We start from the raw sequence: 45,899 nt of genomic DNA on the forward strand, positions 1-45,899 counted from the left end.
GGGGGCGGGCGCGGGGGGGGGGGGCGGGGCGGGGGCGGCCCCCCCGGGGGGGGGGGGGGGGGGGGGGGGGGGGGGGGGGGGGGGGGGGCCCGGCCCCCCCCCCCCCCCCCCCCCGGCCGGAGGGGCCGGCGGACGGTGGGACCGGGCGCGCCCGGCCCCACCGTCCGCTAGCTCGGGATCGGGTACGGGAACGCGCTCGTCACCCCGATCTTGTCGTACTCCATCTTCGAGGCGTCGAAGCCGCTCTGCCAGTTGGCGTTGGTGACCTCGTTGCACTGGTAGCTCTGGTACTTGTCGTCGGTGACCTTGCCCACCTCGATGTTGTCGAAGGCGAAGCCACAGCCGCCGGCGTCCATGTGCACCCCGCGGGTTCCGCTGTCGGGCATGGACGCGTCGGGGATGACGTCCCCGACCACGACCTGGGAGACGTGGTTGGTGATCTCGTGCGGGTCGACGTTGGAGACGCCGTAGGTGTAGAAGGCGCCCATGTCCCCGCTGTCCAGCCCGGCCTCCTCGATTCTCAGGTACTTGAACACGTTGCCGTGCGCGTACCCGTCGCCGTCCTGGACCTCGGGGCGGACCTCGAGGCTGATGCCGTAACGGGCGCTGTGCTTGACGACCGTGTGGCTGACCTCGTTGCCGCCGGTGTTCATGAGCTCGACCCCGGACGCGTCCCCGGGCACCAGCTCGCCGATGTGATGGATGTAGTTGTTGGTGAACACGTTCTGCCCGGCCACGTCGCCCTCGCCCGGGTACGGCCCCTCGACCTTGATGCCGTCGGCCCCGACGTTGGCCAGCAGGCTGTCGGAGACCCGGACGTGGTCGTTGGCGAACAGCAGGTAGATGCCCGTGAATCCGGTGTCGGCGACGTGCAGCCGGGTCAGGTCGATGCCGCTGGTGTTGGTCAGCGTCACGGCGCCGAACCGGTTGCGCGGCATCTCGATCTGCCGGTCGTACTGGGGGTACTTGTGCGGCTCCCCGGCGTCGCCGGCGCTGATCCAGCCGTTGCGGTACCAGCTCACGAAGTCGCTGTACTGCAACGTCAGCCCGTCGAACGTCAGGTTGCGCACCCGCTGGTCAGGCGTGCCGCCCTTGAGCGACAGGATCGTCCTGACCGTGGGCGCCACGACCTTGTCGATCGACTCGCGCGGCCAGTAGTACACCTCGCCCTTGGCGAAGTCGAAGAAGTACTCGCCCGGCTGGTCGAGGAAGTCCAGCGAGTTCTGCAGGAAGTAGCGCGAGCCGCCGCGGCTGTTGACCATGGCGTACCGCGTCCAGTGCGCGAGCGTGATCTGGTTGTCGTCCCACGACGGGTTCTTGATCGGCACGGTGTCGGTGAACCAGCTCCAGGAGCCGCCCGACCACACCACCGCCTGGGCGTTGTCCAGGTTCCAGCTCTTGTCCCAGTCGCCGGGGCTGGAGTACAGCCACTGCTGCACCGCCTCCTTCTCCGGCTCCTTCAGCACCGACGTGAGGTACGGCGCCCACACGTCGTCCGACCTGCGGTTGGGGTAGCGGGCCGTGGTGGCCCGGGCCCCGTCCTCGAACAACGTGTAGAAGGCACGGTCGACCTTGGCCTTGTAGATCTCGCCCCTGAACCGCTCCCACCCGGTCACCGGCCTGGCGCCCAGCAGGCGCGCCTTGCCGGGGCCGTCCGCGCTGCGGTAGGTGACGCGGTGACCGTTCTTCCCGGAGTCGGCCTCGGTGAACTCGATGGTCTTGTCCACCACGTAGTCGCCGGCCTTGATGTTGACGACGACGTCGCAGTTCAGGGAGCGCCTGCGGATCTGGTCGCGGGCGTTCTCGATCGTCTTCCACGGGCGTTGCGCGGTGCCGGCGGCGCTGTCGGAGCCGCCGGGCGCGACGTGGAACTCGCAGGGCGCCTGGGCGGAGGCGGTGGGGGCGACGAGGAGCGCCGCGAGAACCACCGCCGCCGTTATGACGACCTTCACTGGGAGGCCCCGGGGATCGCGTACGGGAACGCGCTGGTCACTCCGATCTTGTCGTACTCCATCTTCGAGGCGTCGAAGCCCGCCACCCAGTTGGCGTTGGTGACCTCGTTGCACTGGTAGCTCTGGTACTTGTCGTCGCTGACCTTGCCCACCTCGATGTTGTCGAAGGTGAAGCCGCAGCCGCCGGCGTCCATGTGCACGCCGCGGGTGCCGCTGTCGGGCATCGCCCCGGTCGGGTCGTTGATCACGTCGGTGATCACCATCTGCTTGACGCTGTTGTCCTTGAGGTGCGGCTCGGTGTTGCTGACGCCGTAGGTGTAGAAGGCGCCCATGTCGCCGCTGTCCAGGCCGGTCTCCTCCAGCTTGATGTAGGAGAAGGAGTTGTTGCGGGCGTAGTTGTCGGCGTCCTTGACCTCGGGACGGACCTCGAGGCTGATGCCGTACCGGGCGCTGTGCTTGACGTTGATGTTGCTGACGGTGTTGTTGCCCGTGCTCATCAGCTCGATGCCGGCGGCGTCGCCCGGGACCAGCTCGCCCACGTGGTAGATGTAGTTGTTCGTGATCGTGTGGTGCCCGGAGATGTCACCCTCGCCGGGATAGCCGCCCTCGACCTTGATGCCGTCGGCGCCGATGTTGGCCAGCAGGCTGTCCGAGACCTTGACCCGCTCGTTCGCGAACAGCATGTAGACGCCCATGTAGCCGCTGTCCGACAGGCTCAGCCTGGTCAGGTCGATGTCGCGGGTGTTGGTCAGCGTGATCATGCCGAACCGGTTGCGGGGCATCTCGATCTGCCGGTCGTACACGGGGTATTTGTGCTCGTAGCCCGAGTCGCCCTCGCTGATCCAGCCGGCGCGGTACCAGTCCACGAAGTCGGAGTACTGCAGTGCCAGGCCGTCGAAGGCCAGGTTCTGGACCCGCTGCTCGGGGGTGCTGCCCTTGAGCGAGAGGATCGTCTTGACCGTGGGGGCCATGACCTTGTCGATCGAGCCCTTCGGCCAGTAGTAGACCTCGCTGTTGGCGAAGTCGAAGTAGTACTCGCCCGGCTGGTCCAGGAAGCGCAGCGTGTTCTGCAGGAAGTAGCGCGAGCCGCTGCGGCTGTTGACGAACGCGTAGCGCGCCCAGTGGTTGAGGGTGAAGAAGTTCTTGCGGAAGTCGGCGCCGCCCAGCGGCACGGTGTCGGTGAACCAGCTCCACGAGCCGCCCGACCAGACCACGATCTGGGAGTTCCTGTCGAAGTCGGCGTCCCATTCCTGGGGCACGTCCTCCGCCTTGAAGTACAGCCAGTTGCGCACGGCCTCCTTCTCCGGCTCGCCGAGCACCGAGAACAGGTACGGCGACCACAGGTCTTCCTTCGACCGGTTCGGGTGGCGGGCGGTCGTGGCGCGCTTGCCGTCCTCGAACAGGGTGTAGAAGTTACGGTCGACCTTGGTCTTGTAGATGTTGTCCTTGTACTTCTGCCAGCCCGTCAGCGGCCTGGCACCCAGCAGGCGGGCCTTGCCGGGGCCGTCCGCGCTGCGGTAGGTGATCTTGTGGCCGTTCTTGCCCGAGTCGGCCTCGGTGAACTCGATGGTCTTGTCCACCACGTAGTCGCCGGCCTTGACGTTGACCACGACGTCGCAGTTCAGGTTCTTCCGTCTGAGCTGGTCGCGGGCCTGCTCGATGGACTGCCACGGCCGGTTCGCGCTGCCGTCGCCGCGGTCGCTTCCCGCGGTCGAGACATGGAAGTCGCAGGCGGGCCGGCCGGCCGCGGCCGGGGTGGGGCTCGTCATGCCGCCCAGGAGTAAGACGATCGCGCCCACAGACCTGAGAATCACTGGCTCTCCTTAACTTCTTCCCGCCACCGCTCGTACTCGGCGCGGGTTTCGGGGGTGAGGGGGTAGTAGTCGGAAAGCGCGCCGCCCTCGTCGATGCGGGCACGGCTGTAGCGCTCCCACTGCTCGTGGTCGGCGGCCGCCTCGAGGACCGCGCCGGCCCGGCGGCGCGGCACCACCACGGCGCCGTCGTCGTCGGCCACGCAGAGGTCGCCGGGCAGCGCGAGCGCCCCGCCGACCGCCACCGGCACGTCGTACGCCCAGGGGAACAGCTCCGCCTGCGAGGCGTAGTGGGGAGTGGCGCCCGTGCACCAGATCGGCACGCCCACGCCGCTCACCCGGGGCAGGTCCCTGATCCGGCCGTCCACCACGATGGCGGCGCCGCCCTTGCGCTTGAAGTAGCGGACCAGCATGTCGCCGAAGCAGCCGGTGTAGGCGCTGCCGTACGCCTGCACGACGAGCACGTCACCGGGCTCGATCTCCTCCAGCACGTGCCACAGCGCGGTGTGCCGCTCGACGTACTCCTGGCCGAGGCCGGAGGCGATGTCCTCGCGCTGCGGCATGAACTGCAGCGTGCGAACCCGTCCGGCGATCTTCAGCCCTGGCGCGATGGGACGCGGTCCCTCGATGAAGGTCCTGCGGATGCCCTGCGCGTGCAGTTTGGCGCAGGCGGTGGCCGAGCTGATCCGGGACAGCCCCTCCACGAGGACGGGATCGGGCTTGGCGGGCAGTTCCCCGCGAACCGGCAGATCCCAGATTGCGTCGTCCATGTAACTCCTCATCAGTGCTGGTGCGAGTCAGTAGTGCTGGTGCGACGGCGGGCGGACGCGCGCGGTCGTGTGCAGGTCGAGCCGGATGCGGCGGCCGGGCGGCAGCTCCACGAGCAGCCGTGGCCCGTCCACCGTCACCTCCTGCTCGGCCTCGGTGATGGAGGGGGCGGTGTAGGCGCGGGCGTCGCCCGGGTAGCCGTCCTCGCCCCGGCTGATCGTCGCGCGGTCGATGTGGTGCTCGCCGAACGCGCCAGCCTGCACCACGACCCGGCGGGTGCGGCTGAGGCTCAGGTTGACCAGTTCGAGGCCGGTCCCGTCGGGGCGTACGGAGTCGACCAGCGCGGCCACGTCGGGCGGCAGGCCCGGCCGGTGGCGGTCGGCGTCGAAGTAGGCCACGCGGGTGGGCAGCAGACCGCCGTTGTAGAGGACCTGCGGGGTGCCGGTGGCCAGTTGCAGCAGCGCCTCGGTGACCACGGGGTTGAGCCGCTGCCAGTGGTGCACGTGGATGGTGGCCAGGTCCGCCTCGTCGGCGTCGACGAGCGCCATGCGGCGCTGCACCTGACCGAGCGCGGTGGTGAGCATGTGCTCGGGGAAGCCGGGGTTGGCACCGCGCAGATACTCCAGCCAGGGCGCCTCGTGCCCGGCCTCCTCCTTGTTGCGGAACGGGCGGACGGTCGTCCAGTCGTAACCGGAGGCCGCGCGTACCCGGTCGAGCCGGTCGGCGTCCCCGGTCCCGAGGGTCGTGTGCCACAGCCAGACCGGCAGGCCGAGCTGCGGCGGCTGGAAGTCGAACCAGCCCTCGTCGTCGTGCCGGTTGGGCACGAGCATGGTGGGCTTGCCGGCCTCGTCGCCGAGCTCGGCCAGCCAGCGGTCGCTGATGCTCATGTCGGTCTCGGTGACGCCGGCCTGGATGGCGCGGTCGTACACGATCTCCAGGGGGTCGCGGCCGATGGCCAGCGCGGCGTCGTCGCCGGTCAGCAGGTGGGCGTTGACGGCGGCGATCACGGCGGCGGCCCCGACGCTGTAGAGGCCGTGGGGCCACTGCCAGCCGTAGTTGCCGCCGTACCAGCGGCCGCCGTGCAGCTCGCCGACCAGGCCCGACGGGCCCACGTTGTCGGGCAGGATCCCGTCGTTGGCCTCCGCCCGGCGCTGCCAAGCGCCGATGTAACGCAGGGCCCAGTCGCGGTAGCGGTCGTCGCCGTCGTACAGCCAGGCGTTGACGGCCAGGCTGGTCGCGGCCAGGTTGACGGCCACGTCGCCCCGGCCGATGCGCTCGCTCATCGCCGCGCCCATGCGGGCGGCGTTGCACGGGTCGCCCAGGTCCTCCCACCGGGTGATGCCCGGCAGGTCGCGCAGGGGCAGGCCGAACGGCCGCATGCTGGTCAGGTCGGTGTGGTAGGAGGCCCACTCCCACTGCAGGCCGTAACGGGGGCCGCCGGCGCCGTTGTGCGGGGCCTTGATGAGGTCGTGCTCGGCGTCGTAGTTGGCCGAGCCCGGCAGGTAGAGGTCGGCGAAGCGGCGGGCCCGCTCGCGGAAGCGCTCGTCGCGCGGGTCGGCGGCGCAGATGCCGTAGAACAGCAGCATCGACTCGCCCTGGTGGAACCAGTCGTAGCCGCGCTCGTACTCGTCGACCAGGTAGCCGAGCTCGGTGAGCTGCGTGGTCACGCCCTCCCAGTGGTGCTTGGCGGCGTCGAGCAGGTCGTCGGCGCCGCCGAGCTGATAGAGGGTGGGCCAGTTGAAGAACGCCTCGTAGAAGTCGTCGGCGCCGTCCCTGTCGGCGGCCGGGCCATGGTAGATGAGCCGCCCGTCGGGGCCGCAGTAGCGGTCGGCGAAGGCCCGCCAGGCCTCGTCGAGGGCGTCGAACAGCCTGCGCTCGAGCACCGCCCACGCCGGCGGCACGCCGAGCGGCACAGTGGCTTGGATCTCCCGCATGTTCACCCTTTCGTAGCTCCTGCCGTAAGGCCGCTGATGATGTGCCGTTGCATGAAGACGAAGAAGACCAGCAGCGGGGCGATGGCCAGCAGCAGTGTCGGGAAGACCACCGTGTAGTCGGTGGCGTACTGGCTGACCGCCGCGTAGACGCCGGTGGTGACGGTGTAGAGGCCGCTGCCGGGACCCAGGATGATCTGCGGGTTCACGAAGTCGTTCCACACCGAGAAGGTGTTGAGGATGACCATCGTGGCGACCGCGGGCCGCATCAGCGGGAAGACGATCTGCCAGAACGTACGCAGCCGCCCCGCCCCGTCCACGGCCGCCGCCTGGTCGAGCACGGCCGGGATGGTGGCGATGTAGCCCGCGTACAGGAAGATCGAGAACGGTAGCGTGAGCGTGGTCTCGAACAGGACGAAGCCGCGGATGGTGCCCATCAGGCCGAGGGTCTTGAGCACGTACACGACGGGGATGACCAGCACCTGACCCGGGATGAACGTCCCGGCCAGGAAGAACAGCATGAGGGCGCGGAAGCTGCGCTTCGGGCTGCGCGCGATGACGTACGCGGCCGGGGCGGCCAGGCCGACCGACAGCACGTTGACCGCCACCACGAACAGCAGCGTGATCGCGTACCCCTTGAAGACGTTGAACTGCGGGTTCGTCAGCGCGGTCGCGAGGGGTTCGAGGGTCAGGCCGCCGAGCCCGAACGGGTTGGCCAGGATGTCCTGCTGGCCCTTGAACGCGTTGACGCACAGCACGTACAGGGGGATGAGCATGAAGGCGACGGTGGCCCAGAGGAAGGTCTTTCTCACTGGTGCACCGCCAGCTCGCCGCGCCTGCGCAGCTTCGTCACCACGAACGCCAGGGCCCCGGTGACCAGCATGAGGATCACCGACTGCGCCGAGCCGAAGCCGAGGCGGGCGTCGTGGAAGGAGTTCCACAGGATGAGGTAGGCGACGGTCTGCGTCTGCCCGGCGGGCCCGCCGGCCGTCAGCGACACCACCAGGTCGTACGTCTTCAGCAGCGTCACCAGCGACAGCACGATGTTGATGGTCACCGACGGCCCCAGCGCGGGCAGCGTCACGTTCCTGAACACCTGCCGGCGCGTGGCCCCGTCGATCCGCGCCGCCTCGATCAGCGAGTGCGGCACCGCCTGCAGCCCGGCCAGGTAGAGCACCACGTTGACACCGAACCCGGCCCACACCAGCACCGCGATCATCGTGACCGTGGCCCACGTGGGGTCGGACAGGAACGGGATGACCTGCCCGCCCCAGGTGGTGACGAGGTTGTTGATCGCGCCGGTGGTGCCGAGGATGGCCGACCAGAGGAAGCCGACCACCAGGGCGCTGAGCACGTGCGGGTAGAACAGCACGATCCGGAAGAACGTGTTGGCCCGCGAGGCGCCGTTCACCAGGAGGGCGAAGCCGAGGCCCAGCAGGTTCAGCCCGGCCGTGCCGGCCGTCGCGATCAGCAGCGTGACCAGCGCGGCGCGCTGCAGTTCGGGGTCGTCGAGCAGGCGGGCGTAGTTGGCGGCGCCGACGAAGGCGGGGTCGGCGCTGAAGCCGTCCCAGTCGGTCAGGCTCAGGTAGAAGGCCAGGCCGACCGGGACGATCAGCATCACGACGTAGAGGATCGTGGCGGGCGCCACCATGATCGCGCTGGCCAGCCCGTCGTAACTCCGTCTGCGGGGGGCGGGCGGTCGCGCCGTGATGGCGGGTGCTTCCCGGGTGAGGGTCATGAGCGTCCGGCCAGCCAGCGGTCGACGCCCTCGGCGACCTCCTTGGGCGACTTGCCCACGTACAGGCCCTGGACCTCGGTGTTCCAGGCGGAGTTGAAGCCCTTCGGCAGGGTGGCGTCGCCGTAGCCCTCACCCTGCGGGACGCCGGAGGGGGCCTTGTCGAGGATCTCCTGCACCTGCTTCTCCAGCGGGGTGAACTCCCGCTCGACGCCGGTGCGGAAGTTGCCGTCCTGGGCGAGCTGGCTCTTGACCGCCGCCGGGTCGGTGACGAGCCACTGGACGAGCTTGAGCGCCGCGTCCTTCTGCGGGGTGGACTTGAGGATCATGTACGGCGCCGCGAGCGTCGCCCCCTGCGGACCCGGGTACGTCTGGCCCTTGTCCACCGGGGCCGGGAAGACGCCCACCTCGAAGTCCTTCTCGGCCTTGGCCTCGGAGGCGGTGAACCAGCTTCCCATGACGTACATGGCCGACTTGCCGGTCAGGAACGCGGTCTCGGCGTCGGCGTACTTCATGCCGAGGGCGTTCTTGTCGACGTAGCCCTTGTCGATCCAGGTGCGGTAGCGCTCCAGGTAGGGCAGCAGCGACTCGCCGGCCTTGACCTTGCCCGCCTTGACGTCCTGCTGCCAGGTGGGGTGGGACTGGGCGCGGCTGGGGTTGGAGAGCTGCAGGAGCTGCAGCCCGGTCAGGAAGTCGCCGCCGGTCTGCAGCGGCAGGTAGCCGGCCTCCTTGAGCTTGCCCATCGCGGCGTCGAGCTCGTCGAACGTGGTCGGCGGCCGCTCGATGCCGGCCTTGTCGAACGCGGCCTGATTGTAGAAGACCAGCGACTGGGCCTGGACGCCGACGCCGACCGAGTAGATCCTGCCGGCCAGCTTGGCCTGCTCGGCCAGCGGGGTGTCCTTGGTCCACGGCTGGTCGGTCAGGTCGAGCATCTGCTTGGCCAGCGTCTCGTCCGCCATGAGCGTCTCGACGACGTCGGGGGCGTTCCCGGCGGCGAGCTGCTGCGGCAGCGTGTCGGCCACGCCCTTGCCGGTCGGCGCCTCGATCTTGACATCGATGCCCGGGTTGGCCTGCTCGAACGGCTTGACCAGGCCGTCCCAGTACGCCTGCGTGAGGTTCGGGCTGATGTTGACCAGCATCCTGACGGTGACCTGGCCACCCTCGCTCTGCTGGGCCTGAGAGTCGCCGGCGAAGCCGCCCCCGCCACAGCCGGTGAGCAGAAGCAGGCAGCCGAGGGCCGGTAGGGCGAGGGATGAACGGGGGGAACGCATCGCACCTCCAAGGGGGCGAGATCTGCGACGCCTTTTAATGGGTCGATACTCGATTAGCGATTATTTAATACGTTGGTCACATGGGTGCGTCAAGGGGAAACGTGACGCTACAAATACGTGTCGAGCGAGTTGCTGAGTCATAAATACGTTAAGGTGGGCGCGTGGCTGGACGTGAAGACGACAAGCGGCTGGTATTAGGGGCCGAGGAGCTGTCCGCGCTGCGGGCGTGGGCGGAGGAGGAGCCGGGCGGGGGCCTGGCGCTACGCAGCCGCATCGTGCTGGCCTGCGCCGAGGGGCTGTCCCGCAAGGAGATCGCGACGCGGCTGGCGGTCAGCCCCGCGACGGTCGCCAAGTGGCGCGCCCGCTTCGTGGAGCGCGGCCTCGACGGCCTGTCCGACGCGCCCCGGCCCGGTCGCCCGCGCAGCGCGGAGCGGCAGGAGGCCGAACGGGTGATCGCGGCCGCGGCCGGGGGCGCCGCCGTGCCCTCGACCCGGACGATGGCCGAGCAGCTCGGGCTGTCGCAGTCCACGGTGGCGCGGATCTGGCAGGAGCAGCAGGTCGCGCCGCCCGCGGCCCGGTTGTTGCCCAGGGAGCTGCTGTCGGACCGGGTCTACGCGCTGCTGCGCGGCTGGATCGTCTCCGGGGAACTGGTGGCGGGGCAGCGGCTCGTGGAAGCCGAGATCGCCCGCCGGGTCGGCACGAGCCAGGCCCCGGCCAGAGAGGCGATCAAGCGGTTGGCGCACGAGGGGCTGGTCATCTCCTATCCCAACCGGGGCAGCTACGTCGCGGAGATCTCGGACGAGCAGGCTCGCGAGGTGCGCGACATCAGGGTGTTGCTGGAGGAGTATGCCGCACGCGGCGCCGCCGTCCGCATCCAGCCCGACACGTTGCGGCAGCTCGCGGCCGATGTGCTGGCCATGCGGCAGGCGGCCCGCGACGGGGACATAGGGGCCTTCCGCGACGCGGACCTGACCTTCCACCGGCGGGTGTGCGCGGCCTGCGGCAACTCGTTCCTGCTGCGGCTGTGGCGGACGATCGAGTCGAACCTGTGGAGCCTGCACGTGGTGGGCAACCCGCTCTACAACGGAGACTGGTCGGCGATGGCGGGTCACCATGACGACCTGGTGGCGGCCCTGGCGTCGGGTGACCCCGACGAGGCGGCCCGCCTGTTCGCCGCCCACGCCCGCGGTGAGGCCTCCCGCACCCGCCCCCGCACCCGCGCCGCTGGCGACCTGGCGCCGGGGCCGGGCCTGGGCGTGATGGCGGACCTCTGGGCGGGCGCCGACACGGCCACGGAAGGCGCGTCGGAACCGGACCCGGCCACCTAGCCCGGCCCGCGCCCGCCCGCCCTCCCAGGGGGCGAGCGGGCGTTCATCGTGCCGGCGGACGGGTCAGGCGGGCGGGGTCACGTGGACGGGGCCACGTCGTAGGTGACGCCGCGGCGGGTGTCCAGGACGACCACGTTCGGCTCCGGGCGCTCCACCTGGACCGGACGGCCGCGCTCCGTGACCGTGACCGGCCCGGCGGTGCGGAGCGTGAGCCTGCGCCCCAGGTCCGACCGGATCCGGCCCTGGCGCAGGGCGCCGCCGGCCCACTCCAGGTCCACCTCGAACGCCCCCCGCGCCCGCAGCCCGCGGAACGACCCGGCGGGCCAGGCGGCGGGCAGGGCGGGCAGCAGGTGCACCTGGTCGCCGTGGCTCTGCAGCAGCATCTCCGTGATCCCCGAGGTGCCGCCGAAGTTGCCGTCGATCTGGAACGGCGGGTGCAGGTCGAACATGTTGGGCGCCGTACGCGCGGGCACCAGCAGGTTCCCCAGCCGCTTGTACGCCTCCTTGGCGTCCAGCAGCCGAGCCCAGAAGTTGATCTTCCAGGCCAGCGACCACCCGGCCCCCGCCTCCCCGCGCAGCTCCAGCGTCCGCCGCGCCGCCTGGGCCAGCTCGGGCGCCAGGCGCGGGTCGATCTGGTGCCCGGGGAACAGCCCCCACAGGTGCGAGATGTGCCGGCTGCGCGACAGCGCCGCGTCTCCTCGGTAGTCCTCCTGCCACTCCTGGATCTGCCCGAGATGCCCGACCTGGTTGGGTACGAACCGCGCCCGCGCCTCCCGCGCCCTGTCCCGCATGCCCTCCTCGACCCCGAGGAGCTCCGAAGCCTCCTCGAAGGCTCCGAACAGGTCCCGCAGGATCTGCATGTCCATGGTCGGGCCCGCGCAGATGCTGACGTTCTCCCCGCCGTCCTCGTGGTGGCCCACCTCCGGCGAGTGCGACGGGTTCGTCACCAGGTAGCCGGACCGGGGGTCTGTCTGCAGCGTGTCGAGGAAGAACTCCACCGAGCCCTTGATCAGCGGGAAGTGCTCGCGCAGCCGCCGCTCGTCGCCCGTGTAGAGGTAGTGCTCCCACAGCGTCAGGCACAGCCAGGCCCCGCCGGTCGGCCACACGCCGTAGAAGGCGAAGTCCACGGGCGCCGTCCCGCGCCAGCCGTCGGTGTTGTGGTGCGCCACCCAGCCGGCCGCGCCGTACTGGGCCCTGGCGGTCCGCGCACCTGTCTCGGCCAGGTCCTTGATCAGGTCGAACAGCGGGTCCATGCACTCGATGAGGTTGCCCGGCCCGGCCGGCCAGTAGTTCATCTCGAGGTTGATGTTGATGGTGTACTTCGACTCCCACGAGGGCGTGAGCGAGTCGTTCCAGACGCCCTGGAGGTTGGCGGCGTGGCCGGGGGCGCGGGAGGAGGAGATCAGCAGGTAGCGGCCGTACTGGAAGTACAGGGCGGCGAGCTGCGGGTCGGTGTCGAGCTGTTTGCGGGCGATGCGCTCGTCGGTCGGCAGCGCGATCGCCTCCGAGGTGCCGAGGTCGATCTCCACCCGCCCGAACATCCGCCGGTAGTCGTCCACGTGCCTGCGCAGCAGCGTCGCGTACGGCCGCCCGATCACCTTCGCCAGGTGCCGCCCGGCCACCTCGCCCGGGTCGCCCCCGACGTCCTTGAAGCTGCGGTAGCCGGACCCCATCGAGATCAGCAGCGTCACCTCGTCGGCGCCCGTCACGGACAGCGTGCCGCCGTCGGTGACGACCGTGCCACCCTTGGCCTGGGCCTTGGCCAGGGCCTGGAAGCGGACCTCGCCCTTGAGCCCCTGGGTGTCGCCGCTGACGCCGTCGAGCGTGATCGTGCCGCGGCCGGCGGAGGACGTGGTCGTGGTCTGCGGGCTGGAGAAGGCGGCCTGGAACGTGATCGAGCCCGGCTTGTCGGCCGTGTGCCGGACGACGATCACCTGGTCGGGGTTGCTGGCGAACACCTCGCGCGTGTGCCGGACGCCGTCGCGGACGAAGGTCACGGTGGTGACGGCCCGGGTCAGGTCGAGCTCACGGCGGTACTCGGTGAACTCGGCCGAACCCGGATAGGTCAGCGTGAGATCGCCGAGCACCTGGTACGGCGCCTGCTCGCTGGGCCTGCCCAGGAACTTCTGGTCGGCCAGGTTCTGCGCCGCCTGCCACTTGTCCTCCCAGACCCACTGCCTGATCTGCGGAAGAGCGGCCAGCGCCGCGGGATTGTCGTAGTCGTGCGGCCCGCCGGCCCAGATGCTGTCCTCGTTGAGTTGCAGGCGCTCGGTGGCCACGCCGCCGAACACCATGGCGCCGAGCCGCCCGCAGCCCACGGGCAGCGCCTCCAGCCAGACCTCGGCCGGACGGTTGTACCAGAGGGTGAGCGGGTTGCCCTGCGTGCCCGCCCGAGCGGGTCCGCCGGTGACGCCGCTCACGAGCAGGGACCCCGCCGCGGCGCCTAACCCGGTCGTGATCACGCCTCGCCGTGTGTAGCCGTCAATGGTCACCGTTACTCCTGTTCCAGAACACAAGGGACGTCGTGGAAGACGATGGGGAGGATCGCGCCGTACGGGCGCGGGATGCCGGGAAGCGAGATCATTCGCCGGCAGATACGTGGGATGTATATCTACGCGACAAGGTCGATATATGTCCAGACCCCTCGCCATCTAGCCCTGAACATGGGATGTCTGCTAGGTTTGCGTGCTGCAAACGATCTCCTGACGGAGAGGGGAACCGAGACGTGAGGCTCGGTCGCAGCGGCGTCACCGTTTCCAGGATCGGCCTCGGCACCGCGCCCCTGGCCGGGCTCTACACCCCCGTCGGCGAGGAGCAGGCCGCGGCCACGCTCGACGCCGCCTGGGCGGCCGGCGTCCGCTATTTCGACACCGCCCCCCGCTACGGTGAGGGGCTGGCCGAGCGCAGGCTGGGCCGCTTCCTGGCGGGCGTGGACCGGTCGGAGGTGACGGTGTCCAGCAAGGTCGGCGCGCTGCTCGACCCGGTCCGGCGCGACTACACCGTCGAAGGCGTGTACGCCTCCCTCGCCGGCAGCCTGGAGCGCACCGGGCTCGACGCGTTCGACCTCCTGCTCATCCACGACCCGGACGACCACTGGGAGCAGGCGGTGCGGCACACGTACCCGGCACTGGAGCGGTTGCGCGCGCAGGGCGGGGTACGGGCGATCGGCGCGGGGATGAACCAGGCGGAGATGCTGGCCAGGTTCGTCCGCGAGACCGACGTGGACTGCGTGATGGTGGCCGGGCGCTACAGCCTGCTCGACCGGACGGCGGGCGCCGACCTGCTGCCGCTCTGCGCGGAGCGCGGGGCCGGGGTGCTGGTGGCGGGGGTGTTCAACGGCGGGATCCTGGCCGACCCGCGTCCCGGCGCGCACTACGACTACCGGCCGGCGCCCGAGCCGGTGCTGCGGCGGGCCCACGAGCTGGCCGACCGGTGCGAGGCGTACGGCGTGCCGCTCGCGGCGGCGGCGCTGCAGTTCCCGCTGCGCCACCCGGCCGTGAGCGGCGTCGTCGTCGGCGCCCGCAGCCCCGAGGAGGTCGCCGAGGACATGAGCCTGGCCGCCACCCACATCCCCGACGCCCTCTGGTCCGACCTGGACGCACCCTGACCCCGGGCCCGACCCTGGACCGGACGACGCTGTGTTCAACGCTGTGCCCGACCTGCCCGACCTTGACCGACCGACCCGCACGGAGCCTCCATGAGCCGCATCGACGCCCACCACCACGTCTGGGACCTGTCCGCCCGCCCGCACACCTGGCTGGACTCGGACAAGATGGCGCCCGTACGCCGCACCTTCACCCTCGACGACCTCGCCGGCCCCGCCGCAGCGGCCGGGGTGAGCCGGACCGTGCTCGTGCAGGTGCTGCCCGACCTGGCCGAGACCGAGGAGTTCCTGGCCCTGGCCGCCGGGTCCGACCTGGTCGCCGGCGTGGTGGGCTGGATCGACCTCACCGCGCCCGACCCGGCCGGCACGCTGGCCGCGCTGCCCGCCGGGCTGGTGGGCGTCCGCCACGGGGTGCAGTCCGAGCCCGACCCGGCCTGGCTCAACCGCCCCGACGTACGCCGCGGGCTGGCCGCCGTGGCCGCCGCCGGGCTGGCCTACGACCTGCTCACACTGCCCCACCAGCTCCCGGCCGCCGTCGAGACCGTGGCCGCGCTGCCCGGACTGACGTTCGTGCTCGACCACCTGTCCAAGCCGCCGATCGCCTCGGGGGAGCTGGAGCCGTGGCGCGGCCGGATCCTGGAGCTGGCCGCGTACCCGAACGTCTACTGCAAGCTGTCCGGCATGGTCACCGAGGCCGACTGGAAGGGCTGGCGGGTGGCCGACCTGCGGCCGTACGCGGAGGTCGTGCTGGAGGCGTTCGGGCCCGAGCGGGTCATGTTCGGCTCCGACTGGCCGGTGTGCCTGCTCGCGGCCGAGTACGAGCAGGTCACCGGGGCGGCCGACGAGCTGTGCGCCGGGCTGTCGGAGGGCGAGCGCGCCGACGTCTTCGCGGGGACGGCGCGCCGGGCGTACCGGCTCTAAGGACGCCATCTCATGCGGCCTCCACGCGGAACGTCGTGTGGTACGTCCGCGACTCCTGCGGACCCAGCCAGATCATGCTGCCGTCCCGCCTGGCCACCGCGTCGCCCGACACGTGGTGCGTGGACGGCTCCAGCCCGACGGCGTAGTTGCCCGAGCGCAGGTTCATCCACTCGAAGAAGTACGGGAACTCCGCCGCCCGCCACTCCACGGCCACCCGCATGCCGAGCCGGTCGTTGACCACCGCCACCCGGTGCAGCCCGTCGGGCCGGGGGGCGAGCGCGTGCTCGTACACCTGCTCCACGAACCCCGGCACCGGGCCCGGGAACGTGATGTGGTCGGCCTTCTGCTCGGCCACGCTGTCGCTCTGCCAGAGCGTCTCGCGGATGTCGGCCTCGAGCCGGGCGCCCTCGTCGAGCAGCGGCCAGCCCAGGTTGATGTGGTACAGGTACATGTGCGGCGACGGCTCGAACCCGGCGTTCGTCACGGTGTCGATCAGCCGGATCTCGTCGCCGTGCAGGTCGGCCTCGATCCGGCGGACCATGCGCAGGTTCTCGGCGAACACCGCCGCCTGCCGCACCTCGCCCTCCGCCCACAGCACGCAGCGCTCGCCGTCCCACCGCTCGCCGTAGCCGGTGAGCCGCGCGGGCAGGTTGCCGGCGCGCCCGTGCAGGCCATGCCGTACGGACTCCCGCGGCGGATACCGGTACGTGTCCGCCGGGACGTCACCCCCGAACAGCGTGTGATCGAGCCCGGCCGTGACGATGAGCCCCGAGAACGAGCGCAACCAGGACAGCCCGTCCTCGTCGTTGTTCTCGTGCAGCCCCGGATGCCGGAAGCCCGTGGGGGAGCGCCAGCCGAACGAGCGCCCGGCGTGCTCGGCGTGCCCGATGTCCATGCACCGGTCCACCAGCACGTCGAACGCCAGCCCCGAGCCGGTGCGGAACTCCAGCGTCCTGATCCCGCGCTCGGCCCCGTCGCCGAGCGTCACGAGCCTGACCCCGCCCGCCGCGCTCAGGTCGCCCGTCAGCTCGGCCAGCCGCCTGCGGTCCGGCGTCATGCCATCACCCACCCTCCGTTGACTTCGATGGTCTGGCCCGTCACGAACGAGGCGTCCGGACCGGTCAGGAACGACACCACGGCGGCCAGCTCCTCGGGCGTGCCGCGCCGCTGGAGCGCCTGCCGCTCCAGGACGTGCCGGTTGTAGGCCTCCAGGTTCTCGTGGATCGCCTCGGCCGCCGTCGGGAACGCCCCGGGCGAAACGCAGTTGACCCGGATCTCCCTCGGCCCCAGCTCGCGGGCCAGCGCCCTGGTGAGGGAGGTGGCCGCGCCCTTGGTGGCGACGTACGCGGCCAGGTCGGACCAGCCGCCGTGCATGGTGATCGAGGCGATGTTGACGATCGCGCCGCCGCCGTCGCCCATCTGGCGGGCGGCGTGCTGGGCGCAGAGCCAGTAGGCGCGCTGGTTGACCGCGTGCACGTCGTCGTACTCGGCCAGCGGCACCTCCAGGAAGGGCCGGGCCGGGTAGATCGCGGCGTTGTTGACCAGGATCCCGACCGGGCCCAGCCGGTCGGCGGTCTCGGTGAACGCGGCCTCGATGGCGGCCGGGTCGCGCAGGTCGGCCTTCAGGTTGAGCGCGCCCTCGAGCCCGCCCGTGTCGACGTCGAGTGCGGCCACCTGATGGCCGTCGGCGGCCAGGCGGCGCACGATCGCGCGGCCCAGCGCTCCGGCGGCGCCGGTGACGAGCGCCGTGGTCATGTGTTCCTCCAGTCCTCGTGCAGGTCCCGCAGCAGGGCGGCGGCCGGGGTGCGGGCGAGCAGCCCGTCACGGATCAGCGCCGACGACCTCTCTTGCAGGGTGATGTAGCCGGGGAAGCGCGGCCTGATCCAGGCGGCCTCCATGGTGGCCAGGGTGTCGCGGTAGAAGCCCGTCGCGGGCCGCCCGCCGTCCTGCGCCGTCCAGACGGAACGGGCGGCCGGCTGCCCGCCCACGGCCGGGAACAGCCGGGCCTGCACGGGCTCGGAGGTCAGCCGGAGCAGGTGCGCGCGGACGGCCTCGCGGATCGTGCCGATGCGCCGCCGCGAGACGACGAGCCCGGTGCCGCCGAGCACGCTGCCGGGCGCCGCGCCGGGCCACGCGGGGGCGTCCGACCACGTCAGCGGATACGTCACGTAGCCGTAGAGCAGCGGGCAGCAGTCCACGGCGTCCGCCGTCATCGCGTCCAGCACGCCGATCGGGTTGCGAAGCGACAGCTCGGGGTCGGACAACGCCAGCAGCTCGGCCATCAGCTCCAGCGCCCGCTCCCCGGCCTCCTCGTCGAGGAAGTCGCCCGAGCACAGCGCGCAGAACATCAGGAACGCGTGCGGTCCGCCCAGGCACAGCGCCGTCCGCGTGCCGCGCGCGAACTCCGCCAGCTCCGGCCACGTCCCGGGCACCGTCACGCCGGGCCGGGCCGCGGCCACCTGGGTGGCGGCGTCGAGGGGCAGCGCCCACTGGCGGCCGTCCAGGTGGTAGCTCTCGTACGAGCGGCCCGCGAACCGCAGCCCGGCCAGCTCGTCCGGCCCGAACAGCTCCTCCATCGGCACCAGCGCGTCCGTGGCCGCGCCCAGCCCCGGATGGTCGATCACCATCACGTCGTAGGTCTGCGCCAGCCGCGTGATCGGCTCCGACTCGAAGCCCTCCAGCGGCTGGCGGTCCCACTCGATCGGCTCCGGGACCTGCCCGTACGGGTTGTCCCCGGCCAGGTCGAGCCGGGTCAGCTCGTCCAGCGGGGCGTATCCGCGCGGGTGGTCCCAGGTCAGTCCTCGCATGCCAGCACGCCCTCCGCGACCAGCTCGGCGGTGCGCTCCGCGGGGTAGCCGAGCTCTTCGAGCAACTCCCTGGTGTGCTCACCGACCAGCGGAGCGCCCCGGCGGACCGCGGGTGGGGTGGCGCTGAAGCCGTACGGGAAGCCGGGGGTGGTGACCGTGCCCTCGGTGCGGTGGTCGTAGGTGACGAAAGAGCCGTTGTGCTTGACCTGGGGGTCGTTCACCAGGTCGGCGTAGCCGTACACCGGGCCCGCCCACAGGTCGTGACGGGCGCAGACCTCCAGCCACTCGGCCGTCGTACGCTCCGGCAGGCGGCCGGCCACGAGCGCGGTGATCTCGTCGCGGCGGGTGTGGCCGTCGGCGTCGCCGTCCATCTTGGCCAGCTCCGGCAGGTCCAGCGCCACGGCCAGGCCGTCCAGCCTGGGCATGCCGAGCGCGATGTAGCCGTCCTTGGTGGCGAACACGCCGTACGGGGCGCGGATGTAGGTGTGCCCGTGCGGCTCGGTCCCGCGCCGCTGCGGCACCTTGCCGACGGTGTAGATCGACAGCTCCTGCATCTGCACGGCGACGGCGGCGTCCAGCATGTTGACGCTGACCCGCTGGCCCTCCCCGGTGCGCTCGCGGTGCAGCAGCGCGGCGAGCGCGCCCTCGAAGGCGCTGTAGGCGGTGATGGCGTCGATCGCGTACGTGCCGGCGGGCGCGGGCGGGTCGCCGTCGCGGCCGGTGCTCAGCATGGCGCCGCTCATCGCCTGCAGCAGCAGGTCCTGGCCGGGGCGCGAGATGTACGGGCCGGTCTCCCCGTAGCCGGACATGGAGACGTACACGATGGCCGGGTTGAGCCCGCTGATCGTGTCGTAGTCCATGCCGAGCCGCTCGGCCACGCCGGGCCGGTAGTTCTGCAGGAACACGTCGGCGGAGGCCGCCAGCCGGTGCACGATCTCGCGGCCCGCGTCCGACTTGAGGTTCACGGCGAGGCTGCGCTTGTTGCGGTTGAGCGACAGGAACGAGGCGTTGACCTCGTTGCCGGTGGCGCCGCCCGCCGGGGCGTGCCGCTGCCACTCGCCGGTCACCGGCTCCACCTTGACCACGTCCGCGCCCAGGTCGCCCAGCCGCATGGCGGCCAGCGGGCCCGCCATCGCGATGGACAGGTCGATCACACGGTAGCCGTCGAGCACGCCCATGTCAGCGCCCCTCGAAGACGGGCTCGCGGCGGGCGGCGAAGGCGGCCCGCCCCTCGGCCGCGTCGGCGGTGGCGAAGCAGACGGTCTGCAGGTCGCGCTCGTACTGGATGGCCTGGTCGAGGGGCATCGAGTAGGCGGCCCTGAGGTTGGCCTTGGCGGTCTGCGCGGCGATCGGCGGGCGCTTGGCGATCGTCTCGGCCAGCGTGCGCACCGCCTTCATGAGCTCCTGCGGCGGATGGACGTCCGTGACCAGCCCCCAGTCTCGGGCGCGGGCGGCGTCGATCGGGTCGCCGGTCAGCAGCATGGTCGCCGCGTTGCTCGGGCCGACGGCGTGGGTCAGCAGCGCCGACTGGCCGCTGCCGCCGATCCAGCCCAGCTTGATCTCCGGCGCGGCGAACGTGGCGGTCTCGGAGGCGATCCGGATGTCGCAGGCCATGGCCAGTTCCAGGCCACCGCCGTAGGCGTAGCCGTTGACGGCCGCGATGACCGGCTTGCGCAGGGCCCGGACGGCGTCGCCGTAGTCGCCGCGGTTGCGGAACTCCCACGGGGTGGCGTACTCGTCGAGTTCGCGGATGTCGCTGCCGACGCAGAAGGAGCGCTCGCCCGCTCCGGTGAGCACGGCCACCCGGATGTCCGGGTCGGCCTCCACCCGGCTCAGGCAGGCGCGCAGCGCGGCGGCCATGTCGGGGGTGATGGCGTTGAGCTTGGCGGGTCTGTTGAGGGTGACGACGGCCACCGGGCCGTCGACGTCGAGGAGGACGTCCAAAGGTTCGCTCATTTCTAGCAGCAGAGACGTACGTGCTGCTCGGCGTCGGCACGGGCGACCTCGACCACCTCGCGCATGGCCTCCTCGGCCTTGCGGTGGTGCCTGCGCCTGATCGCCAGCGCCACGCGCTCGTGGCCGGGCAGCGTTTCCTTGTTGTGCGCCACCGAGCGGGTGTGCACCTGGCGCACGGACCGCAGGGCGATGCTGATCATGTCGTAGATGTAGAGCAGCAGGTCGTTGTCCGCCGCGGCGAACACCGCCTTGTGGAAGGCCAGGTCCGCCTCGATGAAGGGCTCGGGGTCGTCGGCCGTGGCGTACAGCGCGGCCAGGGCCTCGTCGATGCGGCGCACCGCGACCGCGTCGGCCCGCTCGGCCGCCACCCTGGCCGCCCCGGGCTCCAGCGCGACCCGCAGGTCGGCCAGCACCCGAATGTCCCCGGGCCGCGGTTCGGGCTCGAACCGCCAGCTCAGCACGTCGGCGTCGAGCAGGTTCCAGGACTCGCGGGGGCGCACGATCGTGCCCGCGCTCCTCCTGGTCTCCAGCAGGCCCTTGCCGGCCAGCACCTTCACGCCCTCCCGCACGGCGGAGCGGCCCACGCCGAGCTCGCCGACCAGCTCCTCCTCGATGGGGATGGACGTGCCGGGAGCGAGGGAGCCGCCGACGATGCGGGCGCCGAGGGCATGCACGACCTGGGCGTGCCGATCCCTCTGAGGGTCTGTAGCCACGGCTTGCACGCTAGCGGGCGAACACGACATTTCATAGGCTTTCATCTGATGAAGTGAGAATTTCATCTGATGAAGTCACGCCCTCTTAACATTCCGCACTCTTGGTAGTACCTTTCGGTCAAGTGGTACGACCAATCGGCCCGAGGTGATCGTCATCGCCCCCGATCCCGTCTCCGACGCCCTGTCCGACCTCATCCGCGACCTCGGTGAAGGCGCCCGGCTGCCGCCCGAGCGGGAGCTGGCCGAGCGCCTCGGCGTGAGCCGTACCGCGCTGCGCGACCGCCTGCGCCTGCTGGAGGGCTTCGGCGTGCTGCGCAGGCGCCAGGGCTCCGGCACATACGTGCAGCGCCTGGCCCCGCAGGGCCTGGAGAGCGCGCTCGACCTGGCCCTGTCCGCGAGCCACCTCAGCATCGAGTCCCTGCACTCGGTACGGGTCGCGCTCGAACGCCAGGCCGCCAGGGAGGCCGCCCGCAAGGGCGACCCCGTCGCCATCGCCCACGTCGGCAAGGCCCTGGCCGACATGGAGGCCGCCGCCACCGCCGAGGACATCGACCGCGCCGACTTCGCCTTCCACCAGGCGCTGCTGCACGCCACCGGCAACGCCGCCCTGACGTTCTTCGCCGACGCGATGACCGGCGTGCTCTTCCGCGCCGTCCGCCAGCGCCGCGACCGGCTCAAGACCCACCCCCACGACAAGGAGGTCTCGGTGGCCGCCCACCGCCCCCTCTACGAGGCCCTGCTCGCCGGCGACGCGGACGCCGCCGGCCGGGCCAGCGACGACCACTTCCAGGTCTGGCACGACCTGTTCACGCGACCCCGGATGGAGAGGCCATGAGACTCGGATTGATCCACACCTCGGCGACGCTGGTGGAGGTGTTCGCCAAGCTGTGCGCCGAGCACCTGCCGGGGGTGGACACGTTCAACATCGTCGACGACAGCCTGATCAAGAACACCATCGCCGCGGGGCGGCTCACACCCCAGACCGCGCGCCGCGTCGCCGGCCACATCGGCTCCGCCGAGGCCGCCGGCGCCGACCACATCCTGGTCACCTGCTCCTCGATCGGCCCGGCCGTCGAGGCGGCCGAGCCGCTCACCGGCGTGCCGGTGACGCGGGTGGACCGGCCGATGGCCGACCGCGCCGTCTCCCTCGGCCGCCGGATCGGCGTGCTCGCCACCCTGTCCACGACCCTCGAACCCACCGCCGACCTGGTCCGCCGCCGCGCCGCCGGCCAGGAGGTCGAGCTGACCGCGCGGCTGTGCGACGGCGCGTTCGAGGCCCTGATGAGCGGCGACGCCGCCACCCACGACGCCCGCGTGGCCGCCGCCCTGTCCGAGCTGGCCCAGCAGGTGGACGTCATCGTCCTGGCCCAGGCCTCGATGGCCCGCGTGGCCGGCGCCGCCGACGTGCCCGTGCCCGTCCTGGCCAGCCCGCCGCTCGCCATGGAGCACCTGGCCAAGGAGCTGTATGCGTGAGCTGACCGTCGCCACGTACCAGGTCGTCACCAGGCTGCCGCTGGAGCAGGCGGTGAGCGCGATCGCGGGCGAGCAGAGCACCGGCACGTTCGTCGCCGTGGCCGGGGAGACCGCCGAACTGCGCGCCCGGCACAGCGCGGTGGTGCTGGACCTGACCGAGATCCCCGTCCCGGCCGGCGACGGGCTGCCGGGGGCGCGGGGCGACGGGCCCCTGCGGGCCGCCCTGGTGCGGATCGGGTTCCCGCTGGCGAACACCGGGCCGTCCCTGACCAACCTCTTCCCCGTGGTCGCCGGCAACCTGTACGAGTTACGCGAACTGGCCGGCCTCAAACTGGTGGACCTGGAGTTGCCGGCCGCGTTCGGGGAGGCGTACCTGCCGGCCGCGTACGCCGTCTCCGGCACCCGGCGGCTGGTCGGACGCCCCGAGGGCGTGCTGATCGGCACCATCGTCAAGCCCAACGTCGGCCTGCGCCCCGCCGACTACGAGCCGCTGGTGCTCGAACTGGGGCTGGCCGGGGCCGACTTCATCAAGGACGACGAGGTCAACGCCGACTGCCCGCCCGCGCCCCTGGCGCAGCGCGTCCGGGTGGTGACGCGGGCGCTCGACGAGGTGGAACGCCGCACCGGCCGCCGCCCCATGTACGCCTTCAACATCAGCGACGAGCCCGACCGGATGCTGCGCAATCACGACCTGGTGGTGGCCGCGGGCGGGACCTGCGTGATGGTCAACCTGAACGTCGTGGGCTTCCCGGCCGTCGCCATGCTGCGACGCCACGCCCGGGTTCCGATCCACGCCCACGTCACGGGGATCGGGGCGCTCGTGCGGCATCCGGGGCTGGGGATGGGGTACGTGGCGTACCAGAAGCTGGCCCGCCTGACCGGGATCGACCACCTGCACTGCGGCGGGTTCCACAGCAAGTTCTACGTGACGGACGACGAGGTCGCGGCCACGGTGCGGGCGGTGCGTGAGCCACTGCTCGGGGGCTTCCCGTGCCTGCCCGTCCTGTCGTCGGCCCAGTGGGCGGGAACGGCGCCGGTCGCCTTGGAGCGGACGGGGACGCAGGATCTGCTGGTGCTGGCGGGCGGGGGCGTACTGGGGCATCCGGACGGGGCGGCGGCCGGGATCACCAGCATCCGGCAGGCCTGGGCCGCCGCCGCGGCCGGGGTGCCGCTGGACGAGGTCAACGAACCGGAACTGACCAGGGCGCTGCACCACTTCGGCGGGATGGTGCCCCGATGACGGTCGGCAGGACTGTCGTGCCGACGGCCTGCGAGGCCGTCGTGACCCGGACTTGTGGAACGGTCGTGACCCGCGCCTGCGGAACTGTCGTGACCTGGGCTTGTAGAACGGTCGTGACCCGGGCCTGTGGGACTATCGTGACCCTGGCCCGCTGGACGGTGGCATTGTGACGATCTTCGCCTTCGTGGCCGACGACTTCACCGGGGCGACCGACGCGCTCTGGCAGTTCAGGCGGTTCGGGTTCACCGGATCCCTGGTCACGGATGTGGCCCACCTGCACGACCGGGACGACGTCATCGGCCTCGCCACCACGGCCAGGGCGGAGGCCGACCCCGCCGCCGTGGTCCTGCCCGCGCTTCGGGCTCTCGCGGCCCTTTCGCCGCTGGTCGTCCAGTACAAGATCTGCTCGACCTTCGACTCCTCGCCCGCGCGTGGCAGCATCGGGTCCGTCATCGCGGCCCTGCACCGCGAGGGCCTCACCGGGGACCGCCCGGTGCCGGTCCTGGCCGCACAGCCCGAGTTCGGGCGCTATACGTGGTTCGCCAACCACTTCGTCCGGGCGGGCGACGAGATGCTCAGACTCGACCGCTACCCACCGATGCGCGACCACCCGTCCACGCCTGCGACGGAGGCCGACCTGCGGGTCCGGCTGGCCGAGCAGGGAGCCGGACGTATCGGATGGTTGCCGCCCGGAGCGGCGTACCCGGAGGAAGGGGACGCGGCCTTCGTGGCGGACGCGACCACAGAGGACCACCTCCGGGCTCTTGGCGCCTTGCTGCTCACGGAGGCGCGACGCAGGGGACCGCTGTACTGCGTCGGCTCCGGCGGCCTCACCTACGCCCTCGCCTCGGCCCTGACCCCCCACCCCCAAACCCCAACCCCCCACCCCACCCAAACCACCCCGACCGCGCCCTTCGACCCGACTGCCCCGCTGAGCCCGGACGCGTCGCCGACGTCGGTCACGCCGCTGGGGTCGGGTGCGCCGCGCGGCCCGGCAGTGCCGCTCGGTCAAAGCGTGTTGCCGGGGTCGGGTGTGCCGCGTGGTCCGGCCGTGCCGCTGGGGCAGGGCGCTTCGCTGGGGTCAGGCACGCCCCCTGGTCCAGCCGTGCCGCTCAGCCAGGGCGCGTCGCGTGGTCCGGTCGCCTCGTCCGGCCCGATCGTGTCGTCCAGCCTGGCTGCCCTGTCTGGTCCGGTCGCGTCGTCTGGTTCGGTCGCGTCTGGATCGGGTGGGTTGCTTGGCGGGGGAGCGGTGCTCGGGGCGGCTGTGCCTGTGCTGGTCGTGTGTGGGAGTCGGTCGCCGATCACCGCTCGCCAGATCGACACGGCGGAACGGGCGGGATGGCGGGTGCTGGACGTCTCGGAGGAGGTGGGCGCGCAGGTGGAAGCGAGCCTGCGCGAAGGACGTCACACGATCGTTCAGTCCACGCGAGGGCCGGCCCGCGACCCGGCCGACATCGGGGAGTCGCTCGGCCGGGTCGCCGCCGCAGCCGTGCGGGCCGGGCTGGTGGGGCGGCTGGTGGTCGCAGGTGGGGACACCTCCGGTCAGGTCGTCGCCGAACTCGGGGCCCGCTCCCTGGACGTGATCGGCACGCTGGCGGTCGGCGGCCCGGTGTGCGTGTTGGCCTCGGACGATCCGGCCTGTGACGGGCTCGAGGTGGCACTCAAGGGCGGGCAGGTGGGCGGCGACGACTACTTCCTGAGAGCCGCCGCCGGGACGCCGGCACACCCCCGGACGTAAACCGCCCCGGAACGCCGCTACGGGCCCCACGCGGCCCCACGTGGCCTACCTACGTGGACCGCCCGAACCGCCGGTACGCCGCCCGGTGTCCGGCCGTTTCGGTACGCCGCCGGGCTGGGGGCTCCCGGGATGCCGGGGCGTCTCCTGATGTGGGGCGCTTCGGGCTATCGCCCGGCGTGGGATCGCTTGGGGACCTCGGCCGCTGTGGAGCCGCCCGGGGCATCGCCCGGTGAGGGGTGGCCCGGGATGCCCGCTCTGCGTGGTCCCACGCCGGGATGGCCGTTCGGTGGGGGAGCGTCTGGAAGGTCGGTGGTTCGGCGGATGTCGGGGTGGGCCGGTACGTCGTTCGGTGTAGGGCCGGGTCCTTGTCGCACTTCCTTGGGGGCAGGCCCGATCGAGACCGTTGTCCGATGTCCTCGCCGCTCATGCCCGGCACCGTGGAGGGCGAGGAGAGGAAGGGAGTGCGGTCATGATGTATCCGGATTTGCGGGGCAAGGTGGCGCTGGTGACCGGCGGTTCTGGGGGGATCGGGCGTGAGACCGCCCGGCTTCTGGCCGCCCAGGGGATGAGGGTCGTCATCAACGGTCGTGACCCCGTCGCGATCGAGGCCGCCGTGAGCGACGTCCTCGGCGACCAGGCGATCGGGGCGGCCACAGGGGTGGGGGTCGCGGTGAATGACGGGACCGGTGGGCGGGGGAGCGGGGTGGACGACCTACCCCAGGGCGACGTACCCCATGGCGACCTACCCCAGAGTGAGGTGATCGGGGTGGTGGCGGACAGTACGGACTTCGCCGCCGTTGAGGCCATGCGGGTGGAGACCGAGCGCCGGTTCGGGCCGGTGGACGTGCTGGCGATCTTCGCCGGGGGCGGCACCGGGCGGCCGCGGCCGATCGATCAGATGAGTGACGAGGACTGGCACGCGACCCTCGACGCCAACCTCACCTCCACCTACCTGGTGATCAAGAGTTTCCTGCCGGGCATGCGGGAACGCCGGAGCGGCTCCATTGTGACGATGGCGTCGCTGGCGGCGCGCACCCCGACCCCCGCCTCCGTGGCCTACACCGCCGCCAAGGCCGGGGTGATCGCGCTGACCAAGCAGCTCGCGTACGAGCTCGGCCCCGCCGGCATCCGGGTCAACGCCGTCTCGCCATCGACGATCATGACGGACCGGCTGGAGGAGCGGATGCCCAGGGAGTTCAAGGAGCGGATGCTGGCCGAGCACCCCCTGGGACGGCTCGGGACGCCGCTGGACGTGGCCGGGGTGACGGCGTTCCTGGCCTCCGACGTCTCCTCGTGGCTCACCGGGCTCACGATCGACGTCGCGGGCGGGAAGTGGATGCCGTAGGCGGGAGAGGTACAGCCTGCTGTACCTCGGACCCGGCAGGAGGCTGGCTGTCTCCGGGGGGGTCCGGATTCCTACCGTGATGCGCATGAGCGATCCGTACAGCATCGATCCCGACCGGACCCGTTCGGTCCCGCCGCAGGCCCGCTCCGGCGGGCGCGCACTTCGCGTTCTGCTCTGGGGGCTGCTCGCGGTCTCCATCGCGGTCAACGTGGCCGCCAGCCTCGCCGCCGGGGACGGGGTCTCCTTCCTCGGGCTGGGCGCCGGTGTGGTGGCCATCGGCTGCGTCACCGGGCTGGTGCTGCAGCACTTCGGACGGCGGCGCCCGTGAGCCACGTCGTCACCCTGGACCAGGTCACCCGGACCTACGGCGACGTCGTCGCGCTGGACGAGGTGACGATCGGGTTCCCGCGGGGCCGGTTCGTGGCCGTCATGGGGCCCTCGGGGTCGGGCAAGAGCACGCTGCTGCACTGCGCCGCCGCGCTCGACGTGCCCGACTCCGGCACGGTCACGATCGGGGGCGTGGACGCGGCGCGGCTGTCCGAGACGCGGCGTACCGAGCTGCGCAGGAAGCATGTCGGGTTCGTGTTCCAGGCGTACAACCTGCTGCCCGCCATCACCGTCGAGCAGAACATCACGCTGCCGCTCCGGCTGGCGGGCGCGCGGCCCGACCCGGAGTGGCTGGGGGAGCTGGTGGACCGGGTGGGGCTGCGTGACCGGCTGCACCACCGGCCGGGCGAGCTGTCCGGCGGGCAGCAGCAGCGGGCCGCCATCGTACGGGCGCTCGCCGCGCGCCCCGACGTGGTCTTCGCCGACGAGCCCACGGGGGCGCTCGATCTGCGTAGCGCCGCCGAGGTGCTCGGCCTGCTGCGTGAGCTGGTCGATGACCTGGGCCAGAGCGTGGTCATGGTCACGCACGATCCGGCGGCGGCGGCCAGGGCGCACGACACGCTGGTGATGGCGGACGGCAAGGTGGTCGACCTGCTCAACGGGCCGTCGGCCGGTGACCTGGCGGCCCGGCTCTCGGACCTGGGGAGTGGCGGTCTGCGCCTCGTGGAGGGTGCCCGATGATCCGGATGGCGGTGCGGATGGCCGGGGCGGGCGGGCTCGTGGTGGCGTTCTTCGCGGTGCTCGGGGGGATGGCGCTGATCACGGGGGCCGGGGTGATCGTCGAGTCCGGGCTGCGGTCGTCGGTGGCCGTGCAGCGGCTGGCGGGGGCCGACGTGGTGGTGTCCGCCAGGCAGTCGCTGCCGCGTGAGGAGGAGCTGCCGGCGGCCCTGCCCGAGCGCGCCGTGGTGCCGGACGCGCTGGTCACGACGTTGCGGGAGGTGCCGGGGGTGGCCGCCGCGGCGGGCGACGTGAGCTTTCCGGCGGCCCTGCTGGATGAGGCCACGGCCCCCAAGGGCGAGGCGGCGGTGGCGGGGCATGGGTGGGCGTCGTTCGCGCTCGCGGCCGGCTCCGTGACCGCCGGTACGCCGCCCCAGGCCGCCGACGAGGTGGCGCTGCGCGGCGTGCGACCCGGCCGGCCGGTACGGATCGTCGCCGCCGGCCGGACCGGAACCTACCGGGTGAGCGGGAACGTCGACGCCCCCGGCATCTACTTCGCCGACCCCACCGCCGCCACCCTGGCGGGCAGGACGAAGGGTCCCCGCGCCGGCACCGTGGACCTCGTCGCCCTCCGCGCCGCCCCGGGCACCGGCCCGGACGCCCTGGCCGGCGAGCTCGCCCGCCGTCTCGGCGACCGCTACGAGATCTCCACCGGCCGCGCCAAGGGGGACGCCGAGTCGCCGGGCATGGCCGCCGCCCGCGGGCTGCTCATCGCCCTGCCGGGCTCGATCGGCGGCGTCGGCCTGACCGTCGTCGGCTTCGTCGTGGGCGGCGGCCTGGCCCTGTCCATCAACCGGCAGCGCCGTGACCTGGCCCTGCTGCGGGCGGCCGGCGCGACTCCGCGCCAGGTGCGACGGCTGATCGCCGTACAGGCCGGGGTGGCCTCCGCCGCCGCGCTCCTGCCCGGTGCGGCGCTCGGATATCACCTGGCCGCCCGGTTCGGGGAGCTGCTGGTGTCCGTCGGAGCATTGCCCGCCGCCCTGCCGCTCGTCCACAGCCCGCTCCCGGCCGTGGCGGCGACGTCGCTGCTGGCCGCCGTGGTCAGGCTCGCCTCGTGGGCCGCGTCGCTGCGGGCCTCGCGCATGTCGCCCGTCGAGGGGCTCACCGAGTCGCAGAGCGAGCCGCGGGCGCCGGGCCGGGTGCGTACCGGGGCGGGGCTGCTGCTCATGCCGGTCTCGCTCGTCCTGTCGTGCCTGCCGCTGCTGATGCGCGGCGAGGCGGCGGTGATCGGGCCCGCGACGGCCGCGCTGCTCGCCGTGGTCGGCCTGGCGCTGGCCGGGCCGCGCCTGGTCCAGCTCGCCACCGCGGCCCTGGCCGCCCGGCTCCCGCGCGGCCTGTCCGCCCCGGCCTGGCTGGCCGTCCACAACACCGGCGCGTACGCCCTCAGGACCGCCGGCGCCGTGGCCGCCCTCAGCATGGTCCTGACCCTGGGCCTGAGCGTCGTCCTGACCCAGACCACGGTCGTGCGCGCCAAGTCGGACGAGGCCGCGGCGGCCCTGCGCGGCCTGCGCACCATCACCGCACCCGCGCTGGGCGGCATCCCCCACGGACTGCTCGACGACGTACGCGCGCTCCCCGGCGTCGAACGGGCCGCCGCCACTGCCACGACCACCGTCCTCACCGGCTCCCTGGTCCTCGGCGACTCCTCCGAGCTCAACCCCAGGCCCGCCTGGGTGCTCGGCCCGGACGCCGACGGAGTCGTGGACCTCGGCGTGGTCCAGGGCGGCCTGGCGGGGCTCAGGGGCGCGACGGTCGCGGTGGACGAGAGCGCGGGGCGGGTGGGGCAGCGACTCGACCTCGTCATGGGCGACGGGGCCAGGGTGAGCGCGCGGGTCGTGGCCACGTACCGGCGTTCGCTCGGTTTCGGGCCCGTGGTGGTCTCGCGCGACCTGGCGGCCGGGCACACCACGTCGGGGCTGGACTCGGCCATCCTCGTCCGTGGGACGGCCGACCTCACGGCGCTGGGGTGGCCGGGCGTGGAGGTCGCCGGGACCGCCGCCACGGCGTCGCTCGACGGGTCGGCCGAGGCGCTGGTGAACGTGGCCGTGCTGGCGGTGCTGCTGGCGTACGTGCTGGTGGCGGTGGCCAACCGGCTGGTGGCGACCACCACGGCCCGGCGCGGCGAGCTGGACGCGCTGCGGCGGCTGGGCGCCACGCCCGCTCAGCTCAGGAGCATGATCCGCTGGGAGGCCGCGCTGCTCGCGGCGGCCGCGTCAGGAGCGGGGCTGGCGCTGCCGGCGGTGCCGCTGGCCATGGTGGGCCTCGGCTTCCTGGGCCGCCCCTGGCCGGCCGGGCCGCTGTGGCTGGCGCCCGCCGCCGTCGCCGTGGTCGCGGTGGTGGTGTGGCTCGCACTCGGCCTGCCCGCCCGCCGGGCGATCACCGGAGGAGGCGCGGTGAAAGCCGCCACGGCCGCTTCCACAGTGCTCACAGTTGCTGTTCCCCGGACATGATGTGGATCACTTTGTCCGATCGTCAATTTTTGTCCGGATTCTGTGACATAAGTGCCTGTATGAGGGCTGTAAGAGGCACCTTGAAGGCCCCTGTCTTCCCTGGTCACGCCAGAGGTTCGGGGGTATCGGGTGGGTCGAGTCGATCTTTTGCGGTTGACCTGACCGTTATATCCAACGGTTTCTGACTGTTACATTTTTACATATATTCTGCGCCTTGATCGCCATCTCGACGTCAAGAAAATTTCACGATGCGAGATGGGTTTTCGTTGCGGGGGCGCGGACACCAGCCGGAGTCGCGCCCTCGGTCAGCGCGAACGGAGAGTAATGGGCAAGTACCTGCTCCGCAGGTTGGCAATAAATGTGATCCTGGTCGCCGTCGCGGCCAGTCTGGCGTACATGCTCGCTGCCACCACCATGAGCCCGCGCGGCGCATATGAGGGGAGGCAGCCTCCGGTCGCCGAGTCCGTCGTCGACGCCACACTTGATGCCTACAACCTGAACGACAAGACCCCTGTCCTGGAGCGCTACGCGACCTGGGCGAAGGGGGTGGTCACGGGAGACTTCGGCAGGACCTGGAACGGCGGCTCGGTCAATGACGAGATGGGCCGCCGGATCATGGTCAGCCTCCGGCTGCTGCTCATCGGCACGCTGCTCGGCTTCGCCGTGGGTGTGGCGCTGGGCGCGTTCTCCGCGGTGCGGCAGTACAAGCTCAGCGACCGGTTCATCGGCGTCAGCTCCTTCGTGATCATGGCGATCCCCGTGTTCGTGCTGGCCACTCTGCTGGCCATCGCCACGTACAACGTGAACAGAGGGCTCGGGTTCACGCTGATCGAGTACACCGGGGAGTACAACCCCCGGCTGTCCGGCTGGGACCAGTTCGTCAACCGGCTGAACCACCTGATCCTGCCGACCATCTCGCTCAGCCTCGGCTCGATCGCCTTCTACAGCCGGATCCAGCGCAACATGATGCTCGACGTGCTCGGCCAGGACTTCGTCCGCACCGCCATGGCCAAGGGCCTGCGGCGCAGGACGGCGCTGATCAAGCACGCGCTGCGGACCGCGCTGATCCCCGCGGCCACGTACTTCGCGTTCGCCTTCGGGACGATGTTCACCGGGGCCACCTTCACCGAGAAGATCTTCGCCTGGCACGGCATGGGCGCCTGGCTGGTCGACTCGATCAACCAGAACGACGTCAACTCCGTCGCCGCGGTGACCTTCTTCGCGGCCGTGTGCGTCCTGGCCGCCGCCTTCCTGTCGGACCTGCTGGTCGCGGCCCTCGATCCCCGGGTGCGGGTGAGCTGACGTGCGTTCGAAAGTCGTCTTCAAGCGCCTGCTGAACAACAAGCAGGCCCGGTACGGGTCCATCGCCCTGATCCTCCTGGTCGCCCTGGCCTACATCGGGCCGTACTTCGGCCCGTACGACTGGACCGAGAAGGACTTCATGGCCTTCCTGTCCGGCCCCGACGGCGACCACTGGTGGGGCACCACCACGATCGGCCAGGACATGTACGCGGTCACCCTCCGCGGCATGCAGAAGTCGATCGTGATCGGCCTGCTGGTGGCGCTCATCTCCACCGGCCTGGCCGCGCTCGTGGGCGCCTTCGCCGGATATTTCGGCGGCTGGGTGGACAAGGCGCTCATGTGGGGCGTCGACCTGCTGCTCGTCCTCCCGAGCTTCCTGATCATCGCGATCATGTCGCCGAGGCTGAAGGACGGCGCGTCCTGGCTCTGGTTCGTGGTGCTGCTGGCCGCGTTCTCCTGGATGATCACCTCCAGGGTCGTGCGCAGCATGACGCTCTCACTCCGCGAACGCGAGTACGTCCTGGCCGCCGTCTACATGGGCATCCCACGCTGGAAGATCATCTTCCGGCACATCGTGCCCAACCTGTCCTCCTTGCTGATCATCGACGCGACCCTGAACGTCAGTGGCGCGGTCATCGGCGAGGCGGCCCTGTCCTTCTTCGGCTTCGGCATCCAGCCGCCCGACGTCTCGCTCGGCACGCTGATCGCCGAGGGCTCCCGCAACGCCACCGGTTACCCCTGGCTGTTCGCCTTCCCCGCCGGGCTGCTCGTCCTCCTGGTGCTCAGCGTGAACCTGATCGGCGACGGCCTGCGTGACGCACTCGACCCGGGGAGCAACTCGTGAGCATCTTGGAGGTCAGGGACCTCACCGTCACCTTCCCCGGCGGCATCGAGGCCGTGCGCGGCGTCAGCTACGAGGTCGAGCGCGGCGAGGTGCTCGGCATCGTCGGCGAGTCCGGCTCCGGCAAGTCCGTGACCTCACTCGCGGTCATGGGCCTGCTGCCGACGAACGCCGTGGTCAGCGGCTCGGTCAGCCTGCACGGCCAGGAACTGCTCGGCCTGAAGGAGGACGAGCTGGTCAAGGTGCGCGGCAAGGCGATCAGCATGATCTTCCAGGATCCGTTGTCGGCCTTCACGCCCGTGTACACCATCGGTGAGCAGATCGCCGAGGCCGTCCGCATCCACCAGAAGATGGGCAAGGACAAGGCCGCCAAGCGCGCCGTCGAGCTGCTCGACCTGGTCGGCATCCCGAACCCGCACCTGCGGGCCAAGGCGTTCCCGCACGAGTTCTCCGGCGGCATGCGGCAGCGCGCGATGATCGCCATGGCCATCGCCAACGACCCCGACCTGCTGATCTGCGACGAGCCCACCACGGCGCTCGACGTGACGATCCAGGCGCAGGTGCTCGAAGTGCTCAAGACCGCGCAGCGGGAGACCGGCGCCGGCATCGTGATGATCACCCACGACCTGGGCGTCATCGCGGGCATGGCCGACCGGGTGCTCGTCATGTACGCGGGCCGGCCCGTCGAGCAGGGGCCCGTGGACGACATCTACTACCGGCCGCGGATGCCGTACACGATGGGCCTGCTCGCCTCGATCCCCAGGATCGACGGCGAGGAGGGGCCGCTCGTGCCCATCGACGGCAACCCGCCCTCGCCGGCGTCGCTGCCGCCCGGCTGCCCGTTCGCGCCGCGCTGTCCGATGAAGGTGGACATGTGCGACGACGAGGAGCCGCCGCTGACGCCGTTCGGCGGCGGGCGCCACGTGGCCTGCATCCGGTCGCACGAGATCGAGCACAAGGGCCTGACCGGGGCCGACGTGTTCCCGACACCGGTCATCCCGCCCAGCGACGTGGTGCGCATACCACGCGCCGAGCGCGCGACCGTGCTCGAGCTCGACGGCATGAAGAAGCACTATCCGCTGATGAAGGGCGCGATCTTCAAGCGCCGCGTCGGCACCGTGTACGCGGTGGACGGCATCAGCTTCGACATCGCCGAGGGCGAGACGCTGGCCCTGGTCGGCGAGTCCGGCTGCGGCAAGACCACGACGCTGCAGCAGATCATGCAGCTCGTGCCGCCGCAGGAGGGGCGCGTCGTCGTGCTCGGCAAGGACAGCTCCAAGCTGGACAACGCCGGGCGCAAGTCGCTGCGCGGGGACCTGCAGATCGTCTTCCAGGACCCGATGGCCGCGCTCGACCCGCGCATGCCGATCGGCGACATCATCGCCGAGCCGCTGCGCGCGCACGGCAAGAAGGACGTCACCGCCAAGGTCGAGGAGCTGCTGCAGCTCGTCGGGCTCGCTCCCGAGCACGCCGAGCGCTACCCGCAGCAGTTCTCCGGCGGCCAGCGGCAGCGCATCGGCATCGCCCGTGCGCTCGCGCTGGAGCCCAGGATGCTCGTGCTCGACGAGCCGGTCTCCGCGCTTGACGTGTCCATCCAGGCAGGCGTGATCAACCTGCTGGAGGAGCTGAAGAACAGGCTCGGGCTGTCCTACCTGTTCGTGGCTCACGACCTGGCCGTGGTCCGGCATCTGGCCGACCGCGTGGCCGTCATGTACCTGGGCAGGATCGCCGAGATCGGGACGGTCGAGAACGTCTACGACCGTCCCGCGCATCCCTACACGCAGGCGTTGCTGTCGGCGATCCCCCTGCCCGACCCCGAGATGGAACGCACCCGCAAGCGGATCCTGCTCGAAGGCGACCTGCCCAGCCCGGCCGACCCGCCGACTGGATGCAGGTTCCGCACCCGCTGCCCCAAGTTCGCCGTGCTCAGCGAGGCGGAACGGCGGCGGTGTGTGGACGAGGAGCCCTCGGTCGCCCGGCTGGCGAATGTCGTCGACCACGGCGCCGCCTGTCATTACGCGGAGGAAGTCGAGGTCATCACGGCCTCGGACAATCAGGAGGAAGAGTGAAGGTTCGATACCGTGCGGCCGCTGGGCTCGCGGTGCTGGCCGTGGCCGTGGCCGTGGCCGCCTGTGGCGGCGGAGGCTCCGAGAGCAAGCAGCCGAACGCCCAGCAGTCGCAGCAGGCGCAGCAGCAGATGGCGGAGACCCCGGCCATCAGCATCAACCCCGTCCCCTATGAGCAGGTCAAGGACGGCGGGACGCTCACGCTGACCGTCGGCCAGTGGCCGAGCCAGTGGAACCCCAACCACGTGGACGGGAACCAGGCCGACACGGCCGAGATGCTCGACACGATCCTGCCGCAGCTGATGATCGCCGACAAGGAGGCCAACTTCACGGCGAACCCCGACTACCTGACCGACGTGAAGAACGACCTGTCGTCGGGCAAGCAGATCGTCACCTACACGCTGAACGACAAGGCCGTGTGGTCCGACGGCACGCCGATCACGTGGAAGGACCTCGAGGCCGCGTGGAAGGCCAACAACGGCGAGAACAAGAAGTTCAAGCCGGCCTCCACCAACGGCTGGGACCGGATCGAGTCGGTGACCAAGGGCGACAGCGACAAGGTCGCCATCGTCACCTTCTCCAAGCCGTACCCGGAGTGGCAGGGCCTGTTCTCCCGGTCGCCGCACCTCATGCCGGCCAAGCACATGGAGACGCCGGACGCGTACGACAACGACTACCTGCAGAAGGTTCCGGTCACCGCCGGTCCCTTCAAGGTGGAGAAGATCGACGAGGGCACCAAGACCCTCACGGTCGTGCGTGACGACAAGTGGTGGGGCAAGAAGGCCAAGCTGGACAAGGTCATCTTCCGTACCATCGAGACCCCCGCCGCGCAGGTCAACGCCTTCGCCAACGGCGAGCTCGACATGGTGGAGATCCCGCCGGGCAGCCCCGCCGACCTCAAGCGGGCCAAGGAAGTCCCCAACGTGGACATCCGCAAGTCGCTCAGCCCGAACTGGCGGCACATCACCGTCAACAACCAGAGCGAGTTCCTGAAGGACAAGTCGGTCCGTCAGGCCGTCGCGTACGCGATCAACCGTGACGTGATCACGCAGTCCGACCTGAAGGACATGGACTGGCCGCTGCAGACGCTCGGCAACCACGTCTTCATGAACAACCACAAGGGCTACGTCGACAACTCCGGCGACCTCGGCAAGTACAACGTCGAGAAGGCCAAGCAGCTTCTCGACGCGGCCGGCTGGAAGCAGGAAGGCGAATACCGCAAGAAGGACGGCAAGGAGTTCTCCCTGAGCTTCGTCGTCCCGGCGGGCGTGCCCTACGCCAAGACCGAGGGCGAGCTCACCCAGGCCATGCTCAAGGAGGCCGGGATCAAGCTGACGATCCGCCCGGTCCCCGATGACAAGTTCTTCACGGACTACATCATCAAGGGCGACTTCGACCTGGTGCCGTTCTCCTGGATCGGCGACCCGCTGCCCATCGGCGGCCTCGCGCAGATCTACAAGACGGGCTCCGAGAGCAACTTCCCGAAGGCCAGCGACCCGGCCGTGGACGCCGCGATCGACGAGGCCGTGAGCGAGATGGACCCGGCCAAGGCCTTCGAGAAGGCCAACGCCGCCGACAAGCTCATCTGGGACATGGTGCACACGATCCCGCTGTACCAGCGCCCCGACATCCAGGCGGCCAAGAAGACCCTGGCCAACCTCGGCGCCGAGGGCTACCAGTCGTACGACTGGTCGATGATCGGCTTCACCGGCTGATCCTCGTCCTCGTGAACCCCCGGCCGGCTCCGGCCGGGGGTTCCTGTTCTCAGGCGAACTCCCGCAGGGTCGCCGGTGGGCGGCCTCCGTACCGCTCGATGCTCTCCGTGACCCGGTAGAGCGGGTGGTCGGCGGTGCCGATGAAGCGGAAGATCGCCCACAGGTGCGACAGGTGCTCGACGGCGACCTCGTCGCGGTAGACGTCCATCGCCCTGCGCTCCCACTCCTCGGGCGGCACGTCCACGTACTCGACGCCGAGCGCCCGCGCCGCCTCGCCGATCGTGGCCAACTGCCCGGTCACCAGGCACACCGGGTCGGCGGGAGCCGGATCCAGCAGCAGCCCCGCGCCCACCCTGGCCACGTCCTCGCCCGCGACCAGCGGAATCCGTGTGGACGCGGGACCCAGCGGGAGGGCCAGCCGCCCGCCCGACGACGCGACGGCCAGGTTCTCGAAGAAGACCGCGGCCCGCAGGTGCACCGCGCCCACCCCGGCCCAGTCGAAGACCTGCTCCGACAGCCAGTGCCGGCGCATGCGCGGCGTGCCGGCCTCGGGGGAGGCGTCGAGCTGCGACACCTCGACGACCCGCGCCACGCCCGCCTCCCTGGCCGCCGCCGCGAACGCGGCCGTGGCGTCCAGCAGGCCGGCCGTCACCGGGTAGGTGAAGAACGCCCGGCTGACCCCGCGCAGCGCGGGGCGTACGGACCGGATCTCGCGCAGGTCGCCCGCGACCACCTCGGCCCCGAGCTTGCGCAACTCCTCGGCCCGGTGGTCGTCGGTGTGCACGAAGGCCCGAACGGCCTGCCCCTGCGCCAGCAGCAGCTCCACGACGTGCCGCCCGGTCGAGCCCTGAAGCCCGCCGGCCGCTCCGGTGACCAGGATCATCTCTCCTCCTCCGGGAGGGTCAGGGTGAACAGGCCGAGCCGCTCCAGATCGCGCAGGAACGGCCCGGCGGGGAAGGACTCGGCCGGGCCGAAGACCCCGGGCCCGGGGCCGTGGCCGTCGGCCAGGCGGACGGCGGCCTCGACCGAGGTGAGCGCGCTCATGCGCCACAGGTCGTGCCCGCGCGCCTGCCCGGCCCGCCCGCCCGCGTCGGTGATGACCTGCACGGCCACCGTGAAGTCGGAGCGCGCCCGGGTGGCGGCGTCCACGTGCTCGCTGGTGAACGCCTGCTCCTCCTCGAACGTCTGCGCCGTGAGCTGGGCCTCGACCCGCCGCGCGGGTGTGTGCCTGGGCACGGTGACGACCTCGGAGAACGGCACGGGGGCGATCATCGTGCGCGGACCGAGCGGCGGCGGGAACGGGAAGACCGCGTTGCGCGGCTCGACGTAGCCGACGTGCTGGGCGCCGTCGGTGTACGTGATCCGCCGGGTGTCGGCGAACAGCAGTTCGGCGGTACGCCTGGCCCCCGTGGTCAGCCGCCAGCCGGACACCGCGTACGCGGTGACCACGCGCTCGATCCCGCTCACCCCCGCGGCCACGGCGCCGGTGAGCAGGTCGCCGAGGCCGCCGTAGAAGCTCATCGCGGTGACCATGGTGATGCCCGCCCGCCGGGCCGGCTCGGCCATGGTGTCGAACATCCACTTCGTGTGGTGCTGCTCCAGCGCGTGGTCCACGTAGTGGCAGCCGGCCTCGGCCGCGGCCCGCGCGACGGGCTCGCCGGTGTGCGTGAACGGTCCCGCGCAGTGGATCAGCACGTCGGCCTGGCCCGCGAGCTCGCGTAACGCGGCGGGGTCGTCGAGCGCGGCCTGGTGCACGGGGGCCCCGCCGAGCTCGTCGGACAGGGCCTTGAGCGCGCCGCCGTCGCGACCGGCCAGGATGACCTCCCGGCCGCGGGCACGCAGCTCGGCCGCCGCCAGGCGTCCGGTGTGGCCCGTGGCGCCGTAGACGGCGATGTGCGGTGCGGACACGGCTCACCTCCATGATTCATACTGGGAGTACGTAACTAGTTCTGAAGTTACGTACCGCGAGTATGTAAGTCAATGGGGAGCACGATGATCCGCCGTACCCAGGCAGAGCGTTCCGACGAGACCACGGGGCGGCTGGTACGGGCCGCGCGGGAGCTGTTCGGGGCCCAGGGTTACGCCGTCACCTCGATCGACGCGATCGCCGCCGTGGCGGGGGTGACCAAGGGGGCCGCCTACCATCACTTCGGCGGCAAGGTGGAGCTGTTCCGCGCGGCGCTCGTGGCGGAATTGGAGGCGGTCGACGCCAGGCTCCTGGGGGTGGCGGCGGAGGAGGCGGACCCGTGGGAGGCGCTGCGGCGCGGCTGCGGCACGTTCCTCGAGCACTGCCTCGACCCGGGGTTCCGGCAGATCGTGCTGCTGGACGCGCCCTCGGTGCTGGGCTGGGAGGCGGTGCGCGAGCTGGAGCGGGAGCACATGCTCCAGGTGCTGCTGGAGGGGCTGCGGCTGGCCGTGGCGAGCGGGCAGGCCCCCGACGGCGATCTGGCCGCCCGCGCGCAACTGGCCTTCGGCGCCTTGTGCGAGGGCGGCATGATGCTCGCCCGCTCGGAAGACCCGGCGGCCGACCTGCCACGGATCTCCGCGGAGGCCGGCCGGTTCCTGGAGGCGCTCAGGCTGTGATCAGCCGTGTGAGCCGGTGACCCCCTGCCTGGCAAGCCCTTCCCCGGGGGGCGGCGAGCAGGACGGGCCGCCCGGCCCGTTGAAGCGGACCGAATCCCAGAAGTCACGGAAGTCGATGTAGAAGTTGCCCTTGCCACGAGCGCTGGTCACCGCCGCGCACCCGCCGTAGTCGGCCTCGGAGAAGAGGTAAATACGCGAGTCGGTACGGTTCCAGTCGGACTTGGCCCGGTCGGCCATGCCCAGCGCGGCGAGGTTGGGCGTGCTGCCCTGGATCTGGACGATGTCCCCCGTGCCGTCGAGGCCGGAGAACAGGCAGTAGTTACCCTCCTGGCACCTGTCGTAGCCGTCGGCGGCCTGCGCGGGGGACGCCAGGGCGGCCAAGGCGAAGGCGGCGATCGGCAACGCCAGCATGTGAAGCTTCTTGCCCATTACTCCTCCATGGGTGAAACTTTCTTTCGCCTTGAACATACATGGCGCGATCTTGTCAGGAAAGGGGTTGACCTGAACCTCCGTGCCGAGCGCGACCGGATTCTCCGTGACCGCTCTCTACGCGCGGGCCCGGCCCGCCTGGCGATGAGCCCGCGGGGGGCAGGGGGCCGGGCCCGGCGGGTCAGAGGCGGGCGCCCACGTCCGCGCCGTTCCTCGGGCGCAGGAAGGCCGACGGCGGGATGCTCCCGTCGGCCCGGCGGGGGCCGGTCACGGTCGACGGGTCGGTGCTGAGCAGCGCGCCGTCGTCCCAGGTGCCGCCGATGTTCCAGGAGTTGCCGCTGCCCGTGGACGACGAGCCCAGATCGACCGCCGTGCCGTTGCTCGCGGCGAGGTCACGGGTGAGCGTGGCGCTCGCGTCGGCGAAGTCGAACCCCGTCCCGCCGTTGCGCCAGGCCGTGCTGCGGCTCACGGCCATCGAGCCCGGGTTGGCGTTGTCGATGAACCCGCCCACCTGGTTCCTGAAGGCCATGCTGTTGCGTACGACGTGCGCCGCCGGCAGGTCCTCGTCCCCGCCGCCCAGCTTGAACCCGTTGCCGTCGCCGGTGTAGTCGGGCAGGTTCCAGCGGTTGAAGCCGTTGCCGTACGCGACGCTGCCCTCGATGACGATCGGCGACAGGAACTCCCACGCGTCGAACCCGTCGTCGGAGTTGTTCCACAGCCGGGCCCCCTTGACGACGTTGCCCGTGCCGCTGCCCTCCTTGATCGCCAGCCCGTCGGCGCTCTCCCCGTTCTTGCGCGGGTCGCGGTTGCCGTGGCTGTCCAGGTTGAGCACGACGTTGCCGGCTGAGGCGCCCTGGATGTGCAGGCCGCTCTCGTAGTTGTCGCGGGTGACCAGCCGGTCGAAGACGTTGTCGTTGCAGCCCCTGCAGAAGATCCCGTACGGGCCGTTGGCGATCTCCAGGCCGATGATGCGCCAGTGGGAGGCCTCCATGTGGAGGGCGCCGCGCTCGCCGTTCGGGATGCTGCCGCCGACCGGGGCCGGGGTGTGGGGGAGGGGCTCGCCGTCGATGAGGACCCTTTCGCGCGGGTACGCGCTGAGCGTGATGGGGGCGGCGGCGGTGCCGCTCTTGAGGATCTGCAGGTTCTTCGTCAGGGCGTAGGTGCCCCGGCGGACCAGGATGACGGTGCCGGGCTGGGCCAGGTCGATGGCCCGCTGGATGGTGGCCAGCGGTTGGGCCTCGGTGCCCGGCGCGGTGTCGTCACCGCCCGGCGCGACGACGAGCGTGACGGACGCGCTCTCGACCGCCTCCGCCAGTGTGCTGATCTTGCCGGCGCCCGCGCCCGCCCGCACGGCCGCGGGGACGCCCTGCGGCGGATCCACTGTGTACGCGTAGAACGTTCGCGGCTCGACCACGGTCCCCGCGACCTCCGGCGTGCCCGAGTTCACGAAGATGTTGTTCCGCTGCACCGCCCGGCCGGGGCCGCTGTCGGCGTACCCGCTAGCGGAGTAGAGCGGATGCGGCACGTTCTCGAAATAGTTGCCCTCGACCACGGCTCCGGCGTTCTCGGTGGAGGCGACCGCGTACAACTCGTTGCCGAGGAAGTAGTTGTTGTAGATGTGCACCGGCTCGCCGAACCGGATACGCGGATGACGTTGGCGGCTGTTGTTGAAGAAATTGTGGTGAATGGTCACCTTGAGATGGCCGATGTCCGTGCCGCCGGCGCCATCGGAATGGCTGATCAGCATGGATTTGTCGGAATGGTCGAAGTGGTTCCACGAGACGGTGACGTAGTCGGCGCCCCGCACGATGTCCACCGACCCGTCCACGGCGCCCGAGAAGGTGTTGTGGTCGATCCAGATGTGGTGCGAGTTCTGCCCGATGTTGACCGCGTCGTCCTCGGCGTTCGTGAAGCGCAGGTTGCGGACGATCACGTTGTACGACCGATAGAAGTCCAGCCCGCCGCCGGTGATGTGGCCGGTGCCGCCGACGCCGACGATGGTCTTGTTGGGGCGTACGCCCTGCTTGCTCTCGATCGTGATCGTGCCCGACACCTGGATGGTGAGGGTTTCGAGGCTGTCGATGTACTCGAGGAACTGCTCGGCGTTGGTCGCGGTGACGGTCCTGCCGCCGGCGCCGCCGGTGGTGCCGTTCTGGCCCAGCGCGTTGACGGCGGCGAACCCGACCGGCGCGTCGGCCGCGGCCGGCGCGCCGGTGTTCATGGGGGGAAGGACGGCGAGGGCGGCGACCGCGACAACGGCTGCCGTCCACGAGGTGAAGGTCATCATGCTCTCCGGTCGTGCCTCCGGGAAATGTCAGATGGAAAGCGCTTTCCTAGGTATTATCGGCAGATCTTCACAGGCGGTAAAGCGCTCATGAAAGTTTCATCCGTGCTGTCGCGTCCACCGCTCGTACGCCTCCACCGCCGTGGGCAGCGTCGGGAAGAGAAGGTCCTCGCCCACGGATCGCGTCAGCCCGTAGGCGTCGAGGCGGTCGCGCAGGTCCTGCTTGACCCGGGCCATGGCGAAGACGATGCCGCGCCGGTCCAGCTCGCGGCGCAGGGCGTCGAGGGCGTCCAGGGCGGTGATGTCGACCTCGACGTTGGCCTCGGCGTTGAGCACGAACCAGCGTACGGGGCCCTCCTGGCGGTCCACGGAGTCCAGGGCGCGGCGGCGGAAGTCCTGGGCGTTGGCGAAGAAGAGCGGGGAGTCGTAGCGGTAGACGACGAGGCCGGGGATGGTGCGGGCCATGGGGTAGTCGTCGACGTCGTGCATGCCGGCCAGCCCCGGCACCAGGCCCTGGATGGCGTCGTGGGGGCGGGCCACGCGGGCCAGCATCTCGACGACGGACAGGGCGACGGCGAGGAGGATGCCGTACAGGATGTCGAAGACCAGCACGCCGGCGAGTGCGCCGAGCGCGAGCAGCAGTTCCGCCCTGCGGAAGCGGGCCAGGCGCCGGAACTCGGGCAGGTCGATGAGGCGGGTGGCGGCGTACACGACGATCGCGCCGAGCGCGGCGGCGGGGAACACGGCGAGCAGCGGCCCCGCGAACAGCAGCACCGCGACCACGGCCACCAGGCAGGCGAGCGAGTAGAGCTGCGTGCGCGCCCCGGCGGCGTCGGCCAGCGCGCTGCGGCTGCCGCTGCTGCTGACCGGGAAGCCCTGCAGCACGCCCGCGCCCAGGTTCGCCGCGCCCAGGGCGAGCAGCTCCTGGTCGGCGTCGATCTCCTGATTGTGGCGGGCGGCGAAGGAGCGGGCCGTGAGCATGTTGTCCGTGTAGCCGACCAGGAACACCCCGATAGCGGGCAGCAGCAGGTTCTCCAGCGACGCGAGCGTGGGCAGCGGCAGCCCGGTCGGGATCTCGCCCACCACCTTGATCCCCTGCGCGTCGAGCCCGAAGACCACCACGCATCCGGTCGCCAGCAGGACGGCCAGCAGCGGCGCCGGAACGGCGGGCCATCGCCACTGTGCCAGGAACAGGAACGCCAGCACGCCTCCGGCCATGAGCATCGTCCCCACGTGGGCCTGGGGCAGCAGCCGGGCGAACGACACGACCTCCTCGAACAGGCTGTCGCCGGACACGGGAAGCGCGGTGAGCCGGCCGAGCTGCCCGAGCACCATGATCACGGCCACGCCCGACATGTAGCCGACGAGGATCGGCCGGGACAGCAGGTCGGCCACGAACCCCAGCCGCAGCACCCGGCACCCCAGGCAGAGCAGCCCGACGACCACGGCCAGCGCGGCGGCCAGGGCCGCGTACCTCGCCGGGTCCCCGGCCGCCAGGGGGCCGATGGCGGCGGCGGTCATGAGCGCGGTGGTGGACTCGGGGCCGACGGACAGGAGCCGGGAGGAGCCGAGCACGGCGTACAGGGCCAGCGGCGCCAGCATCGCCCACAGCCCGGCCACGGGAGGCAGCCCGGCGACCGTCGCGTAGGCCATCACCTGGGGGACCAGATAGGCCGCCACGGTCAGCCCGGCCAGCAGGTCGCCGCGCAACCAGGCGCGCTGGTATCCCTTCAGGACGGTCAGCCCTGGGAGCAGTCGGAGCATGCTTGAGGATGTCCCGTCGCGGGGGTGTACACCAAGTCTCAGGGGCCGGGCGCGGCGGGTGAAAGTTTCACCGCCTCGCGGCTGTTCGTCCTGGTGTGCGGGCGAGTCGGGCGGTTCTCGCGGGCGAGGCCGGGGAAACGTCCTGGAGGTGGCCTAGAGTCCTGGTTGGGAGCGCTCCCAATTTGTCCTCGAGCCGAGCCGGAGCAGCGTGCCATGAGTCAGTTGAGCAGGAACCGGATGAGCAGGACGGCGGCGTCACTGCTCGTCGCCGCCTCCCTGGTCACGTCGTCCCCCGCGACCGCCACCGCCGCCTTCCCCTACCAGGATCCGGCTCTCCCCGTCCCCACCCGGGTCGCCGACCTCATGTCCCGCATGTCGCTCGACGAGAAGCTCGGTCAGATGACCCAGGCCGAGCGCGGCTCCGTCAGCACCTCCGACATCACCACCTACCGGCTCGGCTCGGTGCTGTCGGGCGGGGGGTCGGCGCCGTCGCCCAACACGGCGACCGGGTGGGCGGACATGTACGACCGGTTCCAGAACGCGGCCCTGGCCACGCCCCTCGCCATCCCCATGATCTACGGCGTGGACGCCGTGCACGGGCACAACAACGTCGTCGGCGCCACGATCTTCCCGCACAACATCGGCCTCGGCGCCACCCGCGACCCCGCGCTGGTGGAGCGGGTCGGGCGGGCCGTGGCCGAGGAGGTGTCGGGGACCGGGATCGACTGGAACTTCGCGCCCTGCCTGTGCGTGGCGCGCAACGACCGGTGGGGGCGTACGTACGAGTCCTTCGGCGAGACGCCCGAGGTGCCCTCGTCCATGGCGAGCATCGTCACCGGGCTGCAGGGGTCCGCGCTGAACGGGCCCGCCTCCGTGCTGGCCACCGCCAAGCACTACGTCGGCGACGGCGGCACCACCGGCGGGGTGGACCAGGGGAACGCGCAGCTCTCCGAGGCCGAGCTGAGAGCCGTCCACCTGCCGCCGTTCGAGGCCGCCGTCGAGCGGGGGGTCGGGTCGGTGATGGTGTCGTTCAGCAGTTGGAACGGGGCCAAGCTGCACGGGCACCAGTACCTGATCACGACCGTGCTCAAGGGGGAGCTGGGCTTCGGCGGGTTCGTGGTGTCCGACTGGAACGGGATCGACCAGATCGACGGCGCGGCGGGGATGTCGGCGGGTGACGTGCGCTCCGCCGTCAACGCCGGGATCGACATGGTCATGGTGCCGACCGCCTGGCGGCAGTTCATCGACCTGCTGCGGGCCGAGGTGCAGGCCGGGCGCGTGAGCACGGCGCGGGTCGACGACGCGGTGCGGCGGGTCCTGACGAAGAAGTTCGAGCTGGGGTTGTTCGAGAAGCCGCTGACCGATCGGTCCTACACCGCGAGCGTGGGGAGCGCGGCCCACCGGGCACTGGCCCGTGAGGCGGTGGCCAAGTCCCAGGTCGTGCTGAAGAACGGCGGCGACCTGCTGCCCCTCGCCAGGAGCGGGGGCAAGCTCTTCGTGGCGGGCAAGAGCGCCGACGACATCGGCAACCAGAGCGGTGGCTGGACGATCTCGTGGCAGGGATCGTCGGGCAACGTCACTCCCGGTACGACGATCCTGCAGGGCATCAGGAACACCGTCGGATCGGGGGCCACGGTGACCTACAGTCGCGACGGCGGCGGCATCGACGGCTCCTACCGGGTGGCGATCGCCGTCGTCGGTGAGACGCCGTACGCCGAGGGCGAGGGCGACCGGCCCGGTGGGCTGGGGCTGGACGCCACCGACCTGAACACCATCGCCACCCTGCGCGCCTCGGGTGTGCCGGTGGTCGTGGTGCTGGTGTCCGGGCGGCCTCTCGACATCGCCTCCCAGCTTCCCAACTGGAACGCGCTGGTCGCCGCCTGGCTGCCGGGGACCGAGGGGCAGGGCGTGGCCGACGTGCTGTTCGGGGTCGCGCAGCCGGCCGGCAAACTGCCCATGACGTGGATGAGCAGCGCCTCCCAGCAGCCGATCAACTCCGGTGACGGCAAGACACCGCTGTTCGCGTACGGGGCGGGGCTCACGTACGGGCCGTCGCAGGGCGACACCAGCCCGCCCACCGCCCCCGGCACGCCCGCCACCTCCGCCGTCACCTCCTCGTCGGTGAACCTGGCGTGGGCGGCGTCGAGCGACAACGTGGGCGTGACCGGCTACGACGTGGTACGGGTGCAGGGATCGAACGAGACGCCGGCCACCACGTCCACCACCACCTCGGCCACCGTGACCGGCCTCGCGGCGAGCACGGCCTACACCTTCGCCGTCTACGCCAGGGACGCGGCGGGCAACCGCTCACCCCGGTCGGGAACGGTCACCGTGACCACGAGTACGGGCGGTGGCACGTCCGGCTGCTCGGTGACCCCGTCCACCCAGAGCCAGTGGGGCAACGGGTACGTCATCCAGGCCACCGTCACCAACACCGGCACGGCCCAGAAGAGCGGCTGGAGCGTCACCTTCACCCTTCCGCCCGGCCACACGCTCACCGGTCAGTGGAACGGCGTGCTGACGGCGAACGGCCAGACCGTCACCGCCCGCAACGCCGCCCACAACGGCACCCTCGCCCCCTCGGCCGCCACGTCGTTCGGCTTCCAGGCCACGCGGGGGAACGGCGACACGGCGGTGCCCTCCGGTTACACGTGCGCGTGATGGGCTTGTCCTACCCGTGCGTGTGGAGGGCCCGTCCACCTGACAGGCCGCGCGGCGCCCCGGCCTGGTGCCAGTCACGCAGCCGCCGCCGGCAGGTCATTCCCGAG

Annotated in this window: 36 protein-coding genes; 17 read left to right on the forward strand and 19 right to left on the reverse strand. The window is 71.3% G+C overall.

Annotated features, from left to right (window positions below):
• Positions 1-167: 167 nt before the first annotated feature.
• Genes AB0I15_RS54820 through AB0I15_RS54850 form a run of 7 tightly spaced genes read right to left on the reverse strand, consistent with a single transcriptional unit; the run spans position 168 to position 9,468 of the window.
• A complete protein-coding gene (locus tag AB0I15_RS54820) occupies positions 168-1,952 on the reverse strand; it encodes a right-handed parallel beta-helix repeat-containing protein (protein WP_358115722.1) in 1,785 nt (594 codons plus the stop codon).
• Positions 1,949-3,766 carry a right-handed parallel beta-helix repeat-containing protein gene (locus tag AB0I15_RS54825; RefSeq protein ID WP_358115725.1) on the reverse strand — a complete coding sequence of 606 codons (1,818 nt, stop codon included), beginning with the start codon at positions 3,764-3,766 and terminating at the stop codon, positions 1,949-1,951. Before AB0I15_RS54825 ends, AB0I15_RS54820 begins: the two co-directional genes overlap by 4 nt.
• The gene (locus tag AB0I15_RS54830; RefSeq protein WP_358115728.1) at positions 3,763-4,533 is read right to left on the reverse strand and encodes a hypothetical protein; all 771 of its coding nucleotides are present in this window, start codon (positions 4,531-4,533) and stop codon (positions 3,763-3,765) included. The genes AB0I15_RS54825 and AB0I15_RS54830 overlap by 4 nt, the downstream gene beginning before the upstream one ends.
• A 27-nt stretch (positions 4,534-4,560) precedes the next feature.
• Positions 4,561-6,465: a hypothetical protein gene (locus AB0I15_RS54835; RefSeq protein WP_358115731.1), complete on the reverse strand. Its 1,905-nt coding sequence runs from the start codon at positions 6,463-6,465 to the stop codon at positions 4,561-4,563.
• Between the two features lie 2 nt (positions 6,466-6,467).
• Positions 6,468-7,274, reverse strand: coding sequence for a carbohydrate ABC transporter permease (locus tag AB0I15_RS54840; RefSeq protein ID WP_358115734.1), 807 nt, complete (start codon positions 7,272-7,274; stop codon positions 6,468-6,470).
• Entirely contained in the window at positions 7,271-8,200 is a 930-nt protein-coding gene (locus tag AB0I15_RS54845) for a sugar ABC transporter permease (RefSeq protein WP_358115737.1), read from the reverse strand. The genes AB0I15_RS54840 and AB0I15_RS54845 overlap by 4 nt, the downstream gene beginning before the upstream one ends.
• Complete coding sequence (locus AB0I15_RS54850) at positions 8,197-9,468, reverse strand: extracellular solute-binding protein (protein ID WP_358115740.1); 1,272 nt, start codon at positions 9,466-9,468, stop codon at positions 8,197-8,199. The genes AB0I15_RS54845 and AB0I15_RS54850 overlap by 4 nt, the downstream gene beginning before the upstream one ends.
• 161 nt (positions 9,469-9,629) lie before the next feature.
• Here AB0I15_RS54850 and AB0I15_RS54855 point away from each other — a divergent pair, with 161 nt between their 5' ends.
• Positions 9,630-10,796, forward strand: a complete 1,167-nt coding sequence (locus tag AB0I15_RS54855) for an FCD domain-containing protein (protein WP_358115743.1) — start codon at positions 9,630-9,632, stop codon at positions 10,794-10,796.
• Between the two features lie 77 nt (positions 10,797-10,873).
• Here the strand turns inward: AB0I15_RS54855 and AB0I15_RS54860 are convergent, their stop codons facing one another.
• Positions 10,874-13,288, reverse strand: a complete 2,415-nt coding sequence (locus AB0I15_RS54860) for a glycoside hydrolase family 95 protein (protein WP_358115746.1) — start codon at positions 13,286-13,288, stop codon at positions 10,874-10,876.
• A gap of 233 nt (positions 13,289-13,521) precedes the next feature.
• On the opposite strand from AB0I15_RS54860, the gene AB0I15_RS54865 reads away from it, so the two are divergent.
• Both AB0I15_RS54865 and AB0I15_RS54870 read left to right on the forward strand, forming a co-directional pair.
• Positions 13,522-14,403, forward strand: a complete 882-nt coding sequence (locus AB0I15_RS54865) for an aldo/keto reductase (RefSeq protein WP_358115749.1) — start codon at positions 13,522-13,524, stop codon at positions 14,401-14,403.
• Positions 14,404-14,493: 90 nt separating this feature from the next.
• Positions 14,494-15,321, forward strand: a complete 828-nt coding sequence (locus AB0I15_RS54870) for an amidohydrolase family protein (protein ID WP_358115752.1) — start codon at positions 14,494-14,496, stop codon at positions 15,319-15,321.
• 10 nt (positions 15,322-15,331) lie between these two features.
• Here the strand turns inward: AB0I15_RS54870 and AB0I15_RS54875 are convergent, their stop codons facing one another.
• Genes AB0I15_RS54875 through AB0I15_RS54900 form a run of 6 tightly spaced genes read right to left on the reverse strand, consistent with a single transcriptional unit; the run spans position 15,332 to position 20,797 of the window.
• On the reverse strand, positions 15,332-16,378 hold the full coding sequence (locus tag AB0I15_RS54875) for an aldose 1-epimerase family protein (protein ID WP_358115755.1): 1,047 nt from the start codon (positions 16,376-16,378) through the stop codon (positions 15,332-15,334).
• On the reverse strand, positions 16,375-17,076 hold the full coding sequence (locus AB0I15_RS54880) for an SDR family oxidoreductase (RefSeq protein ID WP_358115758.1): 702 nt from the start codon (positions 17,074-17,076) through the stop codon (positions 16,375-16,377). The genes AB0I15_RS54875 and AB0I15_RS54880 overlap by 4 nt, the downstream gene beginning before the upstream one ends.
• Complete coding sequence (locus tag AB0I15_RS54885) at positions 17,073-18,128, reverse strand: hypothetical protein (protein WP_358115761.1); 1,056 nt, start codon at positions 18,126-18,128, stop codon at positions 17,073-17,075. Before AB0I15_RS54885 ends, AB0I15_RS54880 begins: the two co-directional genes overlap by 4 nt.
• Positions 18,116-19,306 carry a CoA transferase gene (locus AB0I15_RS54890; RefSeq protein WP_358115764.1) on the reverse strand — a complete coding sequence of 397 codons (1,191 nt, stop codon included), beginning with the start codon at positions 19,304-19,306 and terminating at the stop codon, positions 18,116-18,118. The genes AB0I15_RS54885 and AB0I15_RS54890 overlap by 13 nt, the downstream gene beginning before the upstream one ends.
• Before the next feature lies 1 nt (position 19,307).
• Entirely contained in the window at positions 19,308-20,084 is a 777-nt protein-coding gene (locus AB0I15_RS54895) for an enoyl-CoA hydratase/isomerase family protein (protein ID WP_358115767.1), read from the reverse strand.
• 2 nt (positions 20,085-20,086) lie between these two features.
• Positions 20,087-20,797 (reverse strand): FadR/GntR family transcriptional regulator, encoded by a 711-nt coding sequence (locus AB0I15_RS54900; RefSeq protein WP_358115770.1) that lies wholly within the window; start codon positions 20,795-20,797, stop codon positions 20,087-20,089.
• A 145-nt stretch (positions 20,798-20,942) separates the two neighbouring features.
• On the opposite strand from AB0I15_RS54900, the gene AB0I15_RS54905 reads away from it, so the two are divergent.
• The 12 genes from AB0I15_RS54905 to AB0I15_RS54960 all read left to right on the forward strand — a co-directional run bounded on the left by AB0I15_RS54905 (position 20,943) and on the right by AB0I15_RS54960 (position 36,071).
• The gene (locus AB0I15_RS54905; RefSeq protein WP_358115773.1) at positions 20,943-21,632 is read left to right on the forward strand and encodes an FCD domain-containing protein; all 690 of its coding nucleotides are present in this window, start codon (positions 20,943-20,945) and stop codon (positions 21,630-21,632) included.
• Positions 21,629-22,270: an aspartate/glutamate racemase family protein gene (locus AB0I15_RS54910; protein WP_358115776.1), complete on the forward strand. Its 642-nt coding sequence runs from the start codon at positions 21,629-21,631 to the stop codon at positions 22,268-22,270. The genes AB0I15_RS54905 and AB0I15_RS54910 overlap by 4 nt, the downstream gene beginning before the upstream one ends.
• Positions 22,263-23,510, forward strand: coding sequence for a RuBisCO large subunit C-terminal-like domain-containing protein (locus AB0I15_RS54915; protein WP_358115779.1), 1,248 nt, complete (start codon positions 22,263-22,265; stop codon positions 23,508-23,510). Before AB0I15_RS54910 ends, AB0I15_RS54915 begins: the two co-directional genes overlap by 8 nt.
• Before the next feature lie 166 nt (positions 23,511-23,676).
• Positions 23,677-25,248 carry a four-carbon acid sugar kinase family protein gene (locus tag AB0I15_RS54920; RefSeq protein WP_358115782.1) on the forward strand — a complete coding sequence of 524 codons (1,572 nt, stop codon included), beginning with the start codon at positions 23,677-23,679 and terminating at the stop codon, positions 25,246-25,248.
• A 469-nt stretch (positions 25,249-25,717) separates the two neighbouring features.
• Positions 25,718-26,593, forward strand: a complete 876-nt coding sequence (locus AB0I15_RS54925) for an SDR family NAD(P)-dependent oxidoreductase (RefSeq protein ID WP_358115785.1) — start codon at positions 25,718-25,720, stop codon at positions 26,591-26,593.
• 85 nt (positions 26,594-26,678) lie between these two features.
• The gene (locus AB0I15_RS54930; protein WP_358115787.1) at positions 26,679-26,921 is read left to right on the forward strand and encodes a hypothetical protein; all 243 of its coding nucleotides are present in this window, start codon (positions 26,679-26,681) and stop codon (positions 26,919-26,921) included.
• A complete protein-coding gene (locus AB0I15_RS54935; RefSeq protein ID WP_358115790.1) occupies positions 26,918-27,661 on the forward strand; it encodes an ABC transporter ATP-binding protein in 744 nt (247 codons plus the stop codon). The genes AB0I15_RS54930 and AB0I15_RS54935 overlap by 4 nt, the downstream gene beginning before the upstream one ends.
• Positions 27,658-30,147 carry an ABC transporter permease gene (locus tag AB0I15_RS54940; protein WP_358115793.1) on the forward strand — a complete coding sequence of 830 codons (2,490 nt, stop codon included), beginning with the start codon at positions 27,658-27,660 and terminating at the stop codon, positions 30,145-30,147. The genes AB0I15_RS54935 and AB0I15_RS54940 overlap by 4 nt, the downstream gene beginning before the upstream one ends.
• Positions 30,148-30,471: 324 nt before the next feature.
• The gene (locus AB0I15_RS54945) at positions 30,472-31,449 is read left to right on the forward strand and encodes an ABC transporter permease (protein ID WP_358115796.1); all 978 of its coding nucleotides are present in this window, start codon (positions 30,472-30,474) and stop codon (positions 31,447-31,449) included.
• 1 nt (position 31,450) lies between these two features.
• Positions 31,451-32,293: an ABC transporter permease gene (locus AB0I15_RS54950; RefSeq protein ID WP_358115799.1), complete on the forward strand. Its 843-nt coding sequence runs from the start codon at positions 31,451-31,453 to the stop codon at positions 32,291-32,293.
• The gene (locus tag AB0I15_RS54955; RefSeq protein WP_358115802.1) at positions 32,290-34,359 is read left to right on the forward strand and encodes an ABC transporter ATP-binding protein; all 2,070 of its coding nucleotides are present in this window, start codon (positions 32,290-32,292) and stop codon (positions 34,357-34,359) included. The genes AB0I15_RS54950 and AB0I15_RS54955 overlap by 4 nt, the downstream gene beginning before the upstream one ends.
• Positions 34,356-36,071 (forward strand): ABC transporter family substrate-binding protein, encoded by a 1,716-nt coding sequence (locus AB0I15_RS54960; RefSeq protein WP_358115805.1) that lies wholly within the window; start codon positions 34,356-34,358, stop codon positions 36,069-36,071. The genes AB0I15_RS54955 and AB0I15_RS54960 overlap by 4 nt, the downstream gene beginning before the upstream one ends.
• 49 nt (positions 36,072-36,120) lie before the next feature.
• Here AB0I15_RS54960 and AB0I15_RS54965 read toward each other — a convergent pair whose 3' ends face one another.
• The gene (locus AB0I15_RS54965) at positions 36,121-36,954 is read right to left on the reverse strand and encodes an NAD(P)H-binding protein (protein WP_358115808.1); all 834 of its coding nucleotides are present in this window, start codon (positions 36,952-36,954) and stop codon (positions 36,121-36,123) included.
• Positions 36,951-37,979 carry a saccharopine dehydrogenase NADP-binding domain-containing protein gene (locus AB0I15_RS54970; RefSeq protein ID WP_358115811.1) on the reverse strand — a complete coding sequence of 343 codons (1,029 nt, stop codon included), beginning with the start codon at positions 37,977-37,979 and terminating at the stop codon, positions 36,951-36,953. The genes AB0I15_RS54965 and AB0I15_RS54970 overlap by 4 nt, the downstream gene beginning before the upstream one ends.
• An 84-nt stretch (positions 37,980-38,063) precedes the next feature.
• Between AB0I15_RS54970 and AB0I15_RS54975 the strand changes: the two genes are divergently transcribed.
• Positions 38,064-38,654, forward strand: a complete 591-nt coding sequence (locus tag AB0I15_RS54975) for a TetR/AcrR family transcriptional regulator (RefSeq protein ID WP_358115814.1) — start codon at positions 38,064-38,066, stop codon at positions 38,652-38,654.
• On the opposite strand, the gene AB0I15_RS54980 is transcribed toward AB0I15_RS54975, so the two are convergent.
• From AB0I15_RS54980 to sulP, 3 genes are all read right to left on the reverse strand, one after another.
• Positions 38,655-39,083, reverse strand: coding sequence for a peptidase inhibitor family I36 protein (locus tag AB0I15_RS54980; RefSeq protein ID WP_358115817.1), 429 nt, complete (start codon positions 39,081-39,083; stop codon positions 38,655-38,657).
• 181 nt (positions 39,084-39,264) lie between these two features.
• Positions 39,265-41,370 carry a right-handed parallel beta-helix repeat-containing protein gene (locus AB0I15_RS54985; RefSeq protein WP_358115820.1) on the reverse strand — a complete coding sequence of 702 codons (2,106 nt, stop codon included), beginning with the start codon at positions 41,368-41,370 and terminating at the stop codon, positions 39,265-39,267.
• A 96-nt stretch (positions 41,371-41,466) separates the two neighbouring features.
• On the reverse strand, positions 41,467-43,131 hold the full coding sequence (gene sulP, locus AB0I15_RS54990) for a sulfate permease (RefSeq protein WP_358115823.1): 1,665 nt from the start codon (positions 43,129-43,131) through the stop codon (positions 41,467-41,469).
• A 213-nt stretch (positions 43,132-43,344) separates the two neighbouring features.
• On the opposite strand from sulP, the gene AB0I15_RS54995 reads away from it, so the two are divergent.
• Positions 43,345-45,792: a glycoside hydrolase family 3 N-terminal domain-containing protein gene (locus AB0I15_RS54995; RefSeq protein ID WP_358115826.1), complete on the forward strand. Its 2,448-nt coding sequence runs from the start codon at positions 43,345-43,347 to the stop codon at positions 45,790-45,792.
• Positions 45,793-45,899 lie beyond the last annotated feature (107 nt).

It is taken from the genome of Nonomuraea sp. NPDC050643, assembly GCF_040654715.1.
GTDB lineage: Bacteria > Actinomycetota > Actinomycetes > Streptosporangiales > Streptosporangiaceae > Nonomuraea.

Coding starts and splice junctions, on each gene's coding strand:
- AB0I15_RS54945 (WP_358115796.1), top strand. CDS start 30,472: ATGGGCAAGTACCTGCTCCGCAGGTTGGCAATAAATGTGATCCTGGTC.
- sulP (WP_358115823.1), bottom strand. CDS start 43,131: ATGCTCCGACTGCTCCCAGGGCTGACCGTCCTGAAGGGATACCAGCGC.
- AB0I15_RS54880 (WP_358115758.1), bottom strand. CDS start 17,076: ATGACCACGGCGCTCGTCACCGGCGCCGCCGGAGCGCTGGGCCGCGCG.
- AB0I15_RS54850 (WP_358115740.1), bottom strand. CDS start 9,468: ATGCGTTCCCCCCGTTCATCCCTCGCCCTACCGGCCCTCGGCTGCCTG.
- AB0I15_RS54915 (WP_358115779.1), top strand. CDS start 22,263: ATGCGTGAGCTGACCGTCGCCACGTACCAGGTCGTCACCAGGCTGCCG.
- AB0I15_RS54885 (WP_358115761.1), bottom strand. CDS start 18,128: ATGCGAGGACTGACCTGGGACCACCCGCGCGGATACGCCCCGCTGGAC.
- AB0I15_RS54925 (WP_358115785.1), top strand. CDS start 25,718: ATGATGTATCCGGATTTGCGGGGCAAGGTGGCGCTGGTGACCGGCGGT.
- AB0I15_RS54830 (WP_358115728.1), bottom strand. CDS start 4,533: ATGGACGACGCAATCTGGGATCTGCCGGTTCGCGGGGAACTGCCCGCC.
- AB0I15_RS54890 (WP_358115764.1), bottom strand. CDS start 19,306: ATGGGCGTGCTCGACGGCTACCGTGTGATCGACCTGTCCATCGCGATG.
- AB0I15_RS54975 (WP_358115814.1), top strand. CDS start 38,064: ATGATCCGCCGTACCCAGGCAGAGCGTTCCGACGAGACCACGGGGCGG.
- AB0I15_RS54835 (WP_358115731.1), bottom strand. CDS start 6,465: ATGCGGGAGATCCAAGCCACTGTGCCGCTCGGCGTGCCGCCGGCGTGG.
- AB0I15_RS54980 (WP_358115817.1), bottom strand. CDS start 39,083: ATGGGCAAGAAGCTTCACATGCTGGCGTTGCCGATCGCCGCCTTCGCC.
- AB0I15_RS54940 (WP_358115793.1), top strand. CDS start 27,658: ATGATCCGGATGGCGGTGCGGATGGCCGGGGCGGGCGGGCTCGTGGTG.
- AB0I15_RS54895 (WP_358115767.1), bottom strand. CDS start 20,084: ATGAGCGAACCTTTGGACGTCCTCCTCGACGTCGACGGCCCGGTGGCC.
- AB0I15_RS54910 (WP_358115776.1), top strand. CDS start 21,629: ATGAGACTCGGATTGATCCACACCTCGGCGACGCTGGTGGAGGTGTTC.
- AB0I15_RS54870 (WP_358115752.1), top strand. CDS start 14,494: ATGAGCCGCATCGACGCCCACCACCACGTCTGGGACCTGTCCGCCCGC.
- AB0I15_RS54875 (WP_358115755.1), bottom strand. CDS start 16,378: ATGACGCCGGACCGCAGGCGGCTGGCCGAGCTGACGGGCGACCTGAGC.
- AB0I15_RS54995 (WP_358115826.1), top strand. CDS start 43,345: ATGAGTCAGTTGAGCAGGAACCGGATGAGCAGGACGGCGGCGTCACTG.
- AB0I15_RS54930 (WP_358115787.1), top strand. CDS start 26,679: ATGAGCGATCCGTACAGCATCGATCCCGACCGGACCCGTTCGGTCCCG.
- AB0I15_RS54965 (WP_358115808.1), bottom strand. CDS start 36,954: ATGATCCTGGTCACCGGAGCGGCCGGCGGGCTTCAGGGCTCGACCGGG.
- AB0I15_RS54985 (WP_358115820.1), bottom strand. CDS start 41,370: ATGATGACCTTCACCTCGTGGACGGCAGCCGTTGTCGCGGTCGCCGCC.
- AB0I15_RS54845 (WP_358115737.1), bottom strand. CDS start 8,200: ATGACCCTCACCCGGGAAGCACCCGCCATCACGGCGCGACCGCCCGCC.